Source organism: Citrobacter sp. Ce129 (assembly GCF_030334545.1).
GTDB classification, from domain to species: Bacteria; Pseudomonadota; Gammaproteobacteria; order Enterobacterales; family Enterobacteriaceae; genus Citrobacter; species Citrobacter europaeus.
In genome coordinates, this window is the sequence record NZ_JAOWDS010000074.1 from 57,672 (window position 1) to 115,342 (window position 57,671).

Genomic DNA, 57,671 nt, shown 5'->3' on the forward strand with positions numbered 1-57,671 from the left:
GAACGTCAGGGGCGCGTGATTGACCGCGACCAGGCGGGCTCCATGGAGCTGAAGAAACGTCAGGGGTATTTCTAAGGAGCCGCCATGAACACGACACTTGCACAACAAATTGCTAATGAAGGCGGCGTTGAAGCCTGGATGGTCGCCCAGCAACACAAAAGTCTGCTGCGTTTTTTAACCTGCGGTAGCGTGGATGACGGGAAAAGTACCCTGATTGGCCGTCTGCTGCACGACACGCGTCAGATTTATGAAGATCAGCTTTCATCGCTGCACAACGACAGTAAACGTCACGGTACTCAGGGCGAAAAGCTCGATCTGGCGTTATTGGTTGACGGCTTGCAGGCCGAGCGCGAGCAGGGCATCACTATCGACGTGGCGTACCGTTATTTCTCTACCGAGAAGCGTAAATTTATTATTGCGGACACTCCTGGCCATGAACAGTACACCCGCAACATGGCGACCGGGGCGTCGACCTGCGACCTGGCGATCCTGCTGATCGATGCGCGTAAAGGCGTGCTGGATCAGACTCGTCGTCACAGCTTTATCTCTACGTTGCTTGGGATCAAACACCTGGTGGTGGCGATCAACAAAATGGATCTGGTGGACTTTAGCGAGGAGACATTTAATCGCATTCGCGAAGACTATCTTACTTTTGCTGAACAACTGCCGGGTAACCTGGATATCCGGTTTGTGCCGCTCTCTGCGCTGGAAGGCGACAACGTGGCTTCGCAAAGCGCCAGCATGCCGTGGTACAGCGGTCCGACGCTGCTGGAAGTGCTGGAAACCGTTGAGATCCAGCGCATTGTTGATACTCAGCCGATGCGTTTCCCGGTGCAGTATGTGAACCGACCGAATCTGGATTTCCGTGGTTATGCCGGGACGCTGGCCTCCGGTAGCGTGAAGGTCGGGCAACGCGTCAAAGTGCTGCCGTCTGGCGTTGAGTCCAGCGTGGCGCGGATCGTGACTTTTGATGGCGATTTACAGGAAGCGCATGCAGGCGAAGCAATCACCCTGGTGCTGAAAGATGAGATCGACATCAGCCGGGGCGACCTGCTGCTTGATGCCGGTGAAGCATTGCCAGCGGTACAAAGCGCTGCCGTTGATGTGGTGTGGATGGCGGAGCAGCCGTTGTCGGCAGGGCAGAGCTATGACATCAAAGTTGCAGGCAAGAAGACTCGCGCACGCGTTGATAGCGTGCAGTATCAGGTCGATATTAATAACCTGACTCAACGTGACGTTGAAGCGCTGCCGCTAAACGGCATCGGTCTGGTTAATCTGACGTTTGATGAACCGCTGGTGCTGGATACCTATCAGCAGAACCCGGTTACGGGTGGGCTGATTATCATTGATCGCCTGACCAACGTTACCGTTGGCGCGGGGCTGGTGCGCGAGCCTATCATTCAGGAGCAGGCTGCCGCTTCTCAGTTCAGCGCGTTTGAACTGGAGCTGAATGCGCTGGTGCGTCGCCACTTCCCACACTGGGGTGCGCGCGATCTGCTGGGAGGCAAATAATGGCGTTGCATGACGAAAACGTCGTCTGGCATGCCCATCCTGTTACACCGCAACAGCGGGAACAACGCCACGGTCATCGTGGTGTTGTGCTGTGGTTTACCGGGCTGTCTGGTTCCGGTAAATCCACGGTAGCAGGGGCGCTGGAAGAGGCGCTGCATAAGTTGGGGGTGAGCACTTATCTGCTGGATGGCGATAACGTGCGTCACGGTCTGTGCAGCGATCTCGGGTTTAGCGATGCCGACCGCAAGGAGAATATTCGTCGGGTTGGCGAAGTGGCTAACCTGATGGTCGATGCCGGTCTGGTGGTGTTGACCGCTTTTATCTCTCCGCATCGCGCCGAGCGACAAATGGTCCGTGAGCGCGTGGGAGAGGGGCGTTTTATTGAGGTTTTTGTCGATACGCCATTAGCAACGTGTGAAGCACGCGATCCAAAAGGGCTGTATAAAAAAGCGCGGGCGGGGGAGTTGCGCAATTTCACCGGAATTGACTCAGTATACGAAGCGCCTGAATCGCCAGAGATTCATCTTGATGGTGAACAATTGGTAACAAATTTGGTACCCCAATTATTAGACCTGCTGAGGCAGGAAGATATTATCAGATCCTGAGACACCCGAGCTTGTATGCCCGGTCAGTCACGGTCACAGGATTAGATATGCGTAACAGCCATAACATTACTATTACAGAGTCAGATACCTTCGCTGCCGACGACGAAACCACCTGGTCACTTCCGGGGGCCGTGGTCGGATTTGCAGCGTGGTTGCTGGCGCTGGGATTTCCGTGTCTGATGTATGGCCCTAATACACTGTTTTTCTTTATTTATACCTGGCCCTTTTTCCTCGCATTGTTGCCCGTGGCGATCGTCGCGGGTATTGCCCTGCACTCGCTATTAAAAGGACGGTTGTTGCTGAGCATTACCTGTACCCTGCTGGTGGTTGGGGCTATGTTTGGCGCACTATTTTTATGGTTATTGGGTTAAGCTCACGTCAATTTCGCATAATCGCCGCGGTTGTTCACTCTCTGGCCATAATTCAAACCGTAACCAACAATGAGATTATGTTCTCCTTACACGGGGTATACGTAACAACGGGAAAATGTGGTACATTTGCCCGCGTTGTCGCGGCATTCCCGCCCGTTGATGTAAAGTCGTCTGCGGAAGTTATGGGATGTTAATGCCGTTTTTCAGGGGGCAGGATGGGTAAACTAACGCTGCTGTTGCTGGCTTTATTAGTCTGGCTGCAGTATTCGCTGTGGTTCGGTAAGAACGGCATACATGACTATAGTCGCGTCAACGATGATGTTGCTGCGCAGCAAGCTACAAACGCGAAACTTAAAGCGCGTAACGATCAGCTCTTTGCCGAAATTGACGACCTCAATGGTGGACAAGAGGCTATCGAGGAGCGTGCGCGTAACGAACTCAGCATGACTAAGCCGGGCGAAACCTTTTATCGTCTGGTGCCTGACGCGTCTAAACGCGCTCAGACTGCAGGGCAAAACAATCGATAAACCGTCCAGGGATTTAACATGGCAGCCACTTTATTGGACGTTTGCGCCGTGGTGCCGGCTGCCGGGTTTGGCCGCCGAATGCAAACAGAGTGTCCTAAGCAGTACCTCTCTATTGGCAATAAAACCATTCTTGAACACTCGGTTGATGCGCTGCTGGCTCATCCCCGGGTGACGCGAGTCGTCATCGCTATCAGCCCAGGCGACAGCCGCTTTGCCCAACTTCCACTCGCTGCGCATCCGCAAATTACCGTAGTGGATGGCGGCAACGAGCGTGCTGATTCTGTCCTTGCCGGTTTGCAAGCCGCAGGGGAAGCCAACTGGGTACTGGTGCATGATGCCGCGCGTCCGTGCCTGCACCCGGATGATTTAGCCCGTTTACTGGCAATAAGTGAGACCAGCCGCACCGGCGGGATCCTGGCGGCGCCCGTACGCGACACGATGAAGCGCGCGGAGCCGGGCCGAACAGACATTGCTCATACGGTCGATCGCACCGATTTATGGCATGCGTTGACGCCACAGTTTTTCCCTCGTGAGCTGTTGCACGACTGCCTGACCCGTGCGCTCAACGAAGGCGCAACCATTACGGACGAAGCCTCGGCGCTGGAATATTGCGGCTTTCATCCGCAACTGGTTGAAGGACGCGCTGACAACATCAAAGTCACTCGCCCGGAAGACCTGGCGCTGGCGGAATTTTATCTGACCCGAACTATCTAGACACCTCATCCTTCACGCTGCAACGAGGCAGCCTGCAGGATGCTGTGTATATCAGGAGAAGGCATAATGCGAATTGGACACGGTTTCGACGTACACGCTTTTGGCGGAGTTGGCCCAATTATCATTGGTGGTGTACGCATCCCATACGAAAAAGGATTGCTGGCGCATTCTGATGGCGACGTGGCGTTACATGCGCTAACTGATGCTCTGCTGGGCGCGGCGGCGCTGGGGGATATCGGTAAACTCTTCCCGGATACCGACCCGGCCTTTAAAGGTGCAGATAGCCGTGAATTATTGCGTGAAGCCTGGCGGCGTATTCAGGCCAAAGGCTATACGCTTGGTAATGTGGATGTGACGATTATTGCTCAGGCGCCGAAGATGCTGCCGCACATTCCGCAGATGCGCGTGTTTATTGCCGAAGATCTCGGCTGCCATATGGATGATGTTAACGTGAAAGCGACCACCACGGAAAAACTCGGTTTTACCGGGCGTGGGGAAGGGATTGCCTGTGAAGCGGTGGCGTTACTCATTAAGGCAACGAAATGACTGCGTTTGAAGATCTGACGTATCTCCATGGTAAACCACTGGGCCATGGCGTTCTGAAAGCGAATCCGGAAGACTTTGTCGTCGTCGAAGATTTAGGCTTCGAACCGGATGGCGAAGGCGAGCACATTTTGGTGCGCATCCTGAAAAACGGCTGTAATACCCGTTTTGTGGCTGACGCGCTGGCGAAGTTCCTGAAAATTCACGCCCGTGAAGTAAGCTTTGCCGGGCAGAAAGATAAACATGCGGTTACGGAACAGTGGCTGTGCGCACGCGTCCCCGGCAATGCGATGCCTGATTTAAGCAAATTTGAGCTTGAAGGCTGTAAAGTGCTGGAGTACGCGCGTCACAAGCGTAAGCTGCGTTTAGGGGCGCTGAAGGGCAACGAATTTACGCTGGTGCTGCGTGAAGTGAGCGAGCGCAATGACGTTGAAGCGCGTTTACAGGCGATTGGCGAGCGCGGCGTACCGAACTATTTTGGCGCTCAGCGTTTTGGTATCGGCGGCAGCAACCTGCAAGGGGCGCTGCGCTGGGCGCAAAGCGATGCGCCGGTGCGCGATCGCAATAAACGCAGTTTTTGGTTGTCGGCGGCCCGTAGCGCGTTGTTTAATCAGATAGTCAGTGAACGCTTGAAAAAAACAGACTTTAATCAAGTTGTTGACGGCGATGCGCTACAATTGTCGGGACGTGGAAGCTGGTTTGTCGCCACACTGGAAGAACAAACTGAATTACAGCGTCGCGTCGATGAGAAAGAATTGATGGTAACAGCGGCATTACCGGGCAGCGGTGAGTGGGGAACTCAGCGCGACGCGCTGGCGTTTGAAGAAGCCGCTATTGCTGATGAAACCGCGCTGCAGTCTCTGTTATTGCGCGAGAAAGTCGACGCGTCGCGTCGCGCTATGTTGCTGTATCCACAACAATTAAGCTGGAACTGGTGGGATGATGTAACCGTTGAGTTACGCTTCTGGCTACCGGCAGGTAGCTTCGCCACCAGTGTTGTAAGGGAACTTATTAACACAATGGGTGATTATGCGTATATTGCTGAGTAACGATGATGGGGTCCACGCACCCGGTATACAAACGCTGGCGAAAGCGCTGCGTGAGTTTGCTGACGTACAGGTGGTTGCCCCGGATCGTAACCGCAGTGGCGCGTCTAACTCGCTGACGCTGGAATCCTCACTTCGCACGTTTACCTATGATAACGGCGATATCGCCGTACAAATGGGTACGCCTACCGATTGCGTCTATCTGGGCGTAAACGCGTTAATGCGTCCGCGTCCGGACATTGTCGTTTCTGGTATTAACGCGGGTCCTAATCTGGGTGATGATGTTATTTATTCCGGTACCGTTGCGGCGGCGATGGAAGGTCGTCATCTGGGGTTCCCTGCGCTGGCTGTCTCGCTCGATGGGCATAAACATTACGATACTGCTGCCGCAGTAACCTGTCGTATCTTACGGGCGCTGAGCCGTGAACCGCTGCGCACCGGTCGCATTTTGAATATCAACGTGCCGGATTTACCGCTGGATCAAATTAAAGGAATTCGCGTCACCCGCTGCGGCAGTCGCCATCCGGCGGATCAGGTGATTCCACAGCAGGATCCGCGCGGTAATACGCTGTACTGGATCGGGCCGCCGGGTGAAAAATGCGACGCCGGGCCGGATACGGATTTTGCCGCCGTCGATGAAGGCTATGTTTCCATCACGCCGCTGCATGTCGATTTAACCGCATACGGCGCGCATGAGGTGGTTTCTGACTGGTTAGACAGCGTGGGAGCCGACACGCAATGGTAAGCAGACGCGTACACACTCTTCTTGAACAATTACGTGCGCAGGGCATCAGAGATGAGCTTGTTCTCGATGCGCTCGCCGCCGTGCCGCGTGAAAAATTCATTGATGAGGCGTTTGAACATAAGGCCTGGGACAATATTGCTCTGCCGATTGGCCAGGGGCAGACGATTTCGCAGCCCTATATGGTTGCGCGGATGACCGAACTGCTTGAGCTAACGCCGCAGTCCCGGGTGCTGGAAATTGGTACAGGCTCTGGCTACCAGACGGCGATTCTGGCGCACCTGGTGCATCATGTGTGCTCCGTTGAGCGCATTAAAGGTTTGCAGTGGCAGGCACGTCGTCGCCTGAAGCAGCTTGATTTACATAATGTTTCGACCCGTCATGGTGATGGATGGCAAGGCTGGCAGGCGCGAGCCCCGTTTGACGCTATCATTGTAACGGCAGCGCCGCCCGAGATCCCAACCGCATTGATGATGCAGTTGGATGAGGGCGGCATTCTCGTCTTACCCGTGGGCGATGAGCACCAGTTTTTGAAACGGGTGCGTCGTCGGGGAGGCGAATTTATTATCGATACCGTGGAGGCCGTACGTTTCGTTCCCCTTGTGAAGGGGGAGCTTGCGTAGATACTGGCTCTGAATACCTGGAGTTTTCCTGGATATTCTGGAATTAGTCAGCGTATCGTGTCGATGCTTTGCACGGTGATTACGTCACTGGTTTTAACCAAATTTTCCTGGGGGATAAATGAGCGCGGGAAGCCAAAAATTTACCGTTCGCCGTATTGCGGCATTGTCACTGGTTTCATTATGGCTGGCAGGTTGTTCTAACACCTCGAATCCACCAGCGCCAGTCAGCTCCGTTGACGGCAGTTCATCTACGAACACCAGTTCCGGCATGCTGATTACACCTCCGCCTAAAATGGGCTCGACGTCGACAGTACAGCAGACGCCGCAGATCCAGCCGGTGCAGCAACCAACCACGCAGCCAACGCAAATCCAGCCTGTCGCACAACAGCCTGTACAGATGGAAAACGGTCGTATTGTGTACAACCGCAAGTATGGGAATATTCCGAAAGGTAGCTACACGGGCGGCAGTACCTATACTGTTAAGAAAGGCGATACCCTTTTTTATATTGCCTGGATCACCGGGAACGATTTCCGTGACCTCGCACAACGCAATAACGTTCCGGCCCCGTATGGCCTGAATGTCGGTCAAACTCTGCAAGTGGGCAACGCGTCTGGCGCACCGATTACCGGTGGAAATGCCATCACCCAGGCGGATGCAGCACAGCAAGGAGTTGTGACCAACCCTGCACAAAATTCCACCGTTGCTGTTGCTTCGAAACCAACAATTACGTATTCTGAGGATTCAGGTGAACAAAGTGCTAATAAAATGTTGCCGAACAACAAGCCTGCTGGGACCGTGGTCACAGCGCCTGTAACGGCTCCAGCAGTTAGCGCAACCGAATCAACTGCAAGCTCAACGTCGACAAGCTCGCCAATCTCTACCTGGCGCTGGCCGACTGACGGCAAAGTGATCGAAAACTTTGCGGCTACCGAAGGTGGCAATAAAGGGATCGACATTGCAGGCAGCAAAGGACAGGCTATTGTCGCGACCGCAGATGGACGCGTCGTTTATGCCGGTAATGCGCTGCGTGGTTACGGTAATCTTATTATCATCAAACATAACGATGATTACCTGAGCGCCTACGCCCATAACGATACGATGCTGGTCCGGGAACAACAAGAAATCAAGGCGGGGCAGAAAATAGCTACCATGGGTAGCACCGGAACCAGTTCAACACGCTTGCATTTTGAAATTCGTTACAAGGGGAAATCCGTAAACCCGCTGCGTTATTTACCGCAGCGATAATTCGGCGGAACCAGGCTTTCACGTGCTAGTTCCGTTAGGGATCACGGGTAGGAGCCACCTTTATGAGTCAGAATACGCTGAAAGTTCATGATTTAAATGAAGATGCGGAATTTGATGAGAACGGAGTAGAGGCTTTTGATGAAAAAGCCTTGAGTGAAGAGGAACCCAGTGATAACGACCTGGCTGAAGAAGAGCTGTTATCGCAGGGGGCCACACAGCGTGTGTTGGACGCGACTCAGCTTTACCTTGGTGAGATTGGTTATTCACCACTGTTAACAGCCGAAGAAGAAGTTTATTTTGCGCGTCGCGCACTGCGTGGGGATGTCGCATCCCGCCGTCGCATGATTGAAAGTAACCTGCGTCTGGTGGTGAAAATTGCTCGTCGTTATGGCAATCGTGGTCTGGCATTGCTGGACCTGATTGAAGAGGGCAATCTGGGACTTATCCGTGCAGTCGAGAAGTTTGACCCGGAACGCGGGTTCCGCTTCTCAACATACGCAACCTGGTGGATCCGCCAGACGATCGAACGGGCGATTATGAACCAAACCCGTACGATCCGACTGCCGATTCACATTGTAAAAGAGCTGAACGTCTATCTGCGTACCGCGCGTGAGTTGTCGCATAAACTGGACCACGAACCGAGCGCAGAAGAGATTGCTGAACAACTGGATAAACCGGTTGATGACGTCAGCCGTATGCTCCGACTCAACGAGCGTATTACCTCGGTAGACACCCCTCTGGGTGGCGATTCCGAAAAAGCGTTGCTGGATATTCTGGCCGATGAAAAGGAAAACGGTCCGGAAGACACCACGCAAGACGATGATATGAAACAAAGCATCGTCAAATGGCTGTTCGAACTGAACGCCAAACAGCGTGAAGTGCTGGCACGTCGTTTTGGTCTGCTGGGGTACGAAGCTGCGACACTGGAAGATGTGGGCCGTGAAATTGGTCTCACTCGTGAACGTGTTCGCCAGATTCAGGTTGAAGGTCTGCGTCGTCTGCGTGAAATTCTGCAGACTCAAGGGCTGAATATCGAAGCGCTATTCCGCGAGTAAGCACAAGTTCTATCAAGAAAGGCCAGTCTCATTGGGACTGGCCTTTTTCTATGTTTGTTGCCTGATGGCACTGCGTTTATCAGGCCTACGGGGAGCTGGACTTTGTAGGCCGGATAAGACATTTATGTCGCCATCCGGCAGATTAGTTCATCATCTTACTCACCAGACGAGTGAACTGCTCACGCTCTTCATCGGATAATCGCCCCAGAAACTCCTCATCCACGCTATTGCCTAACGGAGTGGCGCTGGCCAGTAATGCCTCTCCTTGCGCGGTTAAATAAACAAACCGCCGACGCTTATCCGCTGGATCGTGCTCACGCTTGACCAGATCGCGTTTTTCCATCCGGCTCAGCATTTCCGCAAGCGTCGCTTTGGTACAGACTGCTGCCTCGGTCAGGGTAACCTGCTCAATGCCGGGCTGTTCGGCAATGGCGCGCATCACCGCATACTGTGGTTTGGTCAGATCCGGTAATTCATGTTGCCAGCGAGCCGTATGATGCTGAAAAAGCTGGCGTAAAAGGTGGAAGGCTGTATTTCGTAACCGCATGAGAACTCCGGGATTTCTGTCAGTCTCTATCATAACGGGTAACGCGTCATAGTTTAACCATTGCTGCTTTAGCAATCAGTGCGAGTTGCTCTTGCCCGAAATGCATCGAGGGAGTATTTTGATAAAATGTTCGTACACGAACAAATTTGAGGGTTGCATGAGATTGATTGTAGGAATGACCGGGGCAACCGGCGCACCGCTTGGCGTGTCGCTACTGCAGGCGCTGCGGGAAATGCCGGGGGTGGAAACTCATCTGGTGCTGTCAAAGTGGGCCAAAACCACAATTGAACTGGAAACGCCGTACAGCGTCCGCGAGGTGTCTGCGTTGGCCGATTTTTGCCACAACCCGGCAGACCAGGCGGCAACCATCTCCTCCGGGTCGTTTCGTACTGACGGCATGATCATTATCCCCTGCAGTATGAAAACCCTGGCCGGTATTCGTGCAGGCTACGCGGAAGGACTGGTAGGGCGTGCCGCTGATGTGGTGCTGAAAGAAGGGCGCAAGCTGGTACTGGTGCCGCGTGAAATGCCGCTTAGCACCATTCATCTGGAAAACATGCTCGCGCTTTCCCGCATGGGCGTCGCGATGGTTCCCCCGATGCCCGCGTTTTATAACCACCCGCAAACGGTCGATGACATCACGCAGCACATTGTGGCTCGCGTGCTCGATCAGTTTGGTCTGGAACACCCCAACGCCCGTCGCTGGCAGGGATTACGACAGGCGCAGAATTTTGCACAGGAGAATGAATAATGGCATTTGATGATTTGCGCAGCTTTTTGCAGGCGCTGGACGACCAGGGACAACTGCTGAAAATCAGTGAAGAGGTCAACGCCGAGCCGGATCTGGCGGCGGCGGCCAACGCAACCGGGCGTATTGGCGACGGCGCCCCGGCGCTGTGGTTTGACAATATTCGTGGATTTACCGACGCCCGCGTGGCGATGAACACCATCGGCTCGTGGCAGAATCACGCCATCTCTTTAGGTCTGCCGCCAAATACCCCGGTGAAAAAACAGATTGATGAGTTTATCCGCCGTTGGGATAAATTTCCGGTTACGCCGGAGCGTCGTGCCAACCCTGCGTGGGCTGAAAACTGTGTTGATGGTGATGAGATCAACCTGTTTGATATTCTGCCGCTGTTTCGCCTCAACGATGGCGACGGGGGTTTTTATCTTGATAAAGCCTGCGTGGTGTCGCGCGATCCGCTGGATCCTGACAATTTTGGCAAACAGAACGTCGGCATCTATCGTATGGAAGTCAAGGGCAAGCGCAAGCTTGGTCTGCAACCGGTGCCGATGCACGATATTGCGCTGCATCTGCATAAAGCCGAAGAACGTGGTGAAGATCTGCCGATCGCCATCACGCTGGGTAACGATCCGATCATCACCCTGATGGGAGCTACGCCGCTGAAGTACGATCAGTCGGAATACGAAATGGCGGGGGCGCTGCGTGAAAGTCCGTACCCGATCGCTACCGCACCGCTCACCGGCTTTGACGTACCCTGGGGGTCAGAAGTGATCCTTGAAGGGGTCATTGAAAGCCGTAAACGTGAAATCGAAGGTCCGTTTGGTGAGTTTACCGGTCACTATTCCGGTGGACGTAACATGACCGTCGTGCGTATCGATAAAGTCTCTTATCGCACCAAACCGATCTTTGAATCGCTGTATCTGGGGATGCCGTGGACGGAGATTGACTACCTGATGGGTCCTGCAACCTGCGTACCGCTTTATCAACAGCTGAAAGCTGAATTCCCGGAAGTGCAGGCGGTAAACGCCATGTACACCCACGGTTTGCTGGCGATTATCTCAACCAAAAAACGTTACGGCGGCTTTGCCCGCGCGGTGGGGCTGCGCGCAATGACGACGCCGCATGGCCTGGGTTACGTGAAAATGGTGATTATGGTTGATGAGGATGTTGACCCGTTCAACCTGCCGCAGGTGATGTGGGCGCTGTCTTCGAAGGTCAATCCGGCGGGAGATCTGGTGCAACTGCCGAATATGTCGGTGCTGGAACTTGATCCGGGTTCCAGCCCGGCGGGGATTACCGACAAGTTAATTATTGATGCGACCACGCCGGTTGCGCCGGATAACCGTGGGCACTACAGCCAGCCGGTATGCGATTTACCGGAAACGAAAGCCTGGGCTGAAAAGCTGACCGCCATGCTGGCCAACCGTAAATAAGGAGTAGCAGATGATTTGTCCACGTTGTGCCGATGAACATATTGAAGTGATGGCAAACTCGCCGGTGAAAGGCGTCTGGACGGTATATCAGTGCCAGCATTGTCTGTATACCTGGCGTAATACCGAACCGCTACGCCGCACCAGCCGCGAGCACTACCCGCAAGCGTTTCGCATGACGCAAAAAGATATTGATGATGCGCCGATGGTGCCGAGTATCCCGCCGCTGCTGGCGGAAGATAAGCGCTAATCAACATAGCCGGGTGCGGCTTCGCCTTACCCGGTATACAATTGCTTAAGTTCTTTTTTGCAGCATGACAACAAGGATGTTTTCAGAAATATGTCACTCTATCGGCGAGTCGTTTTATTATCTTTACTGGGAATGAGTTCTGGCGCGCAAAGCGCATCACATGAACAAATCATGCAAATCTATAATAGCGGGTCCGTTGGCTCTGTTATTAAATGTCAGGCCCACATGGACGTTAAGAGTGGGGATGGCACAATTCCAGTACAGATTATGTCCGTAATGACGATAACGGGTCGGCAATTTCATCATCTCTATTATGATAGTGCGATAACCTATTCAATCGTTAATGCAGAAAAGCCCTATATGTATGTGTCTGTTTCGGTGGAAGAAAATATCCAAGAAGAGCAGCGAAAAATACGTAGTGAGCTCGATCTTTCAACCCTGCGGGTCGATTTTCCTGGAAATCCTGAAATGGCGAATACAGTGCGTGAACTTTTTCGGGAACAACGTGTTACGTACGCTAATTATACAGATATTACCGTTAGTGAACCGCCGAGCTATACGGTCAGGCAATATAGCAAAGATTCTATTTCTGGCGTCATTCTTCAGACTTGTACGCCGATGGCGCAACGCTGAGGGGCCTGGAAATGGTAGTTCATGTCGGCCCGATAAGCGCAGCGTCACAACGCACTAATATTAAGCCTCGGAATATCCGGGGTTCGTTATTTTGCGAGCAGGCTCGTAGCAAATGGCTTAAATTGTTCGAGGAGATGGCGCCTGGAATAGAATAGCGGCGGGTGCTTGAGGCTTTCTGAGCTTTGAGCATTTGCAAGGTCCCGGAAAGACAAAAGCCCCAGGAGATAGTTCTATCAACCTGAGGCTAGCGTTCAAACCTAGACCATTTGGATGTTAGTCTCTTCTTTGCAGGGAGGCAAGACATGCTGACAAAATATGCCCTGGTGGCGATTGTAGTGCTGTGTTTCACGGTGCTGGGATTTACGTTAATGGTACGAGATTCGCTGTGCGAGTTAAGTATTAAAGAGCGTAATATGGAGTTTAAAGCTGTTCTCGCTTACGAACCGAAGAAGTAGCAACAACGCGGGGGAAACCCCGCGTCTTGATGGCCTGGTTTTGTCCTCTCGCACCCATTCCCGAAGTGCGCGCCAGTTGTTGTAGGCCCGATAAGCCAGGCGCCATCGGGCATTAAAACGTTACACCAGACTCTTCAACCGATAGATCCACTCCAGCGCCTGGCGGGGCGTTAGCGAATCCGGATCGAGATTTTCCAGCGCTTCGACGGCGGGTGATGTTTCTTCCGGAACCGATAGCAGCGACATCTGCGTGCCGTCGACCTGGGTCGCAGCAACATTCGGCGCTATGCTTTCCAGTTCACGCAGTTTTTGCCGCGCGCGTTTAATAACCTCTTTCGGCACACCTGCCAGGGCTGCGACCGCCAGACCATAGCTCTTGCTTGCCGCACCATCCTGTACGCTGTGCATGAAGGCGATGGTATCGCCGTGCTCTAATGCATCCAGATGCACATTTGCTACGCCCTCCATCTTCTCCGGTAACTGAGTCAGTTCGAAGTAGTGGGTGGCAAATAACGTTAATGCTTTGATTTTATTGGCCAGGTTTTCTGCGCACGCCCACGCCAGCGACAGGCCGTCGTAGGTGGAGGTGCCGCGTCCAATCTCATCCATCAGCACCAGGCTGTTCTCGGTGGCGTTGTGCAGAATGTTGGCGGTTTCGGTCATTTCTACCATGAAGGTAGAACGACCGGATGCCAGATCATCCGCCGCGCCCACGCGGGTAAAGATGCGATCGATAGGCCCGATCTCCACTTTCTGCGCCGGAACGTAGCTGCCGATATAGGCCAGCAGAGCAATCAACGCGGTCTGGCGCATATAGGTACTTTTACCCCCCATGTTCGGGCCGGTGATGATCAGCATCCGTCGCTGAGGCGAGAGGTTAAGCGGGTTGGCAATAAACGGCTCGGTCAGCACCTGTTCCACCACCGGATGACGTCCCTCGGTAATACGAATACCAGGCTTGTCGGTGAAGGTCGGGCAGGTGTAATTCAGGGTATAAGCACGTTCCGCGAGGTTGACCAGTACGTCCAGTTCCGCCAACGCGCTGGCGCTCTGTTGCAAATCAGCCAGGTGCGGCAGCAGCATGTCGAACAGTTCGTCGTACAGCTGTTTTTCCAGCGCCAGCGCTTTGCCTTTTGAGGTCAGAACTTTGTCTTCGTACTCTTTCAGTTCCGGAATAATGTAGCGTTCGGCGTTTTTCAACGTCTGGCGACGCACGTAGTTAATCGGCGCCAGATGACTTTGCCCGCGGCTGATCTGAATATAGTAGCCGTGTACGGCGTTAAACCCGACCTTCAGCGTGTCCAGACCGGTGCGTTCGCGTTCGCGGATTTCCAGTCTGTCGAGGTAGTCGGTTGCGCCATCAGCCAGCGCCCGCCATTCGTCCAGCTCTTCGTTGTAGCCCGGGGCAATGACGCCGCCGTCGCGTACCAGCACCGGCGGAGCTTCCACCACGGCGCGTTCCAGCAGTTCACGCAGCTCGGTAAACTCACCCATTTTCTCGCGCAGCATTTGCACGGGGGCACTGTCTACGTTTTCCAGCTGTGCGCGCAGTTCCGGTAATTGCTGGAAAGCATGACGCATCCGGGCCAGATCGCGTGGGCGCGCGGTACGCAGGGCCAGGCGGGCCAGAATACGTTCCAGGTCGCCGACCTGGCGCAGTACGGGTTGTAATTCGCTGGTGGTATCCTGCAGCGCGCCGATGGTCTGTTGGCGCTCGGTGAGGATTTTAGTGTCGCGCACCGGCATATGCAGCCAGCGCTTGAGCATACGGCTACCCATCGGCGTTACGGTGCAGTCGAGTACCGAAGCCAGCGTGTTTTCAAAGCCGCCTGCCAGGTTCTGGGTAATTTCCAGATTGCGGCGAGTGGCGGCGTCCATGATGATGCTGTCCTGCTGGCGCTCCATGGTGATGGAACGAATATGCGGCAGCGAGGTGCGCTGGGTATCTTTTACGTACTGCAACAGACAACCGGCAGCGCAAAGTCCGCGCGGGGCGTTTTCCACGCCAAAGCCGATTAAATCCCGCGTGCCAAACTGCAGGTTTAACTGCTGGCGGGCGGTATCAATTTCGAATTCCCACAGTGGGCGACGACGCAGGCCGCGACGCCCTTCAATCAATGAGGTTTCGGCGAAATCTTCGGCATACAGCAGTTCTGCGGGGTTGGTGCGCTGCAATTCTGCGGCCATGGTTTCGCGGTCAGCAGGTTCACTGACGCGAAAACGCCCGGAGCTGATATCAAGCGTTGCGTAACCATAACCTTTACTGTCCTGCCAGATGGCAGCCAGCAGGTTGTCCTGGCGTTCCTGCAGCAGTGCTTCATCACTGATGGTGCCTGGCGTGACAATACGCACCACCTTGCGTTCTACCGGACCTTTGCTGGTCGCCGGATCGCCAATTTGCTCACAAATAGCAACGGACTCGCCCTGATTGACCAGCTTGGCGAGGTAGTTTTCTACGGCATGATGAGGAATGCCCGCCATCGGGATTGGCTCGCCCGCAGATGCACCGCGTTTGGTCAGGGAGATATCAAGCAGCTGAGACGCGCGTTTCGCATCGTCATAAAACAGTTCGTAAAAGTCGCCCATGCGGTAAAACAGCAGTATTTCCGGGTGCTGAGCCTTCAGCTTGAGATACTGCTGCATCATGGGCGTATGGTTAGTGAAGTCCGTATCAAGTGACTCTTTCATATTGTTTTTGCTCTTTTTTTAATCTTTTTGGGTACCTGGGCAGTCTCACGTGAGCCCCTGGAAACTCACATAAACCCACAAATTTGTCATTCGAAAGCCGCCTGAAGGGCAGTAACGACGAGCCTTGTTTCGACCAGAATGGCCTATCTTATCACCGACAACGACTGAGATTCACCCGTAGGTTTTGCCGTCAGAACCCTTATTGATTATTCATTTTCCGGCAACGCATAGTTCTGGCAGTAGAGATAGGGGATCCCCTCTTTGGTAATCAGATACGTCTCGCTATTCAGCGCAAAAAAATCGACGTTAGATACGCTGGTGTTGGTCAGGAAAAAGTCGGGGAGTAATTCCTGAATGAGAGTGGCGGGTGCCGTTTCACGATTAGAGATCTGGATTTTCTGCGAAATCCAGACCGGGCTTGAGCCGTAGCTGGATTGTGTAAAAAGTACCATGCGCTGCACGGTCTGCTCATTATTTTCGGCATCTTTGATAATGCCATCAATATTCACAATACCTTTGCTGCCGCCGGTTTTTATATCAATGATGCCACGGAACGAAGTGGTATTGCGTACAATCTCGATAGCTGAACGGCAGGTCAGATTATGTAACTCGCCATTGTTTTTACTGTACCGATAGACGACGGCGACAATTAGCGTAACAAAACAAAGCAGCAGGATAATACCTGTCTGAATGCGGGACGTTCTGGGATAAAAATTCATTAGCTATCATACCGTGGGTAATAAACCGACTGACAGGCATTTTCCTGCCTGGCTTTCATCGGTGAGCGACACACAAGCACGGACAATTTCTTGGATTCAGGATAGGTGGTGATATAGATAAATTTATGGCTTTGACACAGCCCCGGATTTTTGTCGATAAACGCGGTATGTCGAGAGAAATTACTGGCATCGTTATTAAAATAATACTGACAGTCAGTGGGTGCTTTGCCCACAGTGATATAGCCAGAGAAATAGTTATCGCTGGTTTGCCACGGATACAATATAAGCACACAAATTATCAGGGTAATGGTCAGCATTACCATTTCTGCAGTAGTCATCAAAGGTTGACGCGGTGCGCAAGGCAATAGTTCTTCGATGGCGACATCCGGTGCTAAATGTTCAACCGTAGAAGAAGGGCTGTCTTCTGGTGTTTCAATCACCTGAATATCACATTCATCCTGAATGATTAGCCCTTTGCGGGGGATCGTGGTGATAAGCGGTTGTTCCAGCTCTAGTTGTAGCAGACTTTTACGCAAAGAGAGAATGCTTTGATAAAAGGCGTTGAAGCTCACCTGACGGTGATTTTTACCCCAGCCGAATTCCAGCAGTTCGTTTTGTGAAACCACTTGCCCGCGATGTTGAATAAGTAATAAAAGACATAATGACGCCGAGTGTTTGAGTTTTATCCGTTGATTGGGTTGATCTACCCGCGCCAGACATTGCGTCGCTGGCGTAAATATTATTATTTTTTCAATCAGATAACTGACATTGCCAGTCTCAGACATAAGGTCTCTACTCTTGCTGATGCGCCAGGCGGTTGGTGAGTCATGATACCACTTTGCCCATAAAGACCACCAGTATGGACCCGACTCTACAGCGAGAACCGCTAAATGTTTCAATTTAGTATCATAATATAACAACAATGATAACTTTTTAATGAAAATAAACCATATATAAATCAATTGATTGTATCTTTTTGGCTACACCGCAAAGAACAGAAAGATGAAAAAATATCGACAAAGATGATTGCCATTAATTCTTTATGGACAGTGCCCTATACTGCCTGGCACCACCACGCGAAAAGAGCAGAAGCCTGAACGCGTCAACGGCACCAGGGAATGTTGGTGGTAGATGTAGATGGGAATAAATGTCAGCTTGTTTGCAGGCTGACATTTATTTTTCGTGCTAAGTAAATTTATCCTCATTTGACAAAGCCTTAATTTGCGGTAGAGAGTCCCATGTTCCAGAAAGAAATTGAAAATGCTGTAGTGCTCGTTGGCGATGAAATGAAGAAGTCAGATAATGCCTGGCTGTCGTTACGTAAAAAACGTCAGCGTATTGATTTGAAGATTGATGGCAATATCTTGTTTCTGGAGAAAGGGACTGTCTCTGTTTATCGCGTGGAAAATGATTTAGTCACGGTGAGTATTTCTGCTCCGGCTATTCTCGGTCTGCCACAAATGCGTACGGAAGTGGCCGGACACTATTTACGTTGTGACACCGATTGCGAGATGTGGGCGATGAGCGTACAAAACGCCGATCTCCTGTTTACCGCTAAAAACTTATGGAAGCAGGCGTTTGATATCTTAACGCACCATCTTCAACGTTATTTCCAGCGCGAGGCGTTGCAATCGCACCGCACTATTCGCGAGCAGATTATTGAACACGTGAAATATATCTGGGCAATGCAGCCCGATGTCCGAGAGAAAACGTCCGTGTATACCTTTATTTTGACCCGCAATCATATCTCACGTAGCGCCATCCATAAGGTGTTACAGGAGCTGGTTAGTGACGGGAAAATCACCCTGAATCGCGGAAAACTTTCCTTTTGCATGCCGTTATAATTTCTGCGCTCCCTGACAATAATGAAAGGGAGCACAACCGATCAACGTTCTCTGAGTGCCTCCGCGCGTGCGCGAATAATCGGTTTTAACAAATAGCTCAGAATCGTTTTCTTACCGGTGAGAATATCGACGCTCGCCACCATGCCGGGAATGATAAGCATCGGATGCTCTTTTGTTCCCAGGTAGTTTTTGTCCGTTTGCAGGCGCACAACATAAAAGCTTCGCCCCTGCTTGTCGGTCACGGTATCTGGGCTTATCTGCACCACTTCGCCTTGCAGACCGCCATAGATGGTGTAATCGTAAGCGGTAAATTTCACCATCGCATGCTGGCCTGGATGGAGGAAGGCGATATCGCGCGGTTGTATTTTGGCTTCGATTAACAGCTTGTCATCCAACGGCACGATTTCCACCAGATCGCTGCCCGGCTGAATGACGCCGCCGATAGTGTTCACCATCACCTGCTGAACGATACCGCGCACCGGTGAGGTGACCATGGTCCGATTCACCCGGTCTTCTAACGCTTTTACGCTGGCCTGGGTTTTGCTCAGATTGGTACGCGCCTCGTTGAGCTGGGCCAGCGCATCGCTCTGGAAACGGCCACGGCTTTCACCGATTTTATTCTCAATCTCTTTAATTTCTGATGCGGCCTTGGGCAACGACAGGCTAATAGAATTGAGCTGCCCGGCGGTTTCTACTTCGGTACGATGCAGGCGCAGCAGTTCGACTTTTGAAATGGCGCCTGAGGCGAGCAGCGGTTCGGACATTTTGATTTCCTGACGGATTAACCCAAGGCTGTGCTTAAACTGATCCTCCTTCGATTCAAAGTCGCGCAACTCCTGTTTTTTCTGCACCAGCTGTTCTTCGAGCCCGGATATTTCGTTGTGAAACTGCTCCCGGCGGCTGTTGTACAGCTCGGTTTCTCCCCGGGCGACATCCGGCGCCTGGCTGGCTATCTCTGGGGAAATAATAAAGTCGCGGTTCTCAACTTCCGCCGTCAGGCGTTCTACCTTGGCGCGCAGACCGAGCTTATCGGCTTCAGTTTCGCCAACGTTGGAGGCGAAACGCGTGTCATCGAGGTGCAGTAATGGGGTTCCGGCGTTAACGATTTGCCCTTCATGCACATATAGCTCGGTGACAATCCCCCCTTCCAGGTTCTGTATTTTTTGCAGCTTAGATGAAGGGATTGCCTTACCTTCGCCGCGCGTAACTTCATCAATTTTTGCAAAGCCGGCCCACACGAAAGACAAAACCACCAGCGCGAGGATCGTCCACAGCGTCAGTCGTATTACTCTCGGGGCGTCATCAATAATGGCCTGGCTGACCTCATTAATACTGTCGGTTTGATTTTCATCACGGCCGCGAAAGTAATGCTGTAAGTAGCGGCGGGCTCGAGCCAGGAAATCAGCGAGATGCATTAATCTGCCCCTTTTTCAACGCATCCATCACTACCGCTTTCGGGCCGTCTGCGATGATGCGTCCTTTATCAACAATAATCAGACGGTCAACCAGCGACAGCATGGAGGCGCGGTGCGTGACCAGTAATAACGTTTTTCCCGCGATGCAGGGAGCCAGCGCGTGTTTGATCTTCTCTTCGCTGGTGTTGTCCATCGAACTGGTGGGTTCATCCAGTAGCAGGAGAGGGGGATCCAACAGCAGCGCGCGCGCGAGCGCCACCGCCTGCCGTTGACCGCCGGAAAGCTGAGAGCCGCGCTCACCGACCTGTAGGTTATAGCCGTCAGGATGCAGACGGGCGAAATCGTTGACGCCTGCCAGTTCTGCCGCTCGCAGCATGGTTTCGTCGTCGACATAGCGCGCCCCGCACAGCAGGTTGTCGCGCAGCGTGCCGTTGAACAACTGGATGTCCTGCGGCACGTAGCCGATGCTGTGGCGCAGATCGTTCACATCCAACTGACGAGAGTCGATACCGTCGATCAGCAGATTCCCGGCGCTCGGCTGGTACAAATTGACGATAAGTTTACTCAGTGAACTTTTACCGGAACCGCTGCGTCCGATAATGCCGATGCGCTCACCGGGCTGAATGGTCAGGTTTATTTTGTGCAGCGACAGGGTTTGTTGTTCCGGATAGCTGAAATCCACATCGCGAAATTCAATGCTGCCCTGTAACTGTTCCCGCTTGAGCGGATTTTCATCCGCGCGACGCTCCTGCGCCAGCGACATCATTCTCTCGGTATTTTTGATGGTGAGCTTCGCCTGCTGATAGCGGGCGATAAGGCCGGTAAGCTGGCCCAGCGGCATCAGAGCGCGACCATTGAGCATGTAGCAGGCGATCAAACCACCCATACTCAGCTTACCGCCGATAATCATGTATACCCCGACGATGATCATCACCACGCCCGAAATTTGCTGGAACCAGCCGGTGAGGTTGCTTGCCAGGCTGGACAAGGTTTTGACGCGCAGTTCCAGACGACTCAGGCTGCCCAGCGTCTGTTCCCACTGGAACTGGCGTTCACTTTGGGCATTGTTCACTTTGATGGCATCCAGGCTGCCCAGGGTTTCAATCAGCAATGCCTGACGTTCGCTGGCGAGGCTCATGGTTTTTGCCACCGCGTCGTTGACCGGTTTTTGCAGCGCCCAACTACACAGCAAGGCAATCGGCAATGTCAGTATCGGGATCCATGTCAGCGCGCCGCCGATAATGCCGATAACGAGCAGCAGCAACAGGGTGAAGGGCAGATCGATAATCGTCGTCAGCGTGAGCGATGAGAGGAAATCACGCAGCGACTGGAATTCATGAATGTTTTGCGCAAAGCTCCCCACCCGCGCAGGGCGCTCTTTCATCTCCATGCCGATAATGCGTTCAAACAGGGTCGAGGAGATGATGAGATCGCTTTTTTTACCCGCAAGATCCAAACAGATACCGCGTAGCATTTTCAGGATCAGATCAAAGATAAAGGCCAGACAAATCCCCACCGCCAACACCCACAACGTGACCGTTGCCTGGTTTGGCACGACGCGGTCATAGACGTTCATGGTAAAAAGCGGCGTGCCGAGCGCAATCAGGTTGATCAGCAGGCTGGCCAGCACCGCATCCATATACAGAAAGCGTGATAGCTTCAGCGTGTCTTTAAACCAGGATTTAGTGCGTGGCAGGAAGGCTTCCGCCTGCAAATCGAATTCATGACGCGGATGCGCAAAAATGACTTTACCCGCATAGTTGCGCTCAAGCGTGGCTAAATCGACGCAAATTTCTCCACCTTCGCTTTCGCTGGGCATAAAGCGGGCGCTGCCGTCATCGTTCCATGCTAACAATACGCCGGTTCCGCCAGCGTTCAATAACAACACTGCTGGCAAAGACATTGCCGGAATTTTATCGAGCGTGCGCCTGACGACTCGCGCTTTTAAACCGGCTCTTGCCGCCGCGCGTGGAAATATATTCAGCGTGAGCCGATCGTTTTCTAATGGCAGACCGCTGCTGAGTGTTGAACGACTCGCCGGTTTACCATGCAGAGAACACAGAATAAGTAAGCTATCTAATAACGGGTCGTCATTATGGCTACGTGGGTCGTGATATTGAGAACCTGGCGGAACATAATTCTCGGGGACGTCATTTAATAATTCGGCTTGTGCACTCATTTTCGCAACCATTCTGACCGTACACGGTTAAATAATAGCAAGCTTATAATAAGCATGTAGGTCAGAGATTTAATGGGTATTAATAATTATTAATTAAGTTCCGGTAAACTATTTTCTTCTGCAGAATCTACCGGTTGCCCTGACGGCGGCGGTGTGATTTTTAGAATATTCATTAATTCACCGGTGCGTTCGCTAATTCGATAGCCGCTGGTCATTGCCAGATAACGTAATTCAACAAGGCGACGTTTAGAGGAGAACACTTCATTTTCACTATCGAGTAAATCCAGCAGGGTACGTTCGCCAAGACTGAATTGATCCTGATAAGCCGTGCGCACTTTGACGCTTCGGTCGGCATATTCTTCTGCAGAAGGAAGCTGGGCGCGTGCGTTTTGCAGTGCTGTCCAGGCCAGGCGCAGCTCCTGATTCAACTGGCGAAGCGTGTTATTGCGCACATCCTGAGCCTGCTTGTGCAGATAAGCGCGGGAGTTCATATTGGCTTTGTCGCTGCCGCCCTGGTACAGGTTGTAATGCAGTTTAACCATCGCCTCCCATTCTTCGGTGTGTGCGCGGGTGGTATCGGTGTTGTTGCTAATGCCGCGGGAAAGCTCTACGTCTACGCGTGGGTAGAAAGTTGATTTCGAGGCCTCATATTGCTGGTGCGCAGCTTCGATATCCGCATTGGCGGACTTCAGTAATGGATTATTTTTCTCCATTCGGCTTTTGGCTTCTTCCAGCGAGGTCGGCAGATGAGAGTCAATGCTCTCTGGCTGGCTTAAGCCCTGCGGATCCATGCCCGTTACGCTGACAAAGGTGGTTTTCGCGTCTTCCAGATTGGTCTGCTCGGTCAGCAGATTGTTACGCGCCTGGGCCAGACGCGCTTCGGCCTGCATAAAGTCTCCGGAGCGACCAACGCCCTGATCGGTACGCAGTTTTATCTGGTCGTAAATGCGCTCATGATTCGCCAGGTCGTCTTCTGCAAGGCGCACAAACTCTTCGCGTTGCAGCACATCGAAATAGGCCTGAATTACGGCATAAGCGGTACTTTCGCTGGTGTTCATTACGCCGTAGGCGCGCGAGTCAACGGTCGCTTTTTGCCGCGCCACTTCGCTATTGGTGGCAAAACCGTTGAACACATTTTGCTCAAGGCTGAGAGTCGCTTCGTTAGGCGATTGAGTCAGACCGTTATTGCGACCTGCCGCGCGGGTAGTCGCATCATCAACATTTTTGCGCCCGGCTTCTGCGTTCAGATTCAGGGACGGTAAATAGCCGCCTTGTGCCGCCCGCAGTTCTTGCTCTGAGGAATAACGGCTATTTATTGCGGCATTAACTTCTGGATGATTCGCTAATGCTTCTTTAACGGTATTTTGTAAGTCTTCTGCAATTGCTACATTTATTGAAAAGCACGAAAGCAGAAAAACTAAAAACTTCTTCATGACATGAATGCCTTATATCTCACGGTTATGACATCCAGTTGTCGTCGCTATCATCCATTTTTACAAATGCGTTATATTAATTAACAAATATGAATTATCTTAATTAATGGCTGTTATCAGCTATTCGACGACATGTTTTGTCACATCGTGTTTTATTTTTGGTTATTTTTTATTATATTCATTTGCCAGTCAAGTCTCATGTAATTGCATTCAATAAAATGTGTTTTTTTCTACATTGAGATATTAATGTTTACATTAAATTAATGTGATATTTGTTCGTTAATATATTAGCGAGTTTATAAAAATAATGATGATATTTAAGTGAGGTTACGGTGAGCAAATTACTCGGTGTGATCAAAGCAATCATTGGACAGGTTTACGTTGTTGATGCCAATGGCGCACAACGACAGGTTCATGAAGGCGACAGGGTATATAGCGGTGAAGAAATTGTGACCGGCGCCAGCGGCGCGGTAAGTGTCTCTTTACCAGACGGAAAAACGCTGGATATCGGGCGTAACAGCCACTGGGGCGAGCATGGGCTACAGGCCAGCCATAACCCGGAGAGTAGCGCCCAGGATATTGCCGCCGCACAAAAAGCCATTGCCGAAGGCGCTGATCCGACGCAGGTGCTGGAAGCCACCGCTGCAGGTAATGAAGCGCCGATAACATTAGAGGGCGGCGGAGGCGGTCATACTCTGGTGCAGCTTGAATTGACCGGGCAGGTGGTTGATCCGACAGCAGGTTTTAACACTCAAGGTCTCGGTAGTCCGGGCTGGGATATCAATCTGCCGATAGGAGGCGTGACCGCGGGCTCCGCGAATGTTTTCCCGCCAGAAGTGCAAATTACCGAGTTTGCCGGCAACGATGGTTTTATTAACAAAAGCGAATTTCACCAGACCCATTTAAGTGGCACCAGTAATCAAAATCACGTCACGCTTACCTTCAGCGATAGCCAAAAAAACACATTCACCGTAACTGTTCCGGTGAACAACGGGCACTGGAATATTGCTACCGATCTGGCAGGACTGGTACCTGGAAATGTAACAGTGGTGGCAATCGCGACCGATGTGACGGGACGGACGGCGGAAAGTTTTGACCATGCGCTGATTGATATTACTGGACCAAATATCAGCATTAGCGTTGAAAATGTCACGCCGGATAACCTCATAAACTTCGAAGAGTCACGCCAACCGCAAACGTTAATCCACGGGATTGTCGGCGGTGATGCAAGGCCTGGCGATCTCATTTCCTTACTGGTCGATGGCCGGGAATATACCGGCGTTGTTACCGACCCGGGAACAGGGACTCTGACTTATACCATCCCGGTGCTGACTCAGGGATTATTGAATGACCCGAATATTCACGCCACGTTAACCTCTGTCGACGATGCCGGAAACAGCACCACGGTTTCTACCGATCATCACGTCAACAACGATCTGTTTGCGCAAAATGCCGTGACCATTGAAACGGTGGCGAATGATGATGTCGTCAACGCCAATGAGTTTCGTATGCCGACCGTTATTTCAGGCGTTGCCAGCGGTGATGCGAAAGCGGGCGATCCGATAACGCTGACTATTCAGGGCAAAGCGTTTCACGGCACGGTTTTCGACGATCATGGTCAGCTACGCTATGAAATTGTGGTGCCTTCCGCAACCCTGAAGGAAGGTGCGAACGATGTGCAGGTGACGCTGGTCAGCCATGACGCTGTAGGTAATGAAGCCACCGCCGTAACGCATCGCACTGTGGTGCTGGATACTCAGTCACATAACGCGCTGACCATCGACAATGTGACCGACGATAACACCCTGAATCGTGTAGAGCTGTATATGCGTAATCAGGTGATTTCCGGCACAGTGAGTGGCGAAGACGCCAAAGTTGGCGACCCGCTGCAACTGGAGATTAACGGTCATCAGTACCACGCTCAGGTTATCTCCCTTGGCAATAACAGGCTGGGATACCGTGTTGCGGTGAGCTCATCTGACTTTGCAAATAACAGCACGCCGGTTGATGGTAACGTGGAAGTGAAGGTTACAGTCACCTCTCACGATGCGGCGGGCAACCTGGCGATTGCCACCGATACTCACAGCGTACACATTGATAATCTCGCGACTAATCAGGTCAACATTGGCGCGGTAGCGACGGACGATGTGGTCAACGCCATTGAAAACCGTATGACCACGCTGATTAGCGGCGTGGCGGGCGGTGATGCCAAAGCGGGCGACGCGGTTGCTGTTAGCGTGCAGGGGCTTAAATTTGCCGGAACGGTGGTCGATGATAACGGCCAGATGCGTTACGAAGTGGCATTACCGAAAGGGACGCTGCTGGAAGGTAAAAACGATGTGGTGGTGACCCTGGTCAGTCACGATGCGGCAGGTAACGAAGTAACGGCGATCGCGCACCGTACCATCATGCTGGACACTCAGGCGCACAACTCTCTGACAATTAATGATGTAGACAGCGATAACACCCTGAATCGGAGTGAGCTGTTCTCACGTAACCAGGTCATCTCCGGCTTCATCGGCAGCAATGAAGATGCTAAACCTGGCGATCCGGTTCAACTCGAAATTAACGGTCACCAGTACCGCGGGGAGGTTATCGATTTAGGCAACAATACGCTGGGCTACCGTATCACGGTAGACACTTCAGACTTTGCCAACAACAGCGTACCGATTGACGGTAATGTGGAAGTGAAGGTCACGGTTACCTCTCACGATGCGGCGGGTAACCTGGCGATCGCCACCGACACCCACAACGTGCACATTGATAACTTTGCCACCAACCAGGTCAGCATCGACGCGGTAGCGACGGATGACGTAGTCAACGCCATTGAAAACCGCATGGTAACGCTGATTAGCGGTGCAGCCGGCGGTGATGCCAGAGCAGGCGATGTGGTCACTGTTAGCATGTGTGGGCAAAACTATACCGGAACGGTCGTTAATGATAACGGCCAGTTGCGCTATGAAGTTGCACTGCCGAAGACGGCCTTGCTGGAAGGCAAAAATGAGGTGGCGGTAACGCTTGTCAGCCATGATGCGGTGGGGAATGAAGTTACCGCTCTGGCGCATCGCACCATCACGCTGGACACGCAGGCGCATAATACTGTCCGTATACATGACGTCACTGTAGATAATGCGTTGAATTATCAAGAGCTAACGGCGGCTAAACAGACGATTACCGGTTTTGTTGGCGGTGAAGATGCGAAGGTCAACGATCCGGTCCTACTGGAGATAAACGGCCATCAGTACAGCGGTAAGGTGATTGATTTTGGCCGCGGAAAACTGGGGTACAGCATCGATGTAGACTCGTCTGCATTCGCCGATAACAGCGGTCATGTGCTGACGAATGTGAAAATTACCGCAATGGTGACTTCTCATGACGCCGCGGGTAACCTGGCGATCGCGACCGATTCCCATAAAGTTCATATCGATAACTACGCGGAAAACACCCTCAAGATTGACGCAGTGGCGACGGACAATGTGGTCAACGCCAGTGAAAACCGGATGCCCACCATTATTAGTATCGTAGCCGGTGGCGATGCCCGGGAGGGGGATGCGGTAAAAATAAGCGTTCATGGGCAAGACTTTAACGGCACGGTGGTCAACGATAACGGTCAGCTACGCTATGAAGTGGTTCTGCCGCATGGAACCTTGCATGAAGGTAAGAATGCGGTAGTTGCGACCCTGTTGAGCCATGACGCGCTGGGCAACGCAGTGACCAGTGAGTCGCACCGGATTATCACGGTTGATACTCATGCGCAAAACGCTATCTCACTGGATAACATTGCCACGGACAATGTCATCAATTTCCAGGAACTGTCTGCGGCAACACAGCGCATTACCGGCATCGTCGATGGTGAAGATGCGAAAGTTGGCGATCCCATTCAACTGGACGTTAATGGTCATCAGTACGCAAGCCAGGTCATTGACCTTGGTAACGGGCATCTGGGTTACCGCATTGATGTTGACTCATCAGCCTTTGCGAACAATAGCGTCCATGTGTTAACGGATGTCGATGTGCATGTCACTGTCACCTCTCATGATGCGGCGGGTAACCTTGCCATCGCTACCGATAGCCATAAAATTCACATTGATAATTTTGCCAAAAACGAGGTAACGACTGATGTAGTGGCATCGGATGATGTGGTGAACGCCATTGAAAACCGCATGCCGACGCTGATTAGCGGTATCGCGAAAGGTCTGGATGCCAAAGCGGGTGACGTGGTGACTGTTCACGTGCAGGGACATAATCAGGACGTTAGCGGCACGGTGGTTAACGATCACGGCGTTCTGCGCTACGACGTGTTTGTTCCAACAGGTGTGTTGCAGGAAGGCAGCAACGACGTGATGGTGACGCTGGTCAGCCACGACGCTGCGGGCAATCAGGCGGTAGCGGTAGAGCATCGAACCGTTACGCTGGATACGCAAGCGCAAAGCACCGTCACTATTGATAGCGTCACTGATGACAACAACCTTAACCATCTTGAGCTGGATACGCCGATGCAGCTCATCAGCGGTAAGGTCGGCGGTGATGCGCAGGTTGGCGATGCGGTGATCGTAGAAATCAATCACCATACGTTTAACGGCAAGGTGATTGATCTCGGGGGCGGTCACTTAGGTTATCAGGTCCCGGTCGACTCAACGGCGTTCAGCGATAACAAAGGTAACCAGGATAAAAATGTGACCGTGAGCGTCACGGTTATCTCCCACGATGCGGTTAAAAATGAGGTCATTACCACCGCAACCCATGACGTCCATATTGATAACCATGCCGGGGCCAGAATTACCGTTGATACGGTAGCGGGCGATGACAAGCTCAACGGTGCAGAAGCCGCGAAACACCTCACTGAGGTGATGGGGACGGTTGGCGGCGGCGATGTGCATGTCGGGGATAAAGTTCAGGTTATCGTACATGGACATACCTACGAAACAACCGTTCAGCGACTCCCGGAGCATAACAATGCGCTGGGATATAAGCTGGACGTTCTGAGCCGCGATCTGGTCAAAGACCCGCATATCGTGGCCCGCGTAGTCGGCGAAGATAATGTGCATAATTTCCAGAAAGCGGAGATATCGCACGATCTGGTGGTTGATTTACATGCGAAAGCCATGCTGACGATTGATCCCGTTACTGGCGACAATATGATTAATGGCGATGAATCAAAACAGCCATTCACGTATGTAACCGGGAAAGTGGCTGGGGACGTTCATGTCAATGACGTTGTTTACCTTACCGTGAATGGTCACGTCCTGACGGGGAAAGTGAGTGACGTAGGAGGCGGGGTTCTCGGCTACAGCATTAAAGTCAGTACTGCCGACCTGATCTCCGATCCGCATTTAACCGCGACGGTCAGCACCACTGATGGCGCGGGCAACCCGGCTACGGCCAATGCAGAAACCACCGTTATTATCGATACCCGTGTAGATGCGCAGATAACCATTGACGCCGTGACGCCGGATAATACGCTGAACCTTGCCGAGCAAATGCATGGCTATACGATAGTGAGCGGCTCGGTGAGCGGTGAAGTTCATCCGGGCGATCCGTTCACCATGACCATCAATGGCCACAACTACTCTGGCGTGGTGGAAGATCGCGGCAATCAGCAGATGGGCTTCCACGTTCCCGTTGCCACGGCCGATCTGGTTGCCGATCCGCATATCGACGTCACCATGGATATCACGGACGATGCCCTGAACCATGCGCAAATTACAGCGCATCATACGGTTACGCTGGACGCTGAAGCGAAAGCCTCAATCACTATCGATCCGGTAACGGGCGATGATGTATTGAATCAGATTGAATTAGGGCAAACCACGACGATCGTCAGCGGTACGGTCGGGGGCGATGCTAAGGTGAATGATGTGGTGCACCTGAATATTGGTGGCCATACGGTTGATGCCACCGTGGTGAACCTGCCAAATCTGGGAACGTTGGGTTATTCCATTGATGTGGACACCCAGTGGCTGCAAAACGATCCGCATATTACTGCAACCATCACCACTACCGATGTGGCGCGTAATAACGCGACGGCAGATGCGCACAGTACCGTAGTCATTGACGATAAGATTGACGCGATTGTGCATATTGATCCGATTGTCACCGATAGCGGTGATGAGGTGATTAACCACGACGAAGCCCTGAAGCCGCAAACGACGGTTACGGGTACGGTGGGAGGCGATGTCAAAATCGGTGATACCGTTGAGTTGACCATCAATCATCAGATCTACTATGCGCAGGTGGAAGATCACAACGGCCAGCGTGTTTTCAGCACAAAGGTATCGACCCTGGATCTGCTTCTGGATCCGAATATCCATGCCGAAGTAACGGCAAAAGATGACGCAGGCAATATTGCACACGGGCACGATGACATGCCTGTGGTGGTTGATACCGTTGCCGATGCCGGGATAACGATTGACTCTGCGTTAAGCTGGCAAGGCATGGCGCTACCCGCTGGAGACCGCCCCGAATTTGTGACGGTAACAGGGCATGTTACCCCAGACGCGAAGCTTAATGATTTGGTTACAGTTGATGTGGGTAACAACACGCACCTGGAAACACATGTTATTACCCTCCCTGATGGGCAATTGGGTTACACGCTGGATATTCTTTTCCAGGACTGGAATAACAACGGCAATATCACCGTGTCCATCACCACCCATGATGATCATGGCAATACGGCGACAGCAGTAGAACATAAATTTATCGATCTTCCGTGGGTAACCAATACCTTTATTCCAGCCAATACTCCTTATGGTATGCACACCCCGTCGACAACAGGTACTGGCACCACACCGCCGCACCAACCGACCGTGCATCTCACCGTTGATAAAGTGGCGGGCGATGACGTTCTCAACCACGATGAAGCGCAAAAAGGAACCACGGCAATCCGAGGTCTGGTCACCGGCGACGTTCAGGCCGGGGACGATGTTATTGTCACCATCAATAATGTGCAGTACTCCGGGCACGTCATGACTATCCCGACGATGCCGGGGCAACTGGCATACGAAGTGGATGTGCCGACGAGTGAACTGCAGGCGCATCCAACGTTTGATGTCTCTGTTACGGCGGGGATTGCGACAGACTCGGTGCAGAAAACCATCACCATCGACACGGATAACCCGCTGCAGATAACGATGGATAAGATTGCCGGTGATGATGTTATCAATGCGGCGGAAGCGCAAAGCGGTAAAACCACCATCAGCGGTACGGTAAGCGGTGAAGGGATTCATGACGGGAGCGTGGTGAGCCTGCAGGTTAATGGCAATACGCTGACCGCGGTAGTACATGATGATAAACACGGTCACTGGGCCTGGTCGACGAAGGTCAGTATCAACGACCTGCATAATGATCCGGATGTTGTCGCGACGGTATTGGCGACGGATGCTCATGGCAATCAGGGCAGTGCCTCCGCCAGCAGCCATGTCGTGGTCGATCTGAGCGCTAATGCTGGCGTGACGATTGATAAAATTGCCGATGACAATGTGCTTAATGCGCAGGAGTCGCAGCAGCATAAGATGACCGTAACGGGGTCGGTCTCAGGAGATGTGCACCCGGGCGATAAGGTGACGCTGACGGTTAACGGCAACCCTTATGCGGCGACTGTCGATAATAATCATCACTACAGCGTGGATATCTACACCCAAGACCTGCTGGCCGACAGCGCCATTGTCGCCACCGTTTCAGGATATGACGATCACGGTAACGTGCAGCCAGCCAGTTTCACGCAGGGCTACTCGATTGATCAAACGGCAGGCGGCAGTGTGACCATCAACACCGTCGGCGGCGACGATATTATCAATGCTGATGAAGTGAAAGGCGGTAGCGTTGAGGTGAGTGGTACGGTGGATGGCGATGTGCATCTCGGTGATAAAGTTGCCATTCTCATCGATGGCGTCACGGTACATACGCGTGTTATTGAGCTGCCGCATATGAACGGACAGCTGGGCTACAAAGCGATGGTGAGCACGACTGGACTGCAAAACGACCCAACTATCCATGTGAGTGTGCAAGGACAGGATTCGGCGTTGAACCCAATGCATGCCGTGAACGACAAAACGGTCACTATCGACACGCAGCTGAATGCCGCCATCATACTGGATGACGTGACGACAGACGATGTGCTGAATGACCTGGAAACGCAGCAAGCGAAAACCATCATCAGCGGTCATGTGACGGGAGATGTAGACGTCGGCGATCAGGTGACTGTCACGGTTAACGGTAAAGATCTGGTTGCTGATGTGAAAGACAGCAGTGGTCAAAAAGTGTTTAGCGTCGAGGCCAGTACGGCCGACCTGCTTCACGATCAAAATATTACCGCTCATGTCATTGCCCACGATGATTCCGGCAACCATGGAAAAATCGATACCAGTAAGGCCATCACCATCGACAGGACCGCTGCGGGAACGATGGATATTGATAATGTCACCCAGGATAACGTTCTCAATCATCAGGAACTCCAGGGCGCGACGGTGAGGGTAACCGGGCATCTTGGCGGTGATGTGGATGTGTGGGATTCGATCAAATTAAACATTGGCGGTCAGGAATTTACCGGTTCGGTAGATACGCTGAGCAATGGCGATCGGGTTTATCACGTTGATGTGGACAGTCATGTCATGGAAGTGAACACCACATTTTCGGTGGAGGTCAAAGGCCATGATGCGCCGGGCAATCCGTATTCAAAGATAATGTCCCACAGCTATTCGGTTGATCAACAGGCAGACGCCACGCTTATCGTCGATAAAGTTACCGGGGATAACCATATCTCACGCGCGGAATCACAGCATACCGTCACGCATATTACCGGCAGCGTGAGCGGTGATGTGCATGATGGCGAGCATATTAAAGCGCTGGTAAATGGTCATCAGTACGATGCCATTCTTCATCAGGGCAATAATGGGCTGACCTATGACATTGAGGCCGATACCTCCGCATTCCGTGCAGGTCATAACCGCGTGAACGTATTGGTTGAGGCGCATGATGACCACGGCAATATTACGCCTTATACCCAAACGCTGAACGTGACGATGGACGATCCCACGCCAGTGAAAGGACATACGGTGGATAAAGGGAATCATGCTGCGATGCAACATGCGCTGCATAACCTGTTTGATGACAATGCATTGTCTCTGTCTTACGCGCCAGCAGCGACCGGGCACGGCCAGGCGACAGCCGTGCTCAGCGCTGACGATAAGGCGAAGGGCGTACTCGAAAAAGTCGATCTCAGCGATCTGGCGCGCGAACTGCATGAAGGCGTAGATATTGCGAAGTACATTCAAAGCGGCGGCGATCATCACTTGATCGCCAGTCCGGCAAAAGTGGCGCATGGAATAGATACCGCGCTGTCTGGTCCGGCAAGCAGCGATCTGCATTCTCCGAGCTACTCGTTAGATCACCTGATTGCTAAACCCGATCAAAACCACACCCACTAACGATTGCCTGCTGCCCTGCGTAAACAGGGCAGCAGCATCTTGCAAAATGAAAAGGCATTGATATGAATTCTGATTCATCTGCTGCAAACGTGCAGGCAGAAGGCGGGGCAAAAAGCCCGGAAAATGACAACCAGCAGGCTTTAGCGACGTTGCAAAAAAGCGACCTCGAGATGGTGCGCGTGCTAGACGATCTGATTTACCTGTTGATGCGTAAAGGCGTGATTGCCATTACCGATCTCCCGCCGATGGCGCAGGTTAAATTATTGAATCGTGCGAATGCGCGCCAGGAACTTGGCGGGTTAGAGCAACTGCTTGGCGGTGATGATCGTATTTTTTAGCTGACGCAGGCAGTGAGTTTGTTGGCCGGATAAGCGAAGCGCCATCCGGCAATATACAAGTGTCTCAAGACTGCCTGCTTTTATCACAGCGGTGCGGGTTCACCTAATAATTGGCCCATTGCGCCATCAATCCCTAACTCCTGCAATACCTTCAGTTCGCCTTGTGTTTCAACCCGTTCGGCAATGAGCGGCAAGTCAATACTGCGCGTGGCGCTGCATAATACTTCAATAAATAAACTCTTATCGTTTTCTTCATCAATATTGCGGATATAGCTGCTGTCGATTTTCAGGTAAGCAAGTCCCCACTGTGACAGATGGCCGATCATATCGAAACGACTACCGAAGTGTTGCAGACCCAGCGCGCAGCGGTGCTGACTGACGGCTTTAACAAATGCCGCCATTTGATGGGGGCCTGGCAACTGATTCTCATCGAGTTCCAGAATCAACTGACTGGCTAATTTCGGTGAATAGCGCAGTGGAGTGAGTAGGTCAGCAATGGCGGTCGCACTGGCGACAGAGCTCCCGGAGATACTCAATGCCAATTTTCCGGGCGCGGTTTTCAACTGATTCAACGTCAGTTTCAGCATCACTTTATCGAGGCGTTGGCTCCAGCCAAAGCGGTGGATCCACGGCAGGAATCGACCAGCGGTAAGGGTATTACCTTGTTCATCAATGATGCGCGACAGCACCTTGTAATGCAGAATTTTGTCCGGCTGGCGGCAATCGACCACCGGCTGATAAACCAACTGGAACTGCTGGTTTTCCAGCGCATGCTCCAGACGAACAAACCACAAATGCTGATCTTCTGTACTCGCAGGTACCTCTGCGGTGGGAACGACCTGATGATCGGTGCGCGTTTCGGCTTCTACCAGCAGGCGATCGGCCTGAATCAGCAATGACTGGGCGTTATCCCCGGCGCTAAACGGTACCATGCTGGTGTAGGCCACCGGCTGTTGGTCTGACATCCCGGTGGCGTAAAAGGCCGTCAGCTTTTGGCCGAGCGAATGGGACAAGTCCAGTATTTCACCGTGGGTCACGCCAGGACATAGCAGGGCAAACTCACCGCCGCGAATGCGGGCCAGCGTACTGTCGAGAGAGGCATATTTTTCTTTATGCGCGTTCAGCAGGTTGGCGATATTGAGCAACAGCTTATCGGTATGCGGCCCGCCAAAACGCTGATTCAGACCGCCCAAATCCTGAACGCGGACCAGCAACAGATATCCCGGCGCGGTATCGGCGTCGCTTAGCCGCGCCTGAAGCTGCATATCGAACGCCCGGCGGTTGGCAATTCCAGTCTGGCTGTCGAGATAAGCCTCATTGTGCAGACGTTCGCTGTAGATAGCTTGTTCTTCAAATAACGACTTGAGCTTCGCGGCCATCAAATTCATAGCGCCCACAACGCGGCGCAATTCTGGCGTTTTGGGCAACTCGTGGAGCGTCAGAAACTCGCGGCGGGTAATCGCTTCCGACTGCTTTGCCAGATAATTGAGCGGGCGTAGCAGCTTGCGCAGCAGTAGACTACCGGCGATTAAACAGGCGAGGCAGCAGGACAGCATCCACAACAGATTACCCAGGGTATTGTCCCACAGACGCTGTACGGCAAAGATAGGATCGCTGGTCACTTCAACCCGTGCAGCCTGCTGCCAGCCGCGCATAATCGTTGCCTCACCGGTTTGCGGAGTGACATCCACCAGATCAACGAACCAGCCGGGGACGTCGGGAATAGATGCCGCAGCGCTGCGCTCAAGCATCATTTTGCCGTTTGCCAGGTCGACGATGCGGATTTTTTTGTAGTAACCGCTATCGAAAATAGAGCTCACCATCAGCTCGATCATTGCCGGGTCGTTGACGTTGGGCGTCAGCGAAACGCCCAGCGCCGTTGCCGCATCCTGGGCATGTGAAAGAAGTTGGTTATTGGACTGATTGCGGGAACTCTCCAGCGTCACAATAAAATTGCCGCAGAATACAACCATCATAAAGAGAGAGATTGCCAGAAGTAACTGTTTAAAAAGAGACACGGGCGATTCCTATTTATCCATCGGGAAGCCTTCTTCCCGCATTTTGGTGAAAACTTGCTGCCAGCGAGAAAGCCTCTTGCTATCCCCAACACGTTTATTGTTCTGATTGCCGGGAAGCCAAAGGCCGGTGTTGTTAAAGGAGTAGACGGGTAATAAGTCCATGCGCTGCGTAGCAGGTGAAATAGTGCTGGTCAGGCTGTCGAGCACCAGAGGAATCGCCTCAGGGGTGGCGTACCAGGTCAGCACCATGTGCGCGCGGTTTAAACGCAGGGCTTTAACGTAAGTGATGCGTAGCTTGTCTTCGGAGACGCCCAACTGGCGGAGGGTGAAATATTTGGCGATCGCGTAGTCTTCACAATCCGCTTCACCTTTGCGTAGCGACTCAATGGGAGTGGCCCAGTAATCCACGCTGTGCCAGACATCAATGTCTTCGGTATAACGGATTTTATCGTTAAAGAATTGATTTACGGCGCGTAATTGCGTTTGCTCGTCGGCACTGCGCAACGTAAGCAAAAGCTGTTGCCAGGCGCGGATCCGTTGTTGCGCCTCTGGCGTTGCCGGGCCGTAAAGCGCATCAGACTTCTGCTGAATACTGGCGAAATCCCAGGCCGCACGAAGCGAATGGACCGATAGCAGCAACAGCAGCATCCCGGGGATTTTCCACAGGCGAAGCAGGCGCTGGCGTAAGCTGTTGCTGATAATGTTCAATGGTTATGCTGGCAACTGTCTGGCGATGGATTTTTCATCTTTTCGCAGGTCCAGGGAGACAACCACTTTTTGCGTAATTGCACATTGGTCGGCGAGGCAAAAAAGTCCTTCAGCGTACTGTTAACAAACGTCACAAACTGCGGATCGTTTTTCCTCATCATAATGGCATAGTGCATATCGTTACCGATGCTTTGTGCTGAAACGCTGAACAGTTCGGGTTGCTCGCTATGATTAATCAGCGGCCAGGCGAGAATATCATCAACAAAGAACGCGGCGGATTCATTATGCGCCATCTTCTCAAATGCACCCTTTATGGTAGTGCTGGTAATCGTTGAAATATTAAGATGTTGCTCTCTGTTTGCTTTATTAAATTCCAGCAAATCTTTTGAGCTTCCGGTCAGACTCACCGTGCGTCCTTTAAGATCGGCAATTGACTGGATATTATTTTTACGCAAAGAGATGATGCGCATCTTTGCGGTGTAATAGTTGTCAGAAAACGACACGCTGGAGGTTCGCTCCGGCGCATTGGTATTTACGCCACAGTCCATATCTATTTTACGCGTGTTTAATGCGGAGAAGCGTTCGGCAAAATTCACGGGAATATAATGAATGGTTAATTTGTTGAGCTTCAGATACTGGCGTAACTTATCGGCAATCATGTTACATACCGCGATGGTATACCCCGTGACCTTGCCACTGTTGTCTGTAAAAGAGAACGGCGGCAGCTGGCGATAACCCACGTTTAGCACGCTGCTGTTCTGAATGTGGTCGAGCGTCGCAGCGTTCTGTTGCGCCATCAGCGCGGGGGAAATGACGATGCCTGCCAGTAACAACAGCCATTGCACCGTGCGCTTCATCCTTGTCATCTCACGATTAATTATATTTTTCATAATCAAAACTGATCTTCTTTTTAGCTGCGGTTAATGCTTTCAGGTTGTCTGACATGGGGATGTTTAAATTAATAGCTTGCGGGGCAATGGGAGACAGAAACCATTTATTGTACAGCGCAGTAAATTCGTTGCTGGTCATCAGGGAAGAAAGCGTGGCATCAACGAATTCTTTAAATTCTTTATCGTGTAACGGCAGTAACAAGCCTGCCGGTAGTGGAGCACTAAGCGCAATGTTGGAAAGTTTATAGTCTTCAGGGTTAGGTGTTTGCGCAATCATCCCTTTCAGTAAAACGGTGCTGGAGATCAGCGCAGAATACTCGCCGTTCTTCAGTTCATTGAAGGCTGTAATGTTATTGGTATCGAGCTGAATATTAATATCCAGGTCATTAGCAGCATTCACTTTTTGCAGTTGTTCAACGTAAATCGTACCACTTTTTACCAGCACGCTATGTCCCGAAAGTTCTGCCAGACTGTCATTACTTTCATTTTTACGCATCACAAAGCGGGTGCTTGAAAAGTAAAACGGCAGTGAAAATTCGCTAATAGTGTGGCGACTTTTCGAATAAAAGGCAGGTATACACATGATGTCTGCCATGTGGTTTTTAATCAGTACAAACTGCGATGCTGAATTGGCTTTTACCCACTTTACATTCAGCTTTTTAAGCTGAAGTTTTGTCTTGAGCGCGCTGACGATACTGTTGCAGATATCGATAGAGTAACCCGCAGGGCGGTTGCCGTTCTGCCAGGAAAAAGGAAACGCATCATCCTGATAACCAAGGGTAATGGTTTTTGTAGTCGCGATCTGCTCCAGCGTGTGCAGTTGCAACTGAGTTCCCGCTAAGCATGGCGTAGCCCCAATCATCAGCAGGGCAACCGCCATCAGCATGCGTTTTGCCAGGCGCAAGATGTCAGACATGGCACAGTCCTTCTTCACTGACCTCTGCGGCAAACGCGGCAAGTACCTCACGTTCACGCAGCGGATAGCTAAAGAAATAGCCCTGTACATTCTGGCATTCAATGGCGCGCAAAATGTCGCGCTGCTGTGCGGTTTCCACCCCTTCAGCGGTAACCGACATATTGTATTTATGGGCAAACTGAATCAGCATCACAATCAAATACTGGCTGGCATTATCCTGCTGGAGCTTATCGACCAACGTGCGCGCGATCTTGATACGCGTGAAGGGATAGATCAGCAGATAGTCCAGCGCCGCGTAGCCGGTTCCTAAATCGTCCATCGCGATTTCGATACCCAGAGAACGGATCTCTTTCAGTACGGGTAAGGCGATCGATTTATCCAGTTTTTCTGATTCGGTGATTTCTATTTCCAGGCGTTCCGCTGAGATCTGGCTGATGCGTAACGCATCTTTAATCACGTCAACCAGTCCGGGGCTGTGCAACTGGTAGGCCGAGATATTAACGGCAACTCTGACATGCTCTGGCCATTTGGCTGCGGCTTCGCAGGACTGGCGAATAATCCATTCGCCTAAACGCACAATCAGGCCGGAGCTTTCGGCGATATTGATAAAATAATCGGGATAAATCAGTCCCTTAGTGGGGTGATTCCAGCGGATCAGCGATTCGTAGCCATAAACGCTTTCATCTTGCAGATTAATAATCGGCTGGTAATGAAGTTCGAACTCCTTGTTATCAATACCATCGATAATTTCCTGATTAATGAACAGGCTGTGGGTTTGCATCATCACCATGCCGTCTTCGAAGAAGTGGTAGCAACCCCGGCCATGATGCTTAGACGCGTACATGGCAAGGTCGGCATTGATCATGAGCGTTGAGGTAGTATTCCCCTGCCTGGGCGCGGTGGTAATACCGATGCTACAGCTGATAGAAAAAGTATGAGAACTCCAGGTAAACGGGGTGCTCAGCGCGCGGATGATACGCTTCGCCAGCCGATTCGCTTCTTTGATGGCGTTGTCGTCGACATGTTGCAGGATGGCGAATTCATCACCGCCCAGACGCGCCGCAATATCGTTGGGACCCAGCAATAACTGCAGACGTTGGGCAACGCTGATTAACAGTTCATCGCCCGCTTTATGGCCGAAGGTGTCGTTCACCGGCTTGAAGTTGTCGAGGTCAATCAACAGCAGATTGAACGCTCTGTCCTCCAGATGCAGTTCACTAACGCGCTTATCCAACGCCTGGCCGAACGAAACGCGGTTGGGTAATCCGGTGAGTGAATCATGATGGGCCATATGCTCCATCTTCTGCGACATTTCATGCATGCGTTGCAGATAGCCACGCTCTTTCATCGCGACGCGCAGTTTTTCAATGGCCCCGGCCAGATGCCCAATTTCGTCGTCCTGATCAAGATAGGGGGTTATGCAATCCGTCTCTTCATGGGCGATGCGGGTGAGGGAGTTTATCAGCAGCGGAACAGGACGGAACAGGCGGCGCATAAACATTGTGACCAGGGCCAGCGTCACCAGTAAAATCAGAACAAAAATGATACTGCTCTTTTTAAGCATCGCGTCGTAGGTGGCATACAACTCGCTTTTTTTACCGATGCTGCTTATCAGGCTCCCGAGGATCTCACCAGAAGGCGTCAAAATAGGTACGGCGCTGATAAAGCACTCTTCGCCATTAATCTGGGCGAAACCAACATAGTAATTGACCAGCACATCGCGCGGCAGGCGGCCTGAGAAGGAGATAATCCCTTCGCCATCTTCTGATTTGTTATTGATGCCAACGAAGCCTTTCTCCGGCGTATAGAGAAACAGCCAGGTGGGGCTGTGCGTCTGAACTGACGCCAGCGCCAGGACGTCTACCGGGTTATAACCGGTTTGCAGGATGGAGTCGGTATCGCCAATCTGTCTGTCGGAGACGATGCGGGATATCTGCCCCGCATCGCTGGTCTCAACCGAAACGGTGGTATACACGCTACGGATGATGTAGGTCATAATCTGCGCATTTGCTTCAGCTCGCTGTACCCACTGCTGATAAGAAAAGTTGTCTATCAGGCTCCAGTTAGTAAAGGCGCCAGCGCTAAAAGCAATAACGATACCCGCCAGCAAGAACTGCGTTATTTTGCCAGTGATGGAATGTTGCCACCCTTTTATTGCTTTAAGGGAAAACAGAGACTTTGCCACGGATTATGTTAATTCCTGAAAAGATTACGCGATACTAAATTTAATTTCTGTTATTACTTAATGGAATATTATTGTTGCAAACAAGTAGATGAAAGAGGTGAAACGTAATGACGTAACAAATAAATAACATTGAACCATGGTGAGTAATGACAAAAATACGGTATGCGAATATAGATAACGCTGCTCTTTTCGTCAACAGGCAAAAGTGTGCATAAAAATACATTTTTCGTTATGCCCTCGACAACATATTAATGTTGACATTAATGCTGTCCGCGAAGCTTTTTTGTGCACACTGGTTGGAGGTGCTAATGGCTTATCACTGGAGTTCTTGTTTTTTTACGTGGCATCAATGAATTAGCTTTTATTTTATCAGGGAAGGACGTGGCATTATCCCTGCGGGATGTCCATTTTTGTCTATAAATGGGTATTTATTTCCTGATTTGATATGAATAAGATGCTCACTTCAATATAGAACCTTATTTTATTTTCTCAGTGCGCGGTCAATGTTGACAATTTTGCTATGGTGCATCGACTGACCCAAAAGGATTTGTTTGTGACATTCGAGTCTGGATTAAAGTCCTATTGGTATAGTGCATAGCGGATAAATTGATTTGGACGCAATAATAAATACAAACACGGTAAAAAACATTCGGGAATGGTGTCTGCCACTTGCGTTACCTGGCCTTTTTTACCCGCTGGCACAATATCTTAACGGTTACAGTATTATCAATAATACTATTTTAACAGTTTACGATCTCAAACTGGCCGTATTTTCTGCCGCATTAGTCTTGTTTGGTTTTCGGGTGATACCGGGATTTGTTCTGTTCCTTATCGTCATGTTTGCGATCGGCCCGCAAAACCAACGGGTAGATGCGTTGTGCCTGATCTTAGCTGCAACTTTAAGCTACGCCGCTTACCGCAGAGTCACGGGCAGACGCAGTTGCGTTAGCTTTGGTCGTATCAAAATCAGCCTTAATCGTCTGGTCTGGCTGTGTGGCTATAACGTCCTGCTGTATCTGGTGCTGGGTAAACTTTTTGCGATGATTGTCACCCATGGCCAACGACCAGATGTGGATAACTTTCCGGCGTTAAGTCTGGGTATGCTGGTACGCGTTCAGGGGAGCATCAACGGCTGTCTGACGGGTATCCCTTTATTTTACAAAATTTATCGAATCATCCGTCGACCATCTTTCCTGCTGACTTTCTGGCGGGCAATTGCTGCACAATGTAAAGGCAATATCAGCGCCTTTGGCGCTATTTCATGGTGCGCCTTACTCTTTTTGTTGATGTTCTTTTTAACATCACCGGACAATCTGAACGTCTTTTTCTCTCTCTATAGCCTGATCTTGCTGTTCCCGTTAATGCTGTGGGGATCCATTAAAATTGGTCATTTGTTCACCATGCTGGTGTGGACCATCGTGGTGATCATTTTAGGCAAACATAACGACAGTTATATCGCCAGCGATGTGGACTTCATTCAGCATCAGGCGCTGGTTTCAACGTTGATCTTTGTCTTTACGCTTACCATCGTGATCATGGGAGTGCTGGCCAAATTTACCCGCCAGCGATTTAACCAGGCGCTTCTGCTCGGCCTGACCGATCCGATGACGGGTATGGCGAATCTGCGTGCGCTGAAGACGGAGCTGTTTACGACTGAGCACGCGACGGTGTGCCTGATACAAATTCCGGAGCTGGAGCTGTTTTCGCGCCGCTATGGCTTTCATTTTCGCGCCCGCTATCAGAAGATCCTCGCCGACCATCTGCGCCAACACCTGGTTAAAAGCGAGAAAGTCTATTACCACGCGGGTTACGATCTGCTGATTCGGCTTGAAAATAGTACCTGGGAACGGCTATGCGACTTGTACCAGGCGGCCAATAGTTTTCGGCTTTTTTACAATAACCATCGGCTGGGTTTTCGCAGCGGTTTGGGCTATTGCCTGATTAACGATCTCAGTGATGACATTTATCAGTTGGTGGGGAAGCTGGGCATGGTGGCGGGTTTATCGCTGACCAACGGCAGGCCGGAAAACATTGAGGCGCAGCATAGCCGGATCCTCGGCAACCACATTGTCGATAAAACGGAAATTCGCACCGCGCTGCAAAATGCGCTGGATAACAACACGTTTGTGCTGATGGCGCAGCCAATCGTCAGTACCAATGGTGAAGCGCCGTATCATGAAATATTGATCCGCATGCTCAACGAACGGGGGGAATTTATTCCTCCGAACAGCTTTCTGCCGGTTGCTCATGATGCGGGGCTGGCGCCTGATATCGATCTCTGGGTTATCGAAAATACCCTGAAATTTATGCGTAACCATCCGCAGCGCTGTTTTTCCATCAACCTGGCGCCGGTGACGGTATGTCGCTCCAATATTATCGCGAAGCTCACCCAGCTCCTGCACGATTACGCGGTCGAGCCGCAGCGGATTATTTTTGAGATAACGGAAGCCGATACGCTTTCAGACAAAGAGCAAACCGTGGAAACGCTTCGTTTAATACGCCAACTGGGATGTCGGGTAGCCATTGATGACTTTGGTACCGGGTTTGCCAGTCATGCCCGCCTGATGAATATCGAAGCAGACATTCTGAAGATCGATGGCTCTTTTATTCGACGGATCACCGAAAGTGAAATCAGCTATTACATCGTCGAGTCATTCTGCCGCGTTGCCGAAATGAAAAATATGCAGGTTGTCGCCGAGTTTGTTGAAAACGCTACGATTCAGGCGTGTCTGGAAAAAATGGATGTGGGGTGGTTACAGGGATATCACATTGGCAAGCCTACGCCGCTGCTTTCGCTGGAATAAGCAGAGCGCGAACTTCTTATGACCAAAAAGAGTCATTTCTTCTCAGGTAGAGAATAAAAAATATGAGTGACATTATTAAAGTGAAAAATCGAACGGCGGGTGCCAGCGGTGTGGGGCCGCGCGTTCGGGTGCTATCCTGGCTACACAATATCCATCCCGGTGTAGCGATGAAGCTCGGCATGATTCTGGTGGTTTGTATCGCAACATTGCTGATTGGCGCCTCTTTTATATTATCGTCTTATCTTTCCAGACAACTGCAGGTCAATGCGCTGGAGATGATTAAGACCAACACGCGTATATTCCACAACAGCATATCTAACGAATTCCAGCGAGTGACACGCGATGCGGAGCATTACAGCAATGTTTATATCAACAACTACCAAAACGTTGCTAATAAACCGCTGCGTTACATGGACTCTACTGAATTAAAAGCGGTCCTGAGTAACCCGAACACCAACGCGCATTTCACCGAACTAACCAGCGTATTTGCCAGCACGTTTATTTTGCAAGGCGAGCAGTTTGTGCGCGTTAGTAGCACCTTGCTGGCAAGTTCAGGCAATACGGCAACCGCAACGGCGTTGGGGCGCGACAACCCGGCATTACCGTTACTTTTGAAGAACAAACCTTTTTCCGGCGTAGTGACGCTATTTGGTAAGCAGTTTATTAGTCACTATGAACCGATTGCCGATAAATATGGCCAGGTGGTTGGGGCGGTTGCGGTAGGTTTTGACGTCAAACAAAGTCTGCAACCGATTATTCAGCGTTTGCTGAATGTGCATATTGGCAAAGATGGCTATGCCTACGTACTGGATGCCGGATTTGAACCGGGTCGGATGTTGGTCCATCCCTCATTGAACAACCAGCAGGTCATTAATATTACTGATGCCAATGGTTTTAAGCTATTTGCCGATATGCTCGAACATAAAAATGGCATCACCTATTACAACTGGGTGAGCGGTTATGGCGCATTGCCGAAAACCAAAGTCGCCGTTTATGAATACGTTGAAGGGATTAACTGGATAATCGCAACGACCAACTACGTTGACGATGTCGCCAAAAGCAGCAATCTGGTGCGTAACGGTCTGCTGTTATTCACGGCGCTGCTGCTGCCCATCATTTTATTGCTGATTGCCGTTGCCAGCCGCTTCCTGATTTCCCGGCGCTTAAACCGCGTATTGGGGATTGCGCAGAGTATCGCTGAAGGCGACTTAACGGTGGATGTGCAGGTCGATCATCACGATGAGATTGGCGAGTTGCTGAGCGCGGTAGAAACGATGCGCCAGCGTTTGCACTCGCTGGTCGGTGGTATGGTTTCTCATGCGAATTCGGTGCATCAGGCGTCGCTGCACATCACCGAGGCGGTAGATGGTCAGGCGTCAACCAGCGTGGAAACCTCTTCTTCGGTGGCTGAAATTACCTCCACCATGGAGGAACTGTCAGCGTCTTCCACGCAAATTGCTGAACATTCGCGGGCGGTTGTGGATATCGCCAATCAGACCCTTGATGATTGCAATAAAGGTTCAGAATCGATGTCGCAGTTGCTGATGCGCATGACGGATATTGACACCGACAATCAGCAAAACATGCGTGAAATCATGATGCTCGGCAATAAGTCGACGGAAATCAGTCGGGTGATGGTGATCATTAACAGCGTCGCGGATCAAACGAAACTGATCGCCTTTAACGCCGCGCTGGAAGCGGCCAGCGCCGGGGAAGCCGGTAAGCGTTTCTCGGTGGTGGCAGCTGAAATCCGCCGTCTGGCCGACTCGGTAACGGAATCGACGGTTGAGATTGAGAATAAGATCAGCGAGATCCAAAACGCAATCAATCGCCTGGTGCTGAACGCCGAAAAAGGCGGCGAGAGCATCAAAGCGGGCGCCAGAGCGTGCAAAGTCAGCGCCGAGCATCTGAATGATATCGTTGTGACTGCAGAGCAAACCTCGACGGCGGCGCTGCAAATATCCCTGTCTACCCAGCAGCAGAAAACAGCAAGTAATCAGGTGGTTATGGCGCTGCGAGAGATTGTCGTTGCCAGTAACTATACCTCGCAGTCCATCAAAGACATTCTGGTTGTCAGCCAGGACATGACGCAGTTGTCGAAAGCGCTGAAAGAGGCGTCGTCCTCATTCACTCTGACGGAAGCAGAAGCATGAATAGCGGCAACATTCGGGTGCTGATCCTCGACCTGGGCAGCGCGTCGCGTAATGAGCTGGTCAGGCAACTGGAGGATCACCCGCATATTAAGGTAGTGGGGCAAGCAGCCCATCGCCGGCTGGCGATTCGGTTGTTGCAACAGCTGATGCCCGATCTGCTGATTCTGACGCTGGATACCTCAAGCGCCGATAACGTCGAGGTTGTCGAAACGATTATGGCAACCAGCGCCATCCCCATTTTGGTCATGAGATTTTGCCCAGAAAAACAATGGGATGATGATTACATTTCACGCGGTGCGCTGGCGGTGCTGCATCATAGCAGTGATTTCCCGCTATCAACGGACGCCCTGCATCGCAAAGTAGAATTGCTGGTTGGCGTGAAAGTTATTCGTCATATCAAGGGATTACGCCATCCTGGTGAACCGGTGATGCCAACTGCACGACCGACAACGGATGCCGCACAGTCGCCGCAGGACTGGCCTTTTGTGCTGGCGATTGCCTGCTCGACGGGCGGGCCGCAGGCGCTGAGTAAGCTATTGCAGGAACTCCCCGGTACGTTCCCGTGTCCGGTGCTAATCGCCCAGCATATAGCTGATGGTTTCGCAAAAGATATGGTGCGCTGGCTGGACAGCGTGACCGAGCTGAAGGTACGACTGGCGCAGGAAGACGATCGGGTACAGGCTGGGTATGTATATATATTACCGCCGGAGCAGCATCTGATCGTCAAAAACAACCAGCGTCTGGCGGCGATCCCCAGACAGGAAAGTGACGTTTACCATCCCAGTTGCAATCTGTTACTGGAGTCGGTGGCTGAAGTGTTTCGCGAAAAAGCCGTCGGACTGATCATGACGGGGATGGGCAGCGATGGCTGTCGCGGCATCGAGCTTATTTTCCGGCGAGGCGGCAGAACGCTGGCGCAGGACGAAGAGAGTTCGGTGGTATTTGGTATGAATAAGAACGCGATCGACAAGCAGCTGATACACCGCACGATCCCACTGGATGGCCTTGCCAAAGTGTTGCTTGCAATGGCGTGTCACGGGCGCTTTGAGAGTAAATTGCCATGATCCCCAATCTTCCTGATTATGCCCGTCTGATCAAAGAACGGGTCGGTTTACACTTCGATAACGCCATGGAAGCACTGCTGAAAACGGCGCTGAGTCGACGAATGGCTGAGCGAAAAATCAGTGATTACTATGAATACTACGAGCAACTGCGTATCTCGCAGAACGAGTTTGATAGCTTCATTACGTTGATTACGATTAACGAAACCTATTTTTTCCGTGAAAGCGATACGCTGGATTTAATCTGTGACAAGTGGATCCCACGTCTGCTGCAACAGCGTAGCGGCCCGGTGCGTATTCTGAGTGCCGGATGCTCCTCGGGGGAAGAAGCCTACTCGCTGGCTATCAAGCTGCATGAGAAATTCCTCGGCGCGATGGCGCAGCGTATTGAAATTTACGGCTGTGATATTGACCCGGCAATCCTCGCAAAAGCCCGTAACGCCTGCTATTCAAGCTACTCGTTTCGCGGCGTCGACCCGAGTATTCAGCAACGTTACTTTACCCGCTCGGGAAACCTCTACCGGCTGCATGATGAGATTCGTGAGAAAGTCTCCTTTCATCGCACCAACATTATAAAAGAGCAGTTGCTGCCGGAAGTGGACATCATTTTGCTGCGCAACGTGTCCATCTATTTCGACACGCCAACGCGTCGTGAACTGCACGGTAATTTATTGAAGATGTTACAGCCGCAGGGGGCCTTATTTTTTGGCAATGCAGAAACGCTGGCCAACAATTTCGACATTCTAAAACTGGAGCAGGAAGAGGGCATTTTCTATTTTTGTCACCATCGCGAAGCGGCGAAGGTCGCGCCCGTGCCCCGAGCTGCATTGCGCGTTGCACCGCCGAGAACGGTGGTTGAACAGGACGCTTCTGCGCCAACGGTGCAGCAGAATAATGACTGGCTGAAGAAAGCACGCGCCTGTCTCGATGAGAAATGTTTTTCTGAAGCCGAAAAGTGTATCGCCTGCGTATTACGCGACGATCCCCGTAATCAGGATGCGCTGCTGATCCAGGGGGTGATAGCCCTTGAGCAACGTGAATTTTCTCAGACAGCCGGCAACGCGCAGCAGATCCTCGCGCAGGATGAGTGGTCGGCAGAGGCCAAAATGCTGCTCGGCCTGGCGATGATGTGGCAACACCAGACGCAGCAGGCTATCGCCTGGTTCAAACAGGTGGTTTATCAGGAACCGGGCTACTGGCCGGCACACTATTACCTGGCCGAAATGTACCGACAAAGCGAGCTGCGCCAGCCCGCACAACGGACTTATCGCGTGGTAATGCAGTTACTGAATGCTGAAATGAACAATCCATCATCGGTTTGTCGTCTGCGTTTGCCGATCGTTTTTCCAGGCCATACGTTTCGTTTCCTGTGTGAACATCAACTGGCGCAATTCGCCCACCAAAGTGGCTAATAAGAGCGATTATGGCTATCTGTCTAAAAAAATTCGTTCTGCGCTTTATTGATGAAGGGAGAGGTCATTTGCAGACGATCAGCGAAGGGGCGTTTCTCCTCTCCGCTGATGAGCATACGCAAGCCTGGATAGGCGAGATGTTTCGCGCTGCGCATACCCTGAAAGGGGGCGCGCGGATGCTGAAACTGCAAAGTATCGCCGATGTCACTCATCATCTTGAGGATGTATTGAGTGAGCTGCGTGATAACAAACTGACGCCGGACAGGGCGCTGGGCAATCTGATTCATGAGTCCGTGGAGTATCTCTCCGGCCAGTTGACGCAGCTTTTTGTCAGCGAAGGGGATAATCAGTTGCCACCGGCGGACGCCGGGCTGTGCGAACGCCTTGCCCGCGCCAGCCGGGGAGAGGCTGTCACGCTGGCGGTCGAAGGTGCAGGGACAACGGAAAAAGCAGGCACCCCAACGCCTGCGGCGGCAGCCAGCATGGATTCCGGCATTAAGCAGGCCGATTTCGTGCGGGTAAAGCTGAATAAGCTCGATGGCCTGATCGACATCCTGGGGGAAGTTCTCGCCGGGCATGACCGCCTTGAGCAACAGATCCAAAATCTGAGTCAACTGGTCCCGCGACTGCCAGGCCTGAGCGCCGAACAGCTTCGCCAGCAGATCCACGATTTCAGCGCGCAGTTGAAAGAGAGCGTCCAGCTCCAGCATTTGCAAATGTTTGAACTGTACGACGTGGCGGCACGGATCCGCATGCTGCCGCTTTCAACGTTGTTTGAACCGATTTCGCTGCAGGTCAGTGAGCTGGCTTCCACGCTGAATAAGCAGGTGGTATGCCGCTTTGTCGGCGGAGAAGTGGAAATCGATCGTCAGCTGATTGACCGCTTATCGGAGTCGCTGACGCATTTACTGCGTAACGCCGTCGATCACGGGATTGGCGAGATCGATGAACGTCTGGCGCTCGGTAAATCCACGCGTGGCACCATTACCATCACTACCCAACAGGACGGCAGTGGGATACTACTGCGTATCGAAGATGACGGTCGCGGTCTGAACTATGAGGCCATCAGCGCGAAGGCGGTCAGTAAAGGTCTGGTTCCTGCTTCCATGGCCGGGCAGCTCTCCGAGCAGGAGTGTAATGAGCTAATTTTTCATCCTGGTTTTTCTACCAGCAAGATAGTCTCCGAGCTTTCCGGCCGCGGCGTGGGCCTTGATGTGGTGCGCAAAACGGTGGTGACCGATCTGCAAGGAGATTTGCAGGTTTATAGCCGTGCGGGCGTCGGAACCAGCTTTAGTCTGCGTCTGCCTGTTTCGCTAACGATGATGCGCATTCTGCAATTTGAAGAGCAGGGACACCTGTTCGGACTGGCCGCGCAGTATGTGGTCGAGGTGGTGGAGTGCACGGCGCAGGGAATTAGCGATATTGCCGGGCGACCCGCCATTATTTTGCATAACGAGTTTATCCCGGTGGTCTGCACAGGCGCCTTGCTGGGTATTAATGAGCGTCAGGGAAGTTCTCCACCGGCTGGGCAGCGGTTAATCGTGGTGCAAAACCAGTTTAGCAAAATGGCGCTGCGGGTGGATAAGCTGCTCGATGAACGCAAGATGATGATCAAACCGTTACCGAAGCATATGCAGCAGCAGTCGCTGGTTTCCGGGATGGTACAAACGCCGGAAAACCAATTGGTCAGCATTCTGCAAGTCCCCGCGCTGATGGCGATGGCGCAGCAATCGCGACAAACCACGGCACCCGCACCGGCGGCAAACGTTACGCCGGATGCCTGGCACGTGCTGGTGGTTGACGACTCCCTCAATACCCGCGAGATAGAAAAGAATGTGCTGGAAGCGCACGGTTATCAGGTCACGCTGGCAGAAGACGGATTGTCTGGACTGCAAAAAGCGAAACTGACCCAGTTTGATGCCGTACTGACGGATGTCGAGATGCCGTTTATGGATGGTTTCACCTTCACCAAATCCTTGCGAGGAGAGAAAAATTATCAGCACACGCCAATCATCATCGTGACGTCCCGCGCAAAGGAAGAGGACCGGCGGCGAGGGATTCAGGTGGGGGCGGATGCCTACATCGCCAAAGGCGATTTCGAGCAGGACAGTTTGATAAAAACATTAAAAATGCTTTTGTGCTGATGGCGCAAAATCGAGAGAGAAGATGCGAATTTTATTAGTTGATGATGATCTTTTTGCGGCCGAACTGGCGTCTATTTTTTTGCAAATGGATGGCTACGATGTGGTGATTGTGGAAAGCGCGATTTCCGCCTTAGCAAGCCTGGACTCGGACAACAATATCGACCTGGTGATTAGCGATCTGCATATGCCAGAGATTAGCGGACTGGATTTACTGGCGTTGTTACGCGCTCAGCACTGGTCCAAACCTTTTATTTTACTGAGTGCCAATGAAGTGACGGTCAGCGACGTTGCGTACGACCGTTGGGTTAAAAAAGATGAAAACCTTGCGGAAAATCTGGGGGCTGCGGTGAACGCGCTACTGCAGCCACCTGCGGTTACGAAATAAGCCTGGGCGTGTGATGAAACAAGAAAATAAACACATAGCGATGGCGGCTGCGCAGGAAAAAATAGCGCGTTTGCGCCAGGGGTTTTTACGTCGAATCCCCGACATGCTGGCGCAAGCGGAAAGATTACTCGTTCAACTGGTCGCAGAGCCCAGCGAAGCCTGTCGTAAACAGTTGCATATTCTGTTGCACAGTATCCACGGTTCGGCGGGGTCATTTGGTTTTAGCCCGCTGGCGAATGCTTCAGCAGAAGGTGAGCGTTTACTGACGGAGCCAGAAACGGAGCCAGGCACGCTGCATTACGATGAGCTGCGGCGAATCATACGCTGGTTGTACACCCTGACTCAGGAGCAGCTCAACCTTGAGCATCGCATCAGCGATACGGATTTTACTTTACCGATCGCCGCGCAACGCCCGGAAGAGGGATATGTTCGGCGGGCCAGCAAGCCTATCTACCTGTGTGATGATGACCTCGACCAGGTTGAACTGCTCGCTACTCAACTGCGCTGCTTTGGTTTTACCTGCCATGTGTTCGCAAGCACGCAGGATTTTACTCAGGCCGTATTGTTGCAACCGCCTGCCGTGGTGATTATGGACGTCAGCTTTCCGGACAACGCCTATGGTGGACCGCTGGCGATGTCGGATCTGAAGCGCAAAGTGGGTAAACCTTTCCCGGTGTTGTTTCTCTCGTGTCATAGCGATTTTAACGCCCGCATCAACGCCATTAAATCCGGCTGTGATGGTTACTACGTAAAACCGGCTTCGATTACCGATTTAGTACAGGAACTTCACCGCCTGACTCAACCGTCGCTGAGAAAACCTTATCAGGTGCTGATGATCGATGACGAGCCGGCGGTGGCGGAGTACAACGCCGAAATGCTGCGCATGGCGGGAATGGAAGTACATGTATTGGAAAAACCTCACTATTTACTGCACGTGCTGAATGCGCAACCGATCGATCTGGTGTTGATGGATTACCACATGCCGGAGTTCAGCGGCGAGGAACTGACAAAACTGATTCGGCAAATACCGCAACATATTGGCCTACCTATCGCTTATCTCTCCAGCGAGACCAACAAGCATGCGCAGTTGGGAGCGATGAGTATTGGCGCGGAGGATTTTATTCTCAAACAGGCCGATCCAGAGGAGTTGATTCGAGCCGTATCGATCCGCGCGGAAAGAATGCGCGTCCTGCGTGCCCGCATGTCGCAGGACAGCCTGAGCGGGTTATATAACCACTCGACGACCACCCATTTTCTTAAAAGCGCGATTGCCGAGTCGAACTACAGTGGCAACCCGTTTTGCATGGTGATGGTGGACCTGGATCGCTTCAAAAGCGTTAACGATACCTACGGTCATGCGGTCGGCGATCAGGTGATTGTCGGTATTTCGCAGCTGTTTTCGCATCGCTTACGCAGCACCGATATCGTGGGGCGTTACGGTGGTGAAGAATTTGTCATCATCATGCCTAACACCAGCAGTGACAAGGCGGCGCGGGTGGTCGAACGATTACGTAGAGATTACGAACAGGTCACGTTTTCCGTCAATGATGTCAGCTTTCACAGCACCTTCAGCGCGGGTATTGCGCAGTGGCAGTTTGGCGATCGGATCGAAACGCTGCGCGAACGTGCCGATCAAGCGCTATACGCCGCGAAGCAAAATGGCCGCAACACCTTCTGCGTTGCTGAGTAAAAGGAGAAAACATGAGCCAACAGCTGGAGCACATTCTCGCGCTGAATCATGGCGAAAAGCCGGAATGTGAAAACGTTGATGAGCCGCAGCGTACGCTGGTGTTATTTCAACTGGCGGGTAAGAATTTTGCTTTTTACGGCGCGCAGATCAAAGAGATCCTCGCAGAGCGCCCGATCTCCTGGGTTCCCTGTTGCCCGCCAATGCTTGAAGGGGTCATTAATTACCGCGGGCGAGTCGAGTCGGTGATGAGGCTGGACAGCCTGATCGACACCCCTGCCGTCAATCTGGCAGGTAAACGCACCATCCTGATTGGTTGTGCCGAAAAAATGCAAAGCGGGATCCTGATAGACAAACTGATTGATGTGCTGGACGTTGTTGAAAGCCAGATTCATTTGCCGGGAGACTCGCTGCCTTCGGCGCTGCAAACGATCGCAGTGGGTGTGGTTAACGTGACGGAAACCTGGTTCACGCTGCTCGACCTGAATCTGGTGTTTGATCGTTATCAGGAGACCCGTGGCTATGACGGCTCTCACTAACCTTGCAGCGGTGCGCGTCACGCTGGGTTCGCAGAATTTTTATATTCCGGCCAGCCAGGTTGGACGCTGCGCGCTGGTGACGCATGTTGTACCGGAAATCCCGCGCTTTAGTCACTGGCTGGGTATTGCCGATGAGCCGCAGGAGGGCAGACACTTGCATTTATGTGTTCCTGACAGCGGCGTTGATACCGGCTGGTACTTTTGGGGACAGCTGGAGAACGTGATGCTCTCCAGCGACACCATTTTTGCCGTTCCGCCGCTTCTGGCGCGCAGTTGCCATCTGCCTGCGCTGCGCGCTTTGGTGGGGCGAGAGGCGTTCAGCCCGCTGTTAAGCTGGCGCTGATTAGCCCTATAGCACATCATGCAGGCGTCGCCGTTCTAAACGGCGGTCGCGCAGGGTGGAATAAATAAAGGTAATCACAAACAGCAGGGAAAATAGTACGACGATGGTAGGGGCCGGAGCACTGTCGATGAAAAATGACAGGTACACGCCCATAAACGAGGTAATAACCGACATAACCACCGCCAGCCACAAGGCGTGAGAAAACTTTCGCGTCATTAAAATCGCAATGGCGCCAGGCGCAATCAGTAAGGAGATCGACAAAATAATCCCGACTGATTTTAGCGTGGCGACAATCGTCAGGGCTATCATGCATAACAGGCCGTAATGCAGCAGTGCGGTGTTAAGCCCGCTGGCTTTTGCCTGATGCGGGTCGAACGCATGCAGCAGCAGATCTTTCCATTTAAGTCCGATGATAAGCGCTATTCCCAGCGTGATAACCGCGGTTTGCATGATATCGCTTAACGATACGCCCAGCATGTCGCCGAACAGTATATGATCGAGATGGACTTCTGACTGGATAGAGACGTACAGCACCAGTCCCGCACCAAACATGCCCGAAAAGACAATCCCCATCAGAGTATCGCGTTTGATACGGCTGTTATCGTCGAGATAGCCCGTCGCCACCGCACAGAATAGCCCGGCGATAAACGCGCCAATTGCCAGCGGGATACCTGCAATCCATGCCAGCACAATTCCCGGGAAAACCGCGTGGCTCATGGCATCGCCCATTAGCGCCCAGCCTTTGAGTACTAAAAATACCGACAGCAGCGCGCAGGGGACGGCGACAATAGTGGAGATGACCAGCGCATTGACCATAAAGCTGAACTGAAAAGGTTCCAGCAGCATTGTTAAGATCATACTTGCTCCTTGTTCACCAGACGGGCTCGGCGGCGATTCGCCAGCAGACCGTGTTTTGGCGCGAAGACAAATGCCAGCAGGAACAGCAGCGTTTGCAGAACGACAATAATTCCGCCGGTTGCGCCGTCCAGCCAGTAGCTCAGCCAGGCGCCGAAAAAGCTGGTCAGGCTGCCGATAGCGACGGCGATGGTGAGCAGGCGAGGAAAACGATCGGTCAGCAGCCAGGCCGTTGCTCCGGGCGTCACCACCAGGCAAATCACCAGAAATGCGCCGACGGTTTGCAGTGCGGCGACGGTGGAAACGGAGAGCAGCGTAAAAAATAACAGCTTCAACCGGCCCGGGTTCAGACCGATAGACCGCGCGTGGTTTTCATCAAAAAAGACCACCATCAGATCTTTCCACTTCAAAAACAGGATAGTCAGCGAGATAACGCCGATGATGGCCAGTTGCAGAATATCTTCCGGCGCAATCGCCAGCACGTTGCCGAGAATAATGGTCTGAATGTTCACCGACATCGGATTGAGCGACACCATAAATAGCCCGATACCGAAAAAGGACGAAAAAATCAGTCCGATAATGGCATCTTCCTTCAGGCGTGAACGTTGATTGAGAAACAGCATGCTGCCCGCCGCCAGTCCGCCGGAAAGAAATGCGCCAAGCGCGAAGGGAAGCCCTAACATATAAGCTCCGGCAACGCCCGGAACGATAGAGTGCGACAGCGCATCGCCAATCAGCGACCAGCCTTTGAGCATCAGATAGCAGGAGAGAAACGCGCACAGGCCGCCGACCATCGCCGAGACCCACATGGCGTTGAGCATGTACTGGTAGCCAAACGGCTCCGTCAGCCAGTTCATGATTATTTACCCTCGCTTGTCGCGCGTCGCGAAATAAACGGGCGTTCATCATCGGTAATCACGTGTTGTTCACCGCCGCTCAGCGCAACGTGACGCAGTACGCCGCTGAATGCCAGCTCGAGATTCTCGTGAGTAAAGGTGATTTCGGTTGGTCCACTTGCCAGCACCGTGCCTTTAATCATCACCGTGTAATCACAAAACTCGGTGACGGATCCCAGATTATGGGTAGAGACCAGCATGGTCCGCCCCTCATCACGCAGTTCACGCAGCAGGTCGATGATCCGGGCCTCGGTTTTCACATCCACGCCGGTGAAGGGTTCATCCAGTAAAATAACCTGCCCGTCCTGCGCGATGGCTCTTGCCAGAAAAACGCGTTTTTTCTGCCCTCCGGATAATTCACCTATCTGGCGATGGCGATAGTCCAGCATATCCACCCGCGCCAGCGCCGCATCCACGCAGGCGTGGTCAATCTGTTTTGGCCGACGCAGCCACCCCATATGGCCAAAGCGTCCCATCATCACGACATCTTCCACCAATACCGGAAACGACCAGTCCACCTCTTCTGACTGAGGGACATAGGCAATCAGATTCTGTTTGAGCGCCTTATTAACCGGCTGTTGCAGAATAGATATTTCCCCCTGCGCCAGGCGGACAAAACCCATCAGCGCTTTAAAAAGCGTTGATTTTCCTGAACCGTTTACGCCGACCAGAGCGGCAATTGAGCCGCCCGGTATCTGAAAAGTGGCGTCCCGCAATGCGGTGTGACCGTTGCGATACGTCACCGTAACCTGATTTACGGTAATCGCAGAGTGACTCATGGTTGTCTCTCCAGGCCCTTATTGATGCCGTTGACAATGGTTTGTGTGGTAACGCGCAGTAAATCCAGATAGGTCGGAACCGGGCCGTCGGCAGCACTGAGCGAATCGACATACAGCACGCCGCCGTAATGTGCGCCAGACTCACGGGCAACCTGACGTGCTGGTTTGTCGGACACGGTGCTTTCGCTAAATACCGTTGGGATATGATGCGCTCTGATCGCATCGATCACCTTGCGTACCTGTTTGGGCGTGCCTTGCTGATCGGCATTGATTGGCCACAGATACAGCTCCTGAAGGTTGTTATCACGCGCGAGGTAAGAGAATGCGCCTTCGCTGGTGACCAGCCAGCGTTTATCAGCAGGGAGTTTTGCCAGTTCTGCATGCAATGGCGCCAGGGTCTGCTGGATTTTTGCTTTATAATTCTGCGCATTTTTCTGGTAGGTGGCGGCATTGTCTGGATCGTATTTCATCAGCGCATCGCGAATGTTATCCACGTAGATAAGCGCGTTCTCCGCTGACATCCAGGCATGCGGGTTTGGTTTACCGTTGTACGGCCCTTCGCTGATACCCATTGGCTGCACGCCGTTTGAGACCATCACTTCCGGTACGCCGGACAAATTTTGGTAGAAGCGGGCAAACCATAGTTCGAGGTTAAGGCCGTTGGAGAGAATAAGCTGCGCGCCTTGCGCCCGTTTTATATCTCCCGGCGTGGGTTGATATTCGTGAATTTCTGCTCCGGGTTTGGTGATGGAGCTGACGTCCGCCGCGTCACCCGCTACGTTGCTGGCCATATCGGCAATCACCGTAAAGGTGGTTATCACTTTGAACTTTTCTTCCGCCCAGGCGGGTGACAGCGTCAGCGCTGTTAACGCGCTGGCAAGGAGAAATGATTTCAGATGGGGCAGATGCGGCATAGTATCCCTCACAACAAAGTGGTTAATTTATCAACGAATATAGCCTTTGCTATGTTATATAGCACAAGGTATAAATAAATGAAAATAATTCTTATTTGCGTAGGGAGCTAAGGAATTGGCGGGGGATAATGCGTTTCACGCCGACAGAATTGCCGGCGTGTCGGTGATGAATTACCTGATGATTACGACTTTTGGAACTCAGTGACGGTGTCCCATGCAATCTGTTGTAACGTTTTGGCGGTAGCAGGGGTCATGTCCGTATCAACGGGAAGCGCGCCACCGACCGGAGACTGGTTATACAGGGTGGCAAAGAATACGCATGCGGCGAGATACGTTCCAGAAATTGAAGGATGTACACCATCATGATAATACAGATTTATCTCCGGATGGGTTTTGCGCGCTTTCTCAAAAGCCAGGCCAACCGGAGCGACATATCCTCCCGTTTTCTGCGCAATAGAGATATAAGCGTCCGCCAGTTTTTGGCTATCCTCGGGTTTGTCTTTTTTCGGCCAGGTCATGAAATAGACGACTTTTGCACCCGCTTGATGTGCCATGTTGGCCATTTGGGTTGCAGAATCAACGAAGTTTTGTCGGGTACTTTCTTTCTTTGAAATGGTTTCTGTGGAGTTCCCCTGTAATACCACTACATCCCATTTCTGTAGCGTGTTCTGGTAGCGCATATTCTCAATTTGCCAGCCTAAATGGCCGCTGGAAATCGTGATCCCGCGATACTTATACCCTTTTGCATGGTCAGGCAATAAAGACTGTGTCAAATCCCGTAATCGGGTATTGATATTGTTGTTATAGAACGTGAACGAGTTGCCATACAGCGCCACGATTTTATTCTCGCCATCCATTTTCGCATGTGCGGAAGGCGCTAATAATGTATCAGCGTGAGCGCAGATACTACTCAGTGCCAGGGCCGTTGCTGCGGCAAGCAAAGTAATCTTTTTCATCGGTTATCTCTTAGAAATCGTAACGGAGCCCAACGATAAGCGCATCATCATTGGTTTTTTTGTTCTTACTGGCGAATTCTTTATCGTAAGTAAATGATAACCACGTATCCTCAGCCAATGTTAATTGCGCCTCAGCACGCCAGTCTTCTTTTTCAGCAATATCTTTACCGTCTTCATTTAAAAAACTATACCCGGTGAGTACCTTGACGGTGCCAAAGTTGTAGGAAATGAGCGAATCCATTCCTTTATAATTATTATCACTATTGTTATCACGGGAAATAGAAGTCCGTAATGCGGTTACCGCGACCTCATAGGCTTTATAACCGAGTTGTAACCCTCCCATAATTTGATCGTTTTGATTACGCCCATCGGTGGTCACTACGCCATCCTGTCGTTTGTAACGACTGGCCGCGAGTGCTGGTGTAATTCTAAAATCACCAAATTTGAAAGACTTGCGATAGCTGGCCATCGCGCCGTAATCCAGGGCTTCGTTGTCGCTGTTGCCATTACCGGAGACCCATGCCAGTTGAATTTCGTTACCGGCAAATTTGGCGTTCCACTGAACGGTGCCGTCCTGGCGGTTGAACTGGTACGAATCATCTATAGTTGTAATACCATAGCTATAGATATTGGGAGTGAAGTTTTTGTATTTATCGGTCATTTTCATTACCTGATACAACGGGTTTTTGGTTCTCCCGGTGATCAGTTCACCCCATGTTTTATTTGACAGACCGACATAGGAATAGCGGGCCTCCATATCGCTTTCACCGGTATTGTTATCATTTTTTTCGGTACGCACCTGCCATTCCAGACGACCCACGATTTTAGTCTCAGGCAGAATATCCAGATCTCGGGTGAGATAAATACCTACACGGCCACCCAGATCGCTTCGGCTTTCACTGCCGGCAAATGAATTCTGGCCACTTGCTATTTTGCCCTCA

At 51.9% G+C, this 57,671-nt stretch carries 47 protein-coding genes (2 of these 47 cut by a window edge); 29 read left to right on the forward strand and 18 right to left on the reverse strand.

From position 1 onward, the window contains the following. The 12 genes from cysD to rpoS form a co-directional block, all read left to right on the forward strand. A protein-coding gene (cysD, locus tag OGV77_RS23020) for a sulfate adenylyltransferase subunit CysD (RefSeq protein ID WP_003034152.1) crosses the window boundary here: on the forward strand, positions 1-75 show its 3' end. It extends 834 nt beyond the left edge of the window; only the last 75 of its 909 coding nucleotides appear in the window; its start codon lies off the left edge, out of view; it ends in the stop codon at positions 73-75. Between the two features lie 9 nt (positions 76-84). Further along, positions 85-1,512, forward strand: a complete 1,428-nt coding sequence (gene cysN / locus OGV77_RS23025) for a sulfate adenylyltransferase subunit CysN (RefSeq protein WP_043017389.1) — start codon at positions 85-87, stop codon at positions 1,510-1,512. Continuing rightward, the gene (gene cysC / locus OGV77_RS23030) at positions 1,512-2,117 is read left to right on the forward strand and encodes an adenylyl-sulfate kinase (protein ID WP_043017388.1); all 606 of its coding nucleotides are present in this window, start codon (positions 1,512-1,514) and stop codon (positions 2,115-2,117) included. The genes cysN and cysC overlap by 1 nt, the downstream gene beginning before the upstream one ends. Before the next feature lie 47 nt (positions 2,118-2,164). Then, positions 2,165-2,488 carry a DUF3561 family protein gene (locus tag OGV77_RS23035; protein ID WP_043017387.1) on the forward strand — a complete coding sequence of 108 codons (324 nt, stop codon included), beginning with the start codon at positions 2,165-2,167 and terminating at the stop codon, positions 2,486-2,488. Positions 2,489-2,703: 215 nt separating this feature from the next. Beyond that, positions 2,704-3,015, forward strand: a complete 312-nt coding sequence (gene ftsB / locus OGV77_RS23040; RefSeq protein WP_003034163.1) for a cell division protein FtsB — start codon at positions 2,704-2,706, stop codon at positions 3,013-3,015. 18 nt (positions 3,016-3,033) lie between these two features. Continuing rightward, positions 3,034-3,729 (forward strand): 2-C-methyl-D-erythritol 4-phosphate cytidylyltransferase, encoded by a 696-nt coding sequence (gene ispD / locus OGV77_RS23045; RefSeq protein ID WP_047409074.1) that lies wholly within the window; start codon positions 3,034-3,036, stop codon positions 3,727-3,729. Between the two features lie 66 nt (positions 3,730-3,795). After that, positions 3,796-4,275: a 2-C-methyl-D-erythritol 2,4-cyclodiphosphate synthase gene (gene ispF, locus OGV77_RS23050; RefSeq protein ID WP_003034167.1), complete on the forward strand. Its 480-nt coding sequence runs from the start codon at positions 3,796-3,798 to the stop codon at positions 4,273-4,275. Continuing rightward, entirely contained in the window at positions 4,272-5,321 is a 1,050-nt protein-coding gene (gene truD, locus OGV77_RS23055; RefSeq protein WP_043017385.1) for a tRNA pseudouridine(13) synthase TruD, read from the forward strand. The genes ispF and truD overlap by 4 nt, the downstream gene beginning before the upstream one ends. Continuing rightward, positions 5,302-6,063 (forward strand): 5'/3'-nucleotidase SurE, encoded by a 762-nt coding sequence (surE, locus tag OGV77_RS23060; protein WP_003825728.1) that lies wholly within the window; start codon positions 5,302-5,304, stop codon positions 6,061-6,063. The genes truD and surE overlap by 20 nt, the downstream gene beginning before the upstream one ends. Next, positions 6,057-6,683, forward strand: coding sequence for a protein-L-isoaspartate(D-aspartate) O-methyltransferase (locus OGV77_RS23065; RefSeq protein WP_003034172.1), 627 nt, complete (start codon positions 6,057-6,059; stop codon positions 6,681-6,683). The genes surE and OGV77_RS23065 overlap by 7 nt, the downstream gene beginning before the upstream one ends. A 163-nt stretch (positions 6,684-6,846) precedes the next feature. After that, positions 6,847-7,929 carry a murein hydrolase activator NlpD gene (nlpD, locus tag OGV77_RS23070; protein WP_226791959.1) on the forward strand — a complete coding sequence of 361 codons (1,083 nt, stop codon included), beginning with the start codon at positions 6,847-6,849 and terminating at the stop codon, positions 7,927-7,929. Positions 7,930-7,991: 62 nt separating this feature from the next. Next, a complete protein-coding gene (gene rpoS / locus OGV77_RS23075) occupies positions 7,992-8,984 on the forward strand; it encodes an RNA polymerase sigma factor RpoS (RefSeq protein ID WP_000081498.1) in 993 nt (330 codons plus the stop codon). 142 nt (positions 8,985-9,126) lie between these two features. Here the strand turns inward: rpoS and OGV77_RS23080 are convergent, their stop codons facing one another. Next, positions 9,127-9,531, reverse strand: a complete 405-nt coding sequence (locus tag OGV77_RS23080) for a MarR family winged helix-turn-helix transcriptional regulator (RefSeq protein WP_080626161.1) — start codon at positions 9,529-9,531, stop codon at positions 9,127-9,129. A gap of 157 nt (positions 9,532-9,688) precedes the next feature. On the opposite strand from OGV77_RS23080, the gene OGV77_RS23085 reads away from it, so the two are divergent. From OGV77_RS23085 to OGV77_RS23105, 5 genes are all read left to right on the forward strand, one after another. Further along, positions 9,689-10,282, forward strand: a complete 594-nt coding sequence (locus OGV77_RS23085; protein ID WP_043017381.1) for a non-oxidative hydroxyarylic acid decarboxylases subunit B — start codon at positions 9,689-9,691, stop codon at positions 10,280-10,282. Further along, positions 10,282-11,709 carry a non-oxidative hydroxyarylic acid decarboxylases subunit C gene (locus OGV77_RS23090; protein WP_003825816.1) on the forward strand — a complete coding sequence of 476 codons (1,428 nt, stop codon included), beginning with the start codon at positions 10,282-10,284 and terminating at the stop codon, positions 11,707-11,709. The genes OGV77_RS23085 and OGV77_RS23090 overlap by 1 nt, the downstream gene beginning before the upstream one ends. 10 nt (positions 11,710-11,719) lie before the next feature. Continuing rightward, positions 11,720-11,956 (forward strand): non-oxidative hydroxyarylic acid decarboxylases subunit D, encoded by a 237-nt coding sequence (locus tag OGV77_RS23095; protein ID WP_038633131.1) that lies wholly within the window; start codon positions 11,720-11,722, stop codon positions 11,954-11,956. A gap of 90 nt (positions 11,957-12,046) precedes the next feature. After that, entirely contained in the window at positions 12,047-12,589 is a 543-nt protein-coding gene (locus OGV77_RS23100) for a hypothetical protein (RefSeq protein ID WP_140389833.1), read from the forward strand. Between the two features lie 302 nt (positions 12,590-12,891). Beyond that, complete coding sequence (locus tag OGV77_RS23105; RefSeq protein ID WP_043017378.1) at positions 12,892-13,044, forward strand: Hok/Gef family protein; 153 nt, start codon at positions 12,892-12,894, stop codon at positions 13,042-13,044. A 120-nt stretch (positions 13,045-13,164) separates the two neighbouring features. Here OGV77_RS23105 and mutS read toward each other — a convergent pair whose 3' ends face one another. From mutS to OGV77_RS23120, 3 genes are all read right to left on the reverse strand, one after another. Beyond that, a complete protein-coding gene (gene mutS, locus OGV77_RS23110; protein WP_043017377.1) occupies positions 13,165-15,732 on the reverse strand; it encodes a DNA mismatch repair protein MutS in 2,568 nt (855 codons plus the stop codon). A gap of 206 nt (positions 15,733-15,938) precedes the next feature. Then, on the reverse strand, positions 15,939-16,451 hold the full coding sequence (locus OGV77_RS23115; protein ID WP_043017376.1) for a YqeJ family protein: 513 nt from the start codon (positions 16,449-16,451) through the stop codon (positions 15,939-15,941). Next, positions 16,451-17,413, reverse strand: a complete 963-nt coding sequence (locus OGV77_RS23120; RefSeq protein ID WP_223306686.1) for a winged helix-turn-helix domain-containing protein — start codon at positions 17,411-17,413, stop codon at positions 16,451-16,453. Before OGV77_RS23120 ends, OGV77_RS23115 begins: the two co-directional genes overlap by 1 nt. A gap of 276 nt (positions 17,414-17,689) precedes the next feature. On the opposite strand from OGV77_RS23120, the gene OGV77_RS23125 reads away from it, so the two are divergent. Continuing rightward, positions 17,690-18,295, forward strand: a complete 606-nt coding sequence (locus OGV77_RS23125; RefSeq protein WP_075145705.1) for a helix-turn-helix domain-containing protein — start codon at positions 17,690-17,692, stop codon at positions 18,293-18,295. Between the two features lie 41 nt (positions 18,296-18,336). Here the strand turns inward: OGV77_RS23125 and OGV77_RS23130 are convergent, their stop codons facing one another. The 3 genes from OGV77_RS23130 to OGV77_RS23140 form a co-directional block, all read right to left on the reverse strand. Beyond that, positions 18,337-19,710 carry an HlyD family type I secretion periplasmic adaptor subunit gene (locus OGV77_RS23130; RefSeq protein ID WP_075145706.1) on the reverse strand — a complete coding sequence of 458 codons (1,374 nt, stop codon included), beginning with the start codon at positions 19,708-19,710 and terminating at the stop codon, positions 18,337-18,339. After that, a complete protein-coding gene (locus tag OGV77_RS23135; RefSeq protein WP_286502984.1) occupies positions 19,697-21,889 on the reverse strand; it encodes a type I secretion system permease/ATPase in 2,193 nt (730 codons plus the stop codon). Before OGV77_RS23135 ends, OGV77_RS23130 begins: the two co-directional genes overlap by 14 nt. Before the next feature lie 89 nt (positions 21,890-21,978). Then, a complete protein-coding gene (locus tag OGV77_RS23140; protein ID WP_181231122.1) occupies positions 21,979-23,322 on the reverse strand; it encodes a TolC family outer membrane protein in 1,344 nt (447 codons plus the stop codon). Positions 23,323-23,654: 332 nt separating this feature from the next. On the opposite strand from OGV77_RS23140, the gene OGV77_RS23145 reads away from it, so the two are divergent. Together OGV77_RS23145 and OGV77_RS23150 are read left to right on the forward strand one after the other, a co-directional pair. Beyond that, positions 23,655-32,747 (forward strand): retention module-containing protein, encoded by a 9,093-nt coding sequence (locus tag OGV77_RS23145; protein WP_087051243.1) that lies wholly within the window; start codon positions 23,655-23,657, stop codon positions 32,745-32,747. Between the two features lie 62 nt (positions 32,748-32,809). Continuing rightward, complete coding sequence (locus OGV77_RS23150) at positions 32,810-33,085, forward strand: hypothetical protein (protein WP_043017370.1); 276 nt, start codon at positions 32,810-32,812, stop codon at positions 33,083-33,085. Between the two features lie 83 nt (positions 33,086-33,168). Here the strand turns inward: OGV77_RS23150 and OGV77_RS23155 are convergent, their stop codons facing one another. The 5 genes from OGV77_RS23155 to OGV77_RS23175 are packed head-to-tail and all read right to left on the reverse strand — an operon-like array spanning position 33,169 to position 39,802. Continuing rightward, on the reverse strand, positions 33,169-35,103 hold the full coding sequence (locus OGV77_RS23155; protein WP_286502985.1) for a bifunctional diguanylate cyclase/phosphodiesterase: 1,935 nt from the start codon (positions 35,101-35,103) through the stop codon (positions 33,169-33,171). A 9-nt stretch (positions 35,104-35,112) separates the two neighbouring features. Further along, complete coding sequence (gene lapG, locus OGV77_RS23160) at positions 35,113-35,751, reverse strand: cysteine protease LapG (RefSeq protein ID WP_051642767.1); 639 nt, start codon at positions 35,749-35,751, stop codon at positions 35,113-35,115. Between the two features lie 56 nt (positions 35,752-35,807). Further along, positions 35,808-36,668: a transporter substrate-binding domain-containing protein gene (locus OGV77_RS23165; RefSeq protein WP_231130620.1), complete on the reverse strand. Its 861-nt coding sequence runs from the start codon at positions 36,666-36,668 to the stop codon at positions 35,808-35,810. Positions 36,669-36,684: 16 nt separating this feature from the next. Then, positions 36,685-37,587, reverse strand: a complete 903-nt coding sequence (locus OGV77_RS23170; protein ID WP_231130621.1) for a transporter substrate-binding domain-containing protein — start codon at positions 37,585-37,587, stop codon at positions 36,685-36,687. Positions 37,588-37,609: 22 nt separating this feature from the next. Then, positions 37,610-39,802: a putative bifunctional diguanylate cyclase/phosphodiesterase gene (locus OGV77_RS23175; protein WP_075145713.1), complete on the reverse strand. Its 2,193-nt coding sequence runs from the start codon at positions 39,800-39,802 to the stop codon at positions 37,610-37,612. 611 nt (positions 39,803-40,413) lie between these two features. On the opposite strand from OGV77_RS23175, the gene OGV77_RS23180 reads away from it, so the two are divergent. The 9 genes from OGV77_RS23180 to OGV77_RS23220 all read left to right on the forward strand — a co-directional run bounded on the left by OGV77_RS23180 (position 40,414) and on the right by OGV77_RS23220 (position 52,330). Continuing rightward, positions 40,414-42,606 (forward strand): sensor domain-containing phosphodiesterase, encoded by a 2,193-nt coding sequence (locus OGV77_RS23180; protein WP_087051248.1) that lies wholly within the window; start codon positions 40,414-40,416, stop codon positions 42,604-42,606. A gap of 62 nt (positions 42,607-42,668) precedes the next feature. Continuing rightward, positions 42,669-44,759 carry a methyl-accepting chemotaxis protein gene (locus OGV77_RS23185; protein WP_087051249.1) on the forward strand — a complete coding sequence of 697 codons (2,091 nt, stop codon included), beginning with the start codon at positions 42,669-42,671 and terminating at the stop codon, positions 44,757-44,759. Continuing rightward, positions 44,756-45,823 (forward strand): chemotaxis protein CheB, encoded by a 1,068-nt coding sequence (locus tag OGV77_RS23190; RefSeq protein ID WP_043017363.1) that lies wholly within the window; start codon positions 44,756-44,758, stop codon positions 45,821-45,823. Before OGV77_RS23185 ends, OGV77_RS23190 begins: the two co-directional genes overlap by 4 nt. Beyond that, complete coding sequence (locus tag OGV77_RS23195) at positions 45,820-47,232, forward strand: CheR family methyltransferase (protein WP_087051250.1); 1,413 nt, start codon at positions 45,820-45,822, stop codon at positions 47,230-47,232. Before OGV77_RS23190 ends, OGV77_RS23195 begins: the two co-directional genes overlap by 4 nt. 11 nt (positions 47,233-47,243) lie before the next feature. Beyond that, positions 47,244-49,376: a hybrid sensor histidine kinase/response regulator gene (locus tag OGV77_RS23200; RefSeq protein ID WP_087051251.1), complete on the forward strand. Its 2,133-nt coding sequence runs from the start codon at positions 47,244-47,246 to the stop codon at positions 49,374-49,376. A 22-nt stretch (positions 49,377-49,398) separates the two neighbouring features. Beyond that, entirely contained in the window at positions 49,399-49,761 is a 363-nt protein-coding gene (locus OGV77_RS23205) for a response regulator (RefSeq protein WP_087051252.1), read from the forward strand. A 13-nt stretch (positions 49,762-49,774) separates the two neighbouring features. Further along, positions 49,775-51,451 (forward strand): diguanylate cyclase, encoded by a 1,677-nt coding sequence (locus OGV77_RS23210; protein ID WP_047409178.1) that lies wholly within the window; start codon positions 49,775-49,777, stop codon positions 51,449-51,451. Between the two features lie 11 nt (positions 51,452-51,462). Continuing rightward, positions 51,463-51,987 (forward strand): chemotaxis protein CheW, encoded by a 525-nt coding sequence (locus tag OGV77_RS23215; protein ID WP_043017358.1) that lies wholly within the window; start codon positions 51,463-51,465, stop codon positions 51,985-51,987. After that, positions 51,971-52,330: a hypothetical protein gene (locus OGV77_RS23220; protein ID WP_043017357.1), complete on the forward strand. Its 360-nt coding sequence runs from the start codon at positions 51,971-51,973 to the stop codon at positions 52,328-52,330. The genes OGV77_RS23215 and OGV77_RS23220 overlap by 17 nt, the downstream gene beginning before the upstream one ends. Positions 52,331-52,336: 6 nt before the next feature. Here the strand turns inward: OGV77_RS23220 and sitD are convergent, their stop codons facing one another. The 6 genes from sitD to OGV77_RS23250 form a co-directional block, all read right to left on the reverse strand. Next, positions 52,337-53,188: an iron/manganese ABC transporter permease subunit SitD gene (gene sitD / locus OGV77_RS23225; RefSeq protein WP_047409183.1), complete on the reverse strand. Its 852-nt coding sequence runs from the start codon at positions 53,186-53,188 to the stop codon at positions 52,337-52,339. Next, positions 53,185-54,042: an iron/manganese ABC transporter permease subunit SitC gene (gene sitC / locus OGV77_RS23230; protein ID WP_047409186.1), complete on the reverse strand. Its 858-nt coding sequence runs from the start codon at positions 54,040-54,042 to the stop codon at positions 53,185-53,187. The genes sitD and sitC overlap by 4 nt, the downstream gene beginning before the upstream one ends. A 2-nt stretch (positions 54,043-54,044) precedes the next feature. Further along, complete coding sequence (sitB, locus tag OGV77_RS23235) at positions 54,045-54,860, reverse strand: iron/manganese ABC transporter ATP-binding protein SitB (RefSeq protein ID WP_043017354.1); 816 nt, start codon at positions 54,858-54,860, stop codon at positions 54,045-54,047. Next, positions 54,857-55,774, reverse strand: coding sequence for a metal ABC transporter substrate-binding protein (locus OGV77_RS23240; RefSeq protein WP_087051253.1), 918 nt, complete (start codon positions 55,772-55,774; stop codon positions 54,857-54,859). The genes sitB and OGV77_RS23240 overlap by 4 nt, the downstream gene beginning before the upstream one ends. 182 nt (positions 55,775-55,956) lie before the next feature. Then, positions 55,957-56,730, reverse strand: a complete 774-nt coding sequence (locus tag OGV77_RS23245; protein WP_087051254.1) for an SGNH/GDSL hydrolase family protein — start codon at positions 56,728-56,730, stop codon at positions 55,957-55,959. A gap of 10 nt (positions 56,731-56,740) precedes the next feature. Beyond that, a protein-coding gene (locus OGV77_RS23250) for a porin (protein ID WP_047409196.1) crosses the window boundary here: on the reverse strand, positions 56,741-57,671 show its 3' portion. It continues 110 nt past the right edge of the window; only the last 931 of its 1,041 coding nucleotides appear in the window; its start codon lies off the right edge, out of view; the stop codon is at positions 56,741-56,743.

What these genes read in the sequence shown, in the direction of transcription:
- cysN (WP_043017389.1), top strand. Translation starts at nt 85, where the DNA reads ATGAACACGACACTTGCACAACAAATTGCTAATGAAGGCGGCGTTGAA.
- cysC (WP_043017388.1), top strand. Translation starts at nt 1,512, where the DNA reads ATGGCGTTGCATGACGAAAACGTCGTCTGGCATGCCCATCCTGTTACA.
- OGV77_RS23035 (WP_043017387.1), top strand. Translation starts at nt 2,165, where the DNA reads ATGCGTAACAGCCATAACATTACTATTACAGAGTCAGATACCTTCGCT.
- ftsB (WP_003034163.1), top strand. Translation starts at nt 2,704, where the DNA reads ATGGGTAAACTAACGCTGCTGTTGCTGGCTTTATTAGTCTGGCTGCAG.
- ispD (WP_047409074.1), top strand. Translation starts at nt 3,034, where the DNA reads ATGGCAGCCACTTTATTGGACGTTTGCGCCGTGGTGCCGGCTGCCGGG.
- ispF (WP_003034167.1), top strand. Translation starts at nt 3,796, where the DNA reads ATGCGAATTGGACACGGTTTCGACGTACACGCTTTTGGCGGAGTTGGC.
- truD (WP_043017385.1), top strand. Translation starts at nt 4,272, where the DNA reads ATGACTGCGTTTGAAGATCTGACGTATCTCCATGGTAAACCACTGGGC.
- surE (WP_003825728.1), top strand. Translation starts at nt 5,302, where the DNA reads ATGCGTATATTGCTGAGTAACGATGATGGGGTCCACGCACCCGGTATA.
- OGV77_RS23065 (WP_003034172.1), top strand. Translation starts at nt 6,057, where the DNA reads ATGGTAAGCAGACGCGTACACACTCTTCTTGAACAATTACGTGCGCAG.
- rpoS (WP_000081498.1), top strand. Translation starts at nt 7,992, where the DNA reads ATGAGTCAGAATACGCTGAAAGTTCATGATTTAAATGAAGATGCGGAA.
- OGV77_RS23080 (WP_080626161.1), bottom strand. Translation starts at nt 9,531, where the DNA reads ATGCGGTTACGAAATACAGCCTTCCACCTTTTACGCCAGCTTTTTCAG.
- OGV77_RS23085 (WP_043017381.1), top strand. Translation starts at nt 9,689, where the DNA reads ATGAGATTGATTGTAGGAATGACCGGGGCAACCGGCGCACCGCTTGGC.
- OGV77_RS23090 (WP_003825816.1), top strand. Translation starts at nt 10,282, where the DNA reads ATGGCATTTGATGATTTGCGCAGCTTTTTGCAGGCGCTGGACGACCAG.
- OGV77_RS23095 (WP_038633131.1), top strand. Translation starts at nt 11,720, where the DNA reads ATGATTTGTCCACGTTGTGCCGATGAACATATTGAAGTGATGGCAAAC.
- OGV77_RS23100 (WP_140389833.1), top strand. Translation starts at nt 12,047, where the DNA reads ATGTCACTCTATCGGCGAGTCGTTTTATTATCTTTACTGGGAATGAGT.
- OGV77_RS23105 (WP_043017378.1), top strand. Translation starts at nt 12,892, where the DNA reads ATGCTGACAAAATATGCCCTGGTGGCGATTGTAGTGCTGTGTTTCACG.
- mutS (WP_043017377.1), bottom strand. Translation starts at nt 15,732, where the DNA reads ATGAAAGAGTCACTTGATACGGACTTCACTAACCATACGCCCATGATG.
- OGV77_RS23115 (WP_043017376.1), bottom strand. Translation starts at nt 16,451, where the DNA reads ATGAATTTTTATCCCAGAACGTCCCGCATTCAGACAGGTATTATCCTG.
- OGV77_RS23125 (WP_075145705.1), top strand. Translation starts at nt 17,690, where the DNA reads ATGTTCCAGAAAGAAATTGAAAATGCTGTAGTGCTCGTTGGCGATGAA.
- OGV77_RS23130 (WP_075145706.1), bottom strand. Translation starts at nt 19,710, where the DNA reads ATGCATCTCGCTGATTTCCTGGCTCGAGCCCGCCGCTACTTACAGCAT.
- OGV77_RS23135 (WP_286502984.1), bottom strand. Translation starts at nt 21,889, where the DNA reads ATGAGTGCACAAGCCGAATTATTAAATGACGTCCCCGAGAATTATGTT.
- OGV77_RS23140 (WP_181231122.1), bottom strand. Translation starts at nt 23,322, where the DNA reads ATGAAGAAGTTTTTAGTTTTTCTGCTTTCGTGCTTTTCAATAAATGTA.
- OGV77_RS23150 (WP_043017370.1), top strand. Translation starts at nt 32,810, where the DNA reads ATGAATTCTGATTCATCTGCTGCAAACGTGCAGGCAGAAGGCGGGGCA.
- lapG (WP_051642767.1), bottom strand. Translation starts at nt 35,751, where the DNA reads ATGCTGCTGTTGCTGCTATCGGTCCATTCGCTTCGTGCGGCCTGGGAT.
- OGV77_RS23165 (WP_231130620.1), bottom strand. Translation starts at nt 36,668, where the DNA reads ATGAAGCGCACGGTGCAATGGCTGTTGTTACTGGCAGGCATCGTCATT.
- OGV77_RS23170 (WP_231130621.1), bottom strand. Translation starts at nt 37,587, where the DNA reads ATGCTGATGGCGGTTGCCCTGCTGATGATTGGGGCTACGCCATGCTTA.
- OGV77_RS23185 (WP_087051249.1), top strand. Translation starts at nt 42,669, where the DNA reads ATGAGTGACATTATTAAAGTGAAAAATCGAACGGCGGGTGCCAGCGGT.
- OGV77_RS23190 (WP_043017363.1), top strand. Translation starts at nt 44,756, where the DNA reads ATGAATAGCGGCAACATTCGGGTGCTGATCCTCGACCTGGGCAGCGCG.
- OGV77_RS23195 (WP_087051250.1), top strand. Translation starts at nt 45,820, where the DNA reads ATGATCCCCAATCTTCCTGATTATGCCCGTCTGATCAAAGAACGGGTC.
- OGV77_RS23200 (WP_087051251.1), top strand. Translation starts at nt 47,244, where the DNA reads ATGGCTATCTGTCTAAAAAAATTCGTTCTGCGCTTTATTGATGAAGGG.
- OGV77_RS23205 (WP_087051252.1), top strand. Translation starts at nt 49,399, where the DNA reads ATGCGAATTTTATTAGTTGATGATGATCTTTTTGCGGCCGAACTGGCG.
- OGV77_RS23210 (WP_047409178.1), top strand. Translation starts at nt 49,775, where the DNA reads ATGAAACAAGAAAATAAACACATAGCGATGGCGGCTGCGCAGGAAAAA.
- OGV77_RS23215 (WP_043017358.1), top strand. Translation starts at nt 51,463, where the DNA reads ATGAGCCAACAGCTGGAGCACATTCTCGCGCTGAATCATGGCGAAAAG.
- OGV77_RS23220 (WP_043017357.1), top strand. Translation starts at nt 51,971, where the DNA reads ATGACGGCTCTCACTAACCTTGCAGCGGTGCGCGTCACGCTGGGTTCG.
- sitD (WP_047409183.1), bottom strand. Translation starts at nt 53,188, where the DNA reads ATGATCTTAACAATGCTGCTGGAACCTTTTCAGTTCAGCTTTATGGTC.
- sitC (WP_047409186.1), bottom strand. Translation starts at nt 54,042, where the DNA reads ATGAACTGGCTGACGGAGCCGTTTGGCTACCAGTACATGCTCAACGCC.
- sitB (WP_043017354.1), bottom strand. Translation starts at nt 54,860, where the DNA reads ATGAGTCACTCTGCGATTACCGTAAATCAGGTTACGGTGACGTATCGC.
- OGV77_RS23240 (WP_087051253.1), bottom strand. Translation starts at nt 55,774, where the DNA reads ATGCCGCATCTGCCCCATCTGAAATCATTTCTCCTTGCCAGCGCGTTA.
- OGV77_RS23245 (WP_087051254.1), bottom strand. Translation starts at nt 56,730, where the DNA reads ATGAAAAAGATTACTTTGCTTGCCGCAGCAACGGCCCTGGCACTGAGT.